General features: G+C 40.4%; 58 protein-coding genes, 3 pseudogenes and 1 riboswitch. Of the genes and pseudogenes, 23 read left to right on the forward strand and 38 right to left on the reverse strand.

Going from position 1 to position 55,850, the window contains the following annotated elements; all coding sequences use genetic code 11:
* Window positions 1–213: 213 nt before the first annotated feature.
* The 5 genes from ACE1AT_RS10710 to ACE1AT_RS10730 all read left to right on the forward strand — a co-directional run bounded on the left by ACE1AT_RS10710 (window position 214) and on the right by ACE1AT_RS10730 (window position 7,121).
* Entirely contained in the window at window positions 214–1,062 is an 849-nt protein-coding gene (locus ACE1AT_RS10710) for a glycosyltransferase family 2 protein (protein WP_374868052.1), read from the forward strand.
* 474 nt (window positions 1,063–1,536) lie between these two features.
* Complete coding sequence (locus tag ACE1AT_RS10715; protein ID WP_374868054.1) at window positions 1,537–2,310, forward strand: DUF502 domain-containing protein; 774 nt, start codon at window positions 1,537–1,539, stop codon at window positions 2,308–2,310.
* A gap of 102 nt (window positions 2,311–2,412) precedes the next feature.
* Window positions 2,413–3,045: a transcription antitermination factor NusB gene (gene nusB, locus ACE1AT_RS10720; protein WP_374868056.1), complete on the forward strand. Its 633-nt coding sequence runs from the start codon at window positions 2,413–2,415 to the stop codon at window positions 3,043–3,045.
* A gap of 214 nt (window positions 3,046–3,259) precedes the next feature.
* Window positions 3,260–4,909 carry a signal recognition particle-docking protein FtsY gene (gene ftsY / locus ACE1AT_RS10725; RefSeq protein ID WP_374868058.1) on the forward strand — a complete coding sequence of 550 codons (1,650 nt, stop codon included), beginning with the start codon at window positions 3,260–3,262 and terminating at the stop codon, window positions 4,907–4,909.
* 814 nt (window positions 4,910–5,723) lie between these two features.
* On the forward strand, window positions 5,724–7,121 hold the full coding sequence (locus tag ACE1AT_RS10730; RefSeq protein ID WP_374868060.1) for a GAF domain-containing SpoIIE family protein phosphatase: 1,398 nt from the start codon (window positions 5,724–5,726) through the stop codon (window positions 7,119–7,121).
* A 25-nt stretch (window positions 7,122–7,146) separates the two neighbouring features.
* Here ACE1AT_RS10730 and ACE1AT_RS10735 read toward each other — a convergent pair whose 3' ends face one another.
* The 10 genes and pseudogenes from ACE1AT_RS10735 to ACE1AT_RS10780 form a co-directional block, all read right to left on the reverse strand.
* Window positions 7,147–8,181 carry a DUF2278 family protein gene (locus ACE1AT_RS10735; RefSeq protein ID WP_374868062.1) on the reverse strand — a complete coding sequence of 345 codons (1,035 nt, stop codon included), beginning with the start codon at window positions 8,179–8,181 and terminating at the stop codon, window positions 7,147–7,149.
* A gap of 298 nt (window positions 8,182–8,479) precedes the next feature.
* Window positions 8,480–9,610, reverse strand: coding sequence for a hypothetical protein (locus ACE1AT_RS10740; protein WP_374868064.1), 1,131 nt, complete (start codon window positions 9,608–9,610; stop codon window positions 8,480–8,482).
* 65 nt (window positions 9,611–9,675) lie between these two features.
* On the reverse strand, window positions 9,676–9,936 hold the full coding sequence (locus ACE1AT_RS10745; RefSeq protein ID WP_374868066.1) for a hypothetical protein: 261 nt from the start codon (window positions 9,934–9,936) through the stop codon (window positions 9,676–9,678).
* On the reverse strand, window positions 9,936–10,136 hold the full coding sequence (locus tag ACE1AT_RS10750) for a hypothetical protein (protein WP_374868068.1): 201 nt from the start codon (window positions 10,134–10,136) through the stop codon (window positions 9,936–9,938). Before ACE1AT_RS10750 ends, ACE1AT_RS10745 begins: the two co-directional genes overlap by 1 nt.
* A gap of 81 nt (window positions 10,137–10,217) precedes the next feature.
* On the reverse strand, window positions 10,218–10,436 hold the full coding sequence (locus tag ACE1AT_RS10755; RefSeq protein WP_374868070.1) for a type II toxin-antitoxin system HicB family antitoxin: 219 nt from the start codon (window positions 10,434–10,436) through the stop codon (window positions 10,218–10,220).
* Window positions 10,433–10,579 (reverse strand): annotated as a pseudogene (locus tag ACE1AT_RS10760) (type II toxin-antitoxin system HicA family toxin); the annotation flags it as partial. The pseudogene ACE1AT_RS10760 and the gene ACE1AT_RS10755, both read right to left, overlap by 4 nt.
* 122 nt (window positions 10,580–10,701) lie before the next feature.
* Window positions 10,702–11,097 carry a nuclear transport factor 2 family protein gene (locus ACE1AT_RS10765; protein ID WP_374868071.1) on the reverse strand — a complete coding sequence of 132 codons (396 nt, stop codon included), beginning with the start codon at window positions 11,095–11,097 and terminating at the stop codon, window positions 10,702–10,704.
* 396 nt (window positions 11,098–11,493) lie between these two features.
* Window positions 11,494–11,706: a hypothetical protein gene (locus ACE1AT_RS10770; protein WP_374868073.1), complete on the reverse strand. Its 213-nt coding sequence runs from the start codon at window positions 11,704–11,706 to the stop codon at window positions 11,494–11,496.
* Window positions 11,703–11,894: a hypothetical protein gene (locus tag ACE1AT_RS10775; RefSeq protein ID WP_374868075.1), complete on the reverse strand. Its 192-nt coding sequence runs from the start codon at window positions 11,892–11,894 to the stop codon at window positions 11,703–11,705. Before ACE1AT_RS10775 ends, ACE1AT_RS10770 begins: the two co-directional genes overlap by 4 nt.
* 168 nt (window positions 11,895–12,062) lie before the next feature.
* The gene (locus ACE1AT_RS10780; protein WP_374868077.1) at window positions 12,063–14,222 is read right to left on the reverse strand and encodes a Tex family protein; all 2,160 of its coding nucleotides are present in this window, start codon (window positions 14,220–14,222) and stop codon (window positions 12,063–12,065) included.
* Between the two features lie 251 nt (window positions 14,223–14,473).
* On the opposite strand from ACE1AT_RS10780, the gene ACE1AT_RS10785 reads away from it, so the two are divergent.
* The 3 genes and pseudogenes from ACE1AT_RS10785 (at window position 14,474) to ACE1AT_RS10795 (ending at window position 15,849) form a co-directional block, all read left to right on the forward strand.
* Window positions 14,474–14,917 carry a DUF4278 domain-containing protein gene (locus tag ACE1AT_RS10785; protein ID WP_374868079.1) on the forward strand — a complete coding sequence of 148 codons (444 nt, stop codon included), beginning with the start codon at window positions 14,474–14,476 and terminating at the stop codon, window positions 14,915–14,917.
* Window positions 14,918–15,093: 176 nt separating this feature from the next.
* A pseudogene (locus ACE1AT_RS10790) lies at window positions 15,094–15,393 on the forward strand (VOC family protein); the annotation flags it as partial.
* Between the two features lie 177 nt (window positions 15,394–15,570).
* On the forward strand, window positions 15,571–15,849 hold the full coding sequence (locus ACE1AT_RS10795; RefSeq protein ID WP_374868157.1) for a hypothetical protein: 279 nt from the start codon (window positions 15,571–15,573) through the stop codon (window positions 15,847–15,849).
* A 158-nt stretch (window positions 15,850–16,007) separates the two neighbouring features.
* Here ACE1AT_RS10795 and ACE1AT_RS10800 read toward each other — a convergent pair whose 3' ends face one another.
* Together ACE1AT_RS10800 and cutA are read right to left on the reverse strand one after the other, a co-directional pair.
* On the reverse strand, window positions 16,008–16,403 hold the full coding sequence (locus ACE1AT_RS10800; RefSeq protein WP_374868081.1) for a cupin domain-containing protein: 396 nt from the start codon (window positions 16,401–16,403) through the stop codon (window positions 16,008–16,010).
* A 79-nt stretch (window positions 16,404–16,482) separates the two neighbouring features.
* Window positions 16,483–16,806, reverse strand: coding sequence for a divalent-cation tolerance protein CutA (gene cutA, locus ACE1AT_RS10805; protein WP_374868083.1), 324 nt, complete (start codon window positions 16,804–16,806; stop codon window positions 16,483–16,485).
* A gap of 473 nt (window positions 16,807–17,279) precedes the next feature.
* Here cutA and ACE1AT_RS10810 point away from each other — a divergent pair, with 473 nt between their 5' ends.
* Complete coding sequence (locus ACE1AT_RS10810; RefSeq protein WP_374868085.1) at window positions 17,280–17,669, forward strand: hypothetical protein; 390 nt, start codon at window positions 17,280–17,282, stop codon at window positions 17,667–17,669.
* Window positions 17,670–17,851: 182 nt separating this feature from the next.
* On the opposite strand, the gene ACE1AT_RS10815 is transcribed toward ACE1AT_RS10810, so the two are convergent.
* Window positions 17,852–18,040, reverse strand: a complete 189-nt coding sequence (locus ACE1AT_RS10815) for a hypothetical protein (RefSeq protein WP_374868087.1) — start codon at window positions 18,038–18,040, stop codon at window positions 17,852–17,854.
* A gap of 362 nt (window positions 18,041–18,402) precedes the next feature.
* Between ACE1AT_RS10815 and ACE1AT_RS10820 the strand changes: the two genes are divergently transcribed.
* Together ACE1AT_RS10820 and dapF are read left to right on the forward strand one after the other, a co-directional pair.
* On the forward strand, window positions 18,403–19,170 hold the full coding sequence (locus ACE1AT_RS10820) for a methyltransferase domain-containing protein (protein ID WP_374868089.1): 768 nt from the start codon (window positions 18,403–18,405) through the stop codon (window positions 19,168–19,170).
* A gap of 5 nt (window positions 19,171–19,175) precedes the next feature.
* On the forward strand, window positions 19,176–20,030 hold the full coding sequence (dapF, locus tag ACE1AT_RS10825; RefSeq protein ID WP_374868091.1) for a diaminopimelate epimerase: 855 nt from the start codon (window positions 19,176–19,178) through the stop codon (window positions 20,028–20,030).
* Here the strand turns inward: dapF and ACE1AT_RS10830 are convergent.
* The 8 genes from ACE1AT_RS10830 to ACE1AT_RS10865 form a co-directional block, all read right to left on the reverse strand.
* Window positions 20,012–20,671 carry a Na(+)/H(+) antiporter subunit B gene (locus tag ACE1AT_RS10830; RefSeq protein WP_374868093.1) on the reverse strand — a complete coding sequence of 220 codons (660 nt, stop codon included), beginning with the start codon at window positions 20,669–20,671 and terminating at the stop codon, window positions 20,012–20,014. The genes dapF and ACE1AT_RS10830 overlap by 19 nt on opposite strands.
* The gene (locus ACE1AT_RS10835; RefSeq protein WP_374868095.1) at window positions 20,668–21,285 is read right to left on the reverse strand and encodes a DUF4040 domain-containing protein; all 618 of its coding nucleotides are present in this window, start codon (window positions 21,283–21,285) and stop codon (window positions 20,668–20,670) included. The genes ACE1AT_RS10830 and ACE1AT_RS10835 overlap by 4 nt, the downstream gene beginning before the upstream one ends.
* Window positions 21,278–21,556, reverse strand: a complete 279-nt coding sequence (locus ACE1AT_RS10840; protein ID WP_374868097.1) for a monovalent cation/H(+) antiporter subunit G — start codon at window positions 21,554–21,556, stop codon at window positions 21,278–21,280. Before ACE1AT_RS10840 ends, ACE1AT_RS10835 begins: the two co-directional genes overlap by 8 nt.
* Window positions 21,553–21,819, reverse strand: a complete 267-nt coding sequence (locus ACE1AT_RS10845) for a hypothetical protein (RefSeq protein ID WP_016858899.1) — start codon at window positions 21,817–21,819, stop codon at window positions 21,553–21,555. Before ACE1AT_RS10845 ends, ACE1AT_RS10840 begins: the two co-directional genes overlap by 4 nt.
* Window positions 21,816–22,205 (reverse strand): Na+/H+ antiporter subunit E, encoded by a 390-nt coding sequence (locus ACE1AT_RS10850; RefSeq protein WP_374868099.1) that lies wholly within the window; start codon window positions 22,203–22,205, stop codon window positions 21,816–21,818. Before ACE1AT_RS10850 ends, ACE1AT_RS10845 begins: the two co-directional genes overlap by 4 nt.
* Window positions 22,202–23,638, reverse strand: a complete 1,437-nt coding sequence (locus tag ACE1AT_RS10855) for a cation:proton antiporter (protein ID WP_374868101.1) — start codon at window positions 23,636–23,638, stop codon at window positions 22,202–22,204. Before ACE1AT_RS10855 ends, ACE1AT_RS10850 begins: the two co-directional genes overlap by 4 nt.
* On the reverse strand, window positions 23,635–23,970 hold the full coding sequence (locus ACE1AT_RS10860) for a cation:proton antiporter subunit C (RefSeq protein ID WP_374868103.1): 336 nt from the start codon (window positions 23,968–23,970) through the stop codon (window positions 23,635–23,637). The genes ACE1AT_RS10855 and ACE1AT_RS10860 overlap by 4 nt, the downstream gene beginning before the upstream one ends.
* Window positions 23,971–24,039: 69 nt before the next feature.
* Complete coding sequence (locus tag ACE1AT_RS10865) at window positions 24,040–24,168, reverse strand: hypothetical protein (RefSeq protein ID WP_374868105.1); 129 nt, start codon at window positions 24,166–24,168, stop codon at window positions 24,040–24,042.
* Window positions 24,169–24,299: 131 nt separating this feature from the next.
* On the opposite strand from ACE1AT_RS10865, the gene ACE1AT_RS10870 reads away from it, so the two are divergent.
* Both ACE1AT_RS10870 and ACE1AT_RS10875 read left to right on the forward strand, forming a co-directional pair.
* Complete coding sequence (locus tag ACE1AT_RS10870; RefSeq protein WP_374868107.1) at window positions 24,300–25,427, forward strand: ATP-binding protein; 1,128 nt, start codon at window positions 24,300–24,302, stop codon at window positions 25,425–25,427.
* 337 nt (window positions 25,428–25,764) lie between these two features.
* Complete coding sequence (locus ACE1AT_RS10875; RefSeq protein WP_374868109.1) at window positions 25,765–27,054, forward strand: S41 family peptidase; 1,290 nt, start codon at window positions 25,765–25,767, stop codon at window positions 27,052–27,054.
* Between the two features lie 38 nt (window positions 27,055–27,092).
* On the opposite strand, the gene ACE1AT_RS10880 is transcribed toward ACE1AT_RS10875, so the two are convergent.
* The gene (locus ACE1AT_RS10880) at window positions 27,093–28,259 is read right to left on the reverse strand and encodes a cysteine desulfurase family protein (protein ID WP_374868111.1); all 1,167 of its coding nucleotides are present in this window, start codon (window positions 28,257–28,259) and stop codon (window positions 27,093–27,095) included.
* A 143-nt stretch (window positions 28,260–28,402) separates the two neighbouring features.
* The gene (locus ACE1AT_RS10885; protein WP_374868113.1) at window positions 28,403–28,582 is read right to left on the reverse strand and encodes a hypothetical protein; all 180 of its coding nucleotides are present in this window, start codon (window positions 28,580–28,582) and stop codon (window positions 28,403–28,405) included.
* 335 nt (window positions 28,583–28,917) lie between these two features.
* Between ACE1AT_RS10885 and ACE1AT_RS10890 the strand changes: the two genes are divergently transcribed.
* Complete coding sequence (locus ACE1AT_RS10890; RefSeq protein ID WP_374868115.1) at window positions 28,918–29,472, forward strand: Uma2 family endonuclease; 555 nt, start codon at window positions 28,918–28,920, stop codon at window positions 29,470–29,472.
* Window positions 29,473–29,548: 76 nt separating this feature from the next.
* On the opposite strand, the gene ACE1AT_RS10895 is transcribed toward ACE1AT_RS10890, so the two are convergent.
* Window positions 29,549–31,333, reverse strand: a complete 1,785-nt coding sequence (locus ACE1AT_RS10895) for an alpha/beta hydrolase (RefSeq protein ID WP_374868117.1) — start codon at window positions 31,331–31,333, stop codon at window positions 29,549–29,551.
* 159 nt (window positions 31,334–31,492) lie between these two features.
* The gene (locus ACE1AT_RS10900) at window positions 31,493–32,887 is read right to left on the reverse strand and encodes a TldD/PmbA family protein (protein ID WP_374868119.1); all 1,395 of its coding nucleotides are present in this window, start codon (window positions 32,885–32,887) and stop codon (window positions 31,493–31,495) included.
* Window positions 32,888–33,147: 260 nt separating this feature from the next.
* Between ACE1AT_RS10900 and ACE1AT_RS10905 the strand changes: the two genes are divergently transcribed.
* From ACE1AT_RS10905 to ACE1AT_RS10920, 4 genes are all read left to right on the forward strand, one after another.
* The gene (locus ACE1AT_RS10905; RefSeq protein ID WP_374868159.1) at window positions 33,148–34,839 is read left to right on the forward strand and encodes a DUF2079 domain-containing protein; all 1,692 of its coding nucleotides are present in this window, start codon (window positions 33,148–33,150) and stop codon (window positions 34,837–34,839) included.
* Window positions 34,840–34,993: 154 nt separating this feature from the next.
* Window positions 34,994–36,181, forward strand: a complete 1,188-nt coding sequence (locus ACE1AT_RS10910; RefSeq protein ID WP_374868121.1) for a glycosyltransferase family 4 protein — start codon at window positions 34,994–34,996, stop codon at window positions 36,179–36,181.
* Between the two features lie 213 nt (window positions 36,182–36,394).
* Window positions 36,395–36,745: a type II toxin-antitoxin system RelE/ParE family toxin gene (locus ACE1AT_RS10915; RefSeq protein ID WP_374868161.1), complete on the forward strand. Its 351-nt coding sequence runs from the start codon at window positions 36,395–36,397 to the stop codon at window positions 36,743–36,745.
* Window positions 36,742–37,071 (forward strand): helix-turn-helix domain-containing protein, encoded by a 330-nt coding sequence (locus ACE1AT_RS10920; protein WP_374868123.1) that lies wholly within the window; start codon window positions 36,742–36,744, stop codon window positions 37,069–37,071. Before ACE1AT_RS10915 ends, ACE1AT_RS10920 begins: the two co-directional genes overlap by 4 nt.
* A gap of 61 nt (window positions 37,072–37,132) precedes the next feature.
* On the opposite strand, the gene ACE1AT_RS10925 is transcribed toward ACE1AT_RS10920, so the two are convergent.
* The 7 genes and pseudogenes from ACE1AT_RS10925 to ACE1AT_RS10955 all read right to left on the reverse strand — a co-directional run bounded on the left by ACE1AT_RS10925 (window position 37,133) and on the right by ACE1AT_RS10955 (window position 44,825).
* Window positions 37,133–38,026, reverse strand: coding sequence for a LysR family transcriptional regulator (locus ACE1AT_RS10925; RefSeq protein ID WP_374868125.1), 894 nt, complete (start codon window positions 38,024–38,026; stop codon window positions 37,133–37,135).
* Window positions 38,027–38,608, reverse strand: a complete 582-nt coding sequence (coaE, locus tag ACE1AT_RS10930; RefSeq protein WP_374868127.1) for a dephospho-CoA kinase — start codon at window positions 38,606–38,608, stop codon at window positions 38,027–38,029.
* A gap of 87 nt (window positions 38,609–38,695) precedes the next feature.
* Window positions 38,696–40,362: pseudogene (gene cobA / locus ACE1AT_RS10935) on the reverse strand (uroporphyrinogen-III C-methyltransferase).
* 266 nt (window positions 40,363–40,628) lie between these two features.
* Complete coding sequence (locus ACE1AT_RS10940) at window positions 40,629–41,099, reverse strand: tetratricopeptide repeat protein (protein ID WP_374868129.1); 471 nt, start codon at window positions 41,097–41,099, stop codon at window positions 40,629–40,631.
* Between the two features lie 45 nt (window positions 41,100–41,144).
* Window positions 41,145–42,428: a sensor histidine kinase gene (locus ACE1AT_RS10945; RefSeq protein WP_374868131.1), complete on the reverse strand. Its 1,284-nt coding sequence runs from the start codon at window positions 42,426–42,428 to the stop codon at window positions 41,145–41,147.
* A gap of 430 nt (window positions 42,429–42,858) precedes the next feature.
* A complete protein-coding gene (locus tag ACE1AT_RS10950) occupies window positions 42,859–43,800 on the reverse strand; it encodes a homogentisate phytyltransferase (RefSeq protein ID WP_374868133.1) in 942 nt (313 codons plus the stop codon).
* A gap of 149 nt (window positions 43,801–43,949) precedes the next feature.
* The gene (locus tag ACE1AT_RS10955) at window positions 43,950–44,825 is read right to left on the reverse strand and encodes a methyltransferase domain-containing protein (protein ID WP_374868135.1); all 876 of its coding nucleotides are present in this window, start codon (window positions 44,823–44,825) and stop codon (window positions 43,950–43,952) included.
* A 130-nt stretch (window positions 44,826–44,955) separates the two neighbouring features.
* Between ACE1AT_RS10955 and ACE1AT_RS10960 the strand changes: the two genes are divergently transcribed.
* A complete protein-coding gene (locus ACE1AT_RS10960; protein ID WP_374868137.1) occupies window positions 44,956–46,290 on the forward strand; it encodes a TrkH family potassium uptake protein in 1,335 nt (444 codons plus the stop codon).
* Window positions 46,291–46,418: 128 nt separating this feature from the next.
* On the forward strand, window positions 46,419–47,114 hold the full coding sequence (locus tag ACE1AT_RS10965) for a potassium channel family protein (protein ID WP_374868139.1): 696 nt from the start codon (window positions 46,419–46,421) through the stop codon (window positions 47,112–47,114).
* A 55-nt stretch (window positions 47,115–47,169) separates the two neighbouring features.
* Here ACE1AT_RS10965 and ACE1AT_RS10970 read toward each other — a convergent pair whose 3' ends face one another.
* Complete coding sequence (locus ACE1AT_RS10970) at window positions 47,170–48,288, reverse strand: tetratricopeptide repeat protein (RefSeq protein ID WP_374868141.1); 1,119 nt, start codon at window positions 48,286–48,288, stop codon at window positions 47,170–47,172.
* A 574-nt stretch (window positions 48,289–48,862) separates the two neighbouring features.
* On the opposite strand from ACE1AT_RS10970, the gene ACE1AT_RS10975 reads away from it, so the two are divergent.
* Both ACE1AT_RS10975 and ACE1AT_RS10980 read left to right on the forward strand, forming a co-directional pair.
* Window positions 48,863–49,111 (forward strand): helix-turn-helix domain-containing protein, encoded by a 249-nt coding sequence (locus ACE1AT_RS10975; protein ID WP_374868143.1) that lies wholly within the window; start codon window positions 48,863–48,865, stop codon window positions 49,109–49,111.
* Window positions 49,112–50,428 carry a site-specific DNA-methyltransferase gene (locus ACE1AT_RS10980; protein WP_374868145.1) on the forward strand — a complete coding sequence of 439 codons (1,317 nt, stop codon included), beginning with the start codon at window positions 49,112–49,114 and terminating at the stop codon, window positions 50,426–50,428.
* On the opposite strand, the gene ACE1AT_RS10985 is transcribed toward ACE1AT_RS10980, so the two are convergent.
* Window positions 50,403–51,263: a hypothetical protein gene (locus ACE1AT_RS10985; protein ID WP_374868147.1), complete on the reverse strand. Its 861-nt coding sequence runs from the start codon at window positions 51,261–51,263 to the stop codon at window positions 50,403–50,405. The two genes, ACE1AT_RS10980 and ACE1AT_RS10985, sit on opposite strands and share 26 nt — an antisense overlap.
* Window positions 51,264–51,550: 287 nt before the next feature.
* Window positions 51,551–51,788: riboswitch (Glutamine riboswitch) on the forward strand.
* A 47-nt stretch (window positions 51,789–51,835) separates the two neighbouring features.
* Between ACE1AT_RS10985 and ACE1AT_RS10990 the strand changes: the two genes are divergently transcribed.
* Window positions 51,836–52,234 carry a DUF4278 domain-containing protein gene (locus ACE1AT_RS10990; protein WP_374868148.1) on the forward strand — a complete coding sequence of 133 codons (399 nt, stop codon included), beginning with the start codon at window positions 51,836–51,838 and terminating at the stop codon, window positions 52,232–52,234.
* A gap of 64 nt (window positions 52,235–52,298) precedes the next feature.
* On the opposite strand, the gene ACE1AT_RS10995 is transcribed toward ACE1AT_RS10990, so the two are convergent.
* The 4 genes from ACE1AT_RS10995 to ACE1AT_RS11010 form a co-directional block, all read right to left on the reverse strand.
* Window positions 52,299–52,946 (reverse strand): HAD-IA family hydrolase, encoded by a 648-nt coding sequence (locus ACE1AT_RS10995; RefSeq protein WP_374868150.1) that lies wholly within the window; start codon window positions 52,944–52,946, stop codon window positions 52,299–52,301.
* A 299-nt stretch (window positions 52,947–53,245) separates the two neighbouring features.
* Window positions 53,246–54,442 carry an NAD(P)/FAD-dependent oxidoreductase gene (locus ACE1AT_RS11000; protein ID WP_374868152.1) on the reverse strand — a complete coding sequence of 399 codons (1,197 nt, stop codon included), beginning with the start codon at window positions 54,440–54,442 and terminating at the stop codon, window positions 53,246–53,248.
* 149 nt (window positions 54,443–54,591) lie between these two features.
* Window positions 54,592–54,903 carry a ChaB family protein gene (locus ACE1AT_RS11005; RefSeq protein WP_374868153.1) on the reverse strand — a complete coding sequence of 104 codons (312 nt, stop codon included), beginning with the start codon at window positions 54,901–54,903 and terminating at the stop codon, window positions 54,592–54,594.
* A 177-nt stretch (window positions 54,904–55,080) separates the two neighbouring features.
* Complete coding sequence (locus tag ACE1AT_RS11010) at window positions 55,081–55,599, reverse strand: universal stress protein (RefSeq protein ID WP_374868155.1); 519 nt, start codon at window positions 55,597–55,599, stop codon at window positions 55,081–55,083.
* Between the last annotated feature and the right edge of the window lie 251 nt (window positions 55,600–55,850).

Genomic DNA, 55,850 nt, shown 5'->3' on the forward strand with positions numbered 1-55,850 from the left:
AGAGCGTTCTCTTAATGATTTGGTTCGAGAAGCGGTAAGACAATACATTGAAAGAGAAACTGCGGGTTAAAATCCGATGATTCGCGTTTCATCCCCTCGATAAATCGTAGGGGTTCTCACGCTCCCGCATTGCTTCGATAGTAACAAATGACCAATGATTAATGACCAATGACCAATGACAATTGACAAGTGACAATTGACCAAAAGTTTCAAATGTTCTCAATCTATATATTGACTCATAACGAAGAACTAGATATTGCGGCTTGTATTGAGTCAGCAATGCTATCAGATGACATTATTGTTGTGGACTCATGCAGTAGCGATCGCACTGTGGAAATTGCCAGCCGCTATCCTGTTAGTGTTGTGCAACATGCTTTTGAAAGCCACGGTTGTCAACGTACTTGGATGCTAGAAAATATACCTCCAAAACATGAATGGGTGTATATTTTAGAGGCTGACGAGCGCATGACACCAGAACTATTTGCTGAATGCAATCAAGCACTTCACAATCCAAGTTACATTGGCTACTATGTTGCCGAACGCGTCATGTTCATGAATACTTGGATTCGTCGCAGTACCCAGTATCCTCGTTACCAAATGCGGCTTTTCCGTCACGGTAAAGTTTGGTTTACAGATTATGGACATACAGAAAGAGAAGTTTGTGACGGAGCCACAAGCTTTTTAAAGGAAACCTATCCCCACTATACTTGCAGCAAAGGCTTAAGCCGTTGGATTGAAAAGCACAACCGTTATTCTACTGATGAAGCCAAAGAAACGCTGCATCAACTAGAAAATGGAAAAATTCGCTGGTGGGATTTATTTTTTGGTCAGTCAGAAGTTGAACGCCGTCGCGCCCTCAAAGATTTATCTTTGCGTTTACCCGCAAGACCCTTGCTACGTTTTATATATATGTATTTTCTCTTAGGTGGTTGCTTGGATGGGCGCGCTGGGTTGGCATGGTGTTCTTTACAAACTTTTTACGAGTATCTAATTTTACTCAAAATCTGGGAAATAAAGCATATGTCTAAACCGAGTCCAGACACTCAATCTCCTGTCATTTAATTAGTTGTTGGTTGTTAACCATGCCCAATGCCCAATGCCCACACTTCCCTCAATAATTGTGTTAAGTTAAGATAAGTTATAATAATTAATATTTTATAAATAAATTTTTGAGAACAATTAGCAGTGCGACTATGAGATTAATTTGCTAAAAAAGTTAATTATTAAAACTCTCTATAAAATACTTTATAGACTACTTTATAGAATAATGAGCAGCTTGGGATTGCGCGCGGTAGTATTAGAGATAACCTTAAAACTTGCAACAATCATTTACAAGTTTTAAAAAGTAAAGTAATGCTCTGTTGAGAGTATCCAACTGACATCACGGTTGGTAGAGGTCTACATACTCTGTGTGGCTATGAGGAACTGCAAACCAATCAACTCGGTAAGTTAATCTAACGAGCATCTACATACACTCTATTATCCTTCATCCTTTTTGGCTGAGGTCTATCTTAGCTATTTGATCAAACTGCTGTTATGAATATTGATAACAGAAATTCCACAAGCTTAAAAAAGGAGAATCACGCTTTGGTAATTGATCGCTGGAAGCAGGACTTAAAAAATGACCTGATTGCTGGTTTGTTGGTAGTGATTCCTCTAGCAACTACCATTTGGCTGACGATTACCATTGCTAGTTGGGTAATTAACTTTCTTACCCGTATTCCCAACCAATTAAATCCCTTTGATGGAATGCACCCCATCTTAGTGAATGTACTAAATTTATTAGTGGGACTAATGGTGCCACTACTAAGTATTCTCCTGATTGGCTTGATGGCTAGGAATATTGTGGGGCGCTGGTTACTAGATTTTGGTGAGCGAGTTTTACAAGCGATCCCCTTAGCCGGACAAGTATATAAAACCCTCAAGCAACTTTTGGAGACAATACTCAAAGATACAAATGGCAAATTTCGCCGTGTAATATTGGTAGAGTATCCGCGTCAGGGAATTTGGGCGATCGCTTTCGTTACTGGCATCGTCAGCAGCGATATCCAAGCTAACATGTCTCGTCCTATGCTGAGTATTTTTATTCCTACAACACCTAATCCTACAACTGGATGGTATGCTGTAATTCCTGAAGATGAGGTAGTCAACCTGTCGATGTCGATAGAAGACGCCTTTAAAATAATTGTGTCTGGCGGTATTGTTGCTCCCAACACTACCATACCTCCTGTAATTATTACCAAAGACCGCAAATTAGAAGCATCACCTCTAGAAGCAAAACGGCAGGTTTTTCCTCTCGAAGACACTTAAAGTTGTGAATGTAAATTAACGAGTAACTGCTACTGATATACTGTTAACTCCGTTGATATTGATCTGACAGGATACTCCTCATACATTTTTATTTAACTTAATATGCAAACCAGAAAACCCCGTCAAATTGCGCGCGAATTGGCACTTCTGAGCCTTTCTCAGCTTCCAGCCAATCCCAAAAAACTAACTGAAGACCAATTACCTAAATTGGTGTTAGCAGCAGTACGTACCTTGCGATCAGAAGTGCAAGATACTCTGGATAATGCTGTTGGCGAACTCCAACGCAGTAACGATCGCATCCTCAGTAGCGAAACTCGCACCAGTGACCTCAATGTTGCTAGAACAATGCTAAAAGAGGCGATAACCTCTACTCAAACAGCTATTAATCAGTTGAGTGCAGCTGTTGAGTTTCCAGAATTAATTCAGTTAGCAAATCAAGACAAAGAAGTTGCTAGATACGCGATTGAAATAGTAAGGACAATCGATGAAGAACGCAAAAATATAGACCAACAAATCAGCCTAGCCTTAGTCGATTGGCAAGTAACTCGTCTAGCCCAAATTGATCGTGATATTTTGCGAATTGCTGTAGCAGAAATCATGTATCTGGGAGTTCCCAATAGTGTCGCGATCGATGAAGCTGTGGAACTAGCGAAACGCTACAGTGGAGATGAAGGTCATCGGTTTATCAACGGAGTTCTCCGTCGAGTCACACAACAGCAAAAACAGCCTGTCTAGAAATAGTGAGGATCGGGAGGTGGGAAGATGGAGAGATGGAAAGTGTGAAGAGTATAAGGGGACAAGGGGAGCCACTGCGCCCTTGTGGGTCCCCCGCGTTGTAGCACGTGGCGTGGACAAGGAAGACAAGGCAGAAAACTAACCAATAAATACTAACCACTAACAACCACCAATCACCAACCACCAACCACCAACCACTAACGACTAAAGAAACATGGCTTTTAACTGGTTCCGTCGTCAACATAGCGATTCTTCTGAGACTTCATCCCCAGAAAAAGAGGCAGAAACTTCTGCTGTCTCAACACCATCTCCTACAGAATCAGCCACAGCACCTACAACAGAAGCAGAACAACCTGTGGCGACAGATTTACTTGCGTTTGCAAAAGCTGCTTATAAAAATATTCAGCAAAAGCAACAATCTCAGACAATAGAAACTCCGTCTACTGAGGAAACAACTGAGACTACACCAGAAACACCAACATCAGAAACCCCAGCACCAGAAGAAAGTGTTGAAACTGTAGCTGAAGTTAGCGAAGCAACAACCCCAGCGCCAGAAGAAAGTGTTGAAACTGTAGCCGCAGCCACTGAAGTTACAACAGAAGTATCAAAAGAAGTTACTCCCCCAACGTCAGTTACCACCTTAGAAGAAAACTCAGAAAATACATCAACTGAAGCAGTAATACCAAAACAAGAACCTGCTAGTCTATCCTTACTAGCAAAGGCAGCAGCAGAACGACAAGCGAAGCAGGAACGTTTAATCGCAACTGCGATAGAAGTCATAGAACCGGAAGAAGTACAACCAGTGCCATCTGCTGCTACTACGACTCCAGAAACAGCCGAGCCTATACCCGAATTAGACTTTGATGAAGGATTTTTATGGTCAACAGAAGTACTAGCAGCACAGGGGAGACGAGCCGAAGACGTTTCGATTGAAGAAATTACCTGGCTCAAAAGGCTAAGGCAGGGTTTAGATAAAACCCGTCGTAATATTGTTAACCAACTCAAAGCCATTGTTGGTCAAGGGCCCCTTAACCAAGCTGGGGTTGCAGAAATTGAGGCATTATTATTGCAGGCGGATGTGGGTGTAGAAGCCACAGATTATATCATCACGGCCTTGCAGGGCAAACTGCGCGAAGAAGCTTTACCACCAGAAGAGGCGATCGCCTACCTCAAACAAATCCTCCGGGATATGCTGGATCGACCAATTCAAAAATCTCACAAGCCGTTTTTCGCACCCGAAAAAGATTCTTTTAATATTTGGTTGATTACAGGGGTGAATGGAGCTGGTAAAACTACCACTATCGGTAAAATTGCCCACTTGGCTCAAAAATCTGGCTATCAATGCTTGATTGGGGCTGCTGATACTTTTCGTGCTGCTGCTGTGCAACAGGTGAAAGTTTGGGGCGATCGCAGTGGTGTAGAAGTAATTGCCAATCCCGGTAAGAATACTGATCCGGCTGCTGTTGTGTTTGATGCGATCAATGCAGCAACAGCACGACAAACCGAATTACTTTTGGTAGATACCGCAGGTAGACTGCAAAATAAAAAGAACTTAATGGAGGAACTCAGCAAAATCCGTCGGATTATCAATAAAAAAGCACCCAACGCCAAAATAGAATCTTTACTAGTATTAGATGCAACTTTAGGTCAAAATGGATTGCGTCAAGCTGAAGTGTTCTCGGAAGCAGCAGAACTCACTGGTGTAGTTTTGACAAAACTGGATAGCACCGCTAAGGGGGGTGTGGCTTTGGCTGTAGTGCAGCAGTTGGGTTTACCAATTCGCTTTATCGGTGCTGGTGAAGGTATTGAAGATTTACGTCCTTTTTCTAGCTATGAGTTTGTAGAAGCACTTTTGAGTGGCTAGTAGCCAGGTTAAAGGTGAAGAGTTAAGGGATAAATTATCCGTCCCCTTGACTCAATACAGTTCAGTTAATCGATATAAATCTGAAATTTAACTCAAACCAGCAAGTTTTTGATAACGGGTGGAAAACCTCTGCTAGAATTGCAACTTAATACTTGAGTTTTAACAACCGTTTGTATGGTTGTTAAATTTTATTGCATAATAGTTAGCTGATTTAAGTTAATATCAAAAGCTGTTTCCCTGCTTTCCTAAGACTGCTCTTTGATTTCTCACACAATATTGTCTGGAGGTAATTTAAAAGACATCAATTTAATAGCTACATGTTAACATCATTTTTAATGTAATGGAGAAAAATAGTGAGTTATGATTTTTTGTGAGTCTTTCTTATAACTTCTACTCGTATGTGGAAAAACTTGGAGAACATATTAAGCTACATAAGTTCAACATGGTTAAGACCTTACATGAATTTCATAACTCAGTGCTAAGATTAACAGCTAAAAGTTTGCGTATATCCCAATGAATTTATCTATCTTAAGGTATATGAATTATCCATAAAGTTATGAAATAATTCATTATTTTCTAATACTTAGTAAAAATGGCTGCTAATAAAGGATCGGTTTTAAACTAAAAAATATCCCTTGAAACACTTACTATTGATGAAAAAATCAAATAAAAAATGAAATACTTATAAAACTTACACTTACGTCTTTCTACTCTTGCTAAACTGACGAATCTTATCTAAATATGGTTTAGCGATTCTGAGGCTAGCTCATTTATTTAGTAATCTCAAATTGCTTACTGAAGTTAAATAATACCTGTGCCTGTGCCTAAACTGCCCTCTGAACCTACCGACAGTAATACTAGTGCCGCAACAGATGTTACTCCAGTTGTGGCGCTCAAAGAACTCGTGGCAAGGCTGCACCGAGAGCAGAACAAAATCCAAGATTTACTCAGTTCTCTGGGATTTGCTCTGAGAAGCTTCAACAACTTAAACCAGTTTTTGGAGTTAATACCGCTCATGGCCACAAGAGTAACAGACGCAGACGGTAGCGCCCTGTTTCTCTACAAACCAAATGGCCAAATTAGGCTAGAACAGCTACACTGGCAGGACAGTCACCAAAGAAAAAATATTCGTAAGGCATTAGAGACGGTAAGTAGTCAAATTACGCATCAACAACATGCATCTGGGCTAGCAACTACCACCAGTATTTTAGATGCCCAGATGCATTATCATCTGGGGCCGGATGTACAAATCTTTGGTACGGCAATTCTAGTCAAGCATGTAGAAAGGGGATGGCTGTATGTTTTGAGCCGCGATCCTGAGTACGGATGGACAGAAACCAGACAAAAATTAGTTAGGCTAGTGGCAGATCAAACCGCAGTCGCCATTGAAAACGATGAACTGGCTGTAGAACTAAGGAAAAAAGAACGCCTAGATCAAGAATTAGAAATTGGTGCTGAAATTCAACGGCGACTTTTACCACGTCAATGTCCCAGTATTCCAGGAGTAACTCTAGCTGCGCGTTGTAAACCAGCGAATCGTGTAGGTGGGGATTACTACGACTTTGTTCCTACAAATCACAACTTAATTTTACCGCCTAATGTCAAAGAAACTGTGGAATCTGTTCGTTGGGCTTTAGTGATCGGTGATGTGATGGGAAAAGGAGTCCCCGCAGGTCTGATTATGACTATGATGCGAGGAATGCTACGGGGTGAGGTGCTGCACAGTAACACCCCAGCACAAATCTTGCAAAACTTAAATCGAGTCATGTATGCGGATTTAGAAAATTCTAACCGCTTCGTCACCTTGTTTTATTCAGAATATGACCCGAAAAGCCAGATGTTATCCTACAGCAACGCTGCACATAATCCTCCGATGTGGTGGCACGCTAGTACGAAAACAGTGACACGTTTAGACACTCTGGGAATGTTAATTGGTTTAGATGCTAACAGCCAATACGAAGATGGTCAAGCACGCTTAGAGCCAGGAGATACTATTATTTACTATACAGATGGACTGACTGATGCGGCAGCCGCCAGTGGCGATCGCTTTGATGAAGAAAATCTCGTCAATGAATTCAGCCTTGCTTGTAGGTATTGCAATGGCCCAGAGGAAATACTAGATTACTTATTTGAGCGAGTACAACAATTCATCGGTGCTGAAAAACAGAACACCGATGATATGACGTTGGTGGTTTTGCAAGTTAGTAATTAGGAACTACCAACAGACCCCACATCAGTTAAAATAACGTCGTCCACCCTTCTTCTTGAGTATCTTTTTGAGTGTAGGAAACACCGTCAACTTTGATACCTTCTTGATTGAGGAGAGATAGAGTTCCACCTTTGTTGGACAACTGCACATCTTTTCCACTCAAAGGTACTCTGACAGCTGCACCAGGTTCAATGTTGAATCCGTCTAAACTGGCTTTTTGCTTGAGTTGGTTGACGATCGCCCAGCCTGTTAAATCTACTTTGTTTGGTGAAGAATTAATTAAAGTGATTGACTCTTTGCCGACATCTTCTCCACTCGGATTAAGTAGGGCAGCAATAATTCTTACCTGTGGCTTCACTGATGGGGTATCTGGTATTTTTGGTTCAGATCCCACATTCTTATCGATGGGATTACCAGTGTTGTCATCTGTGTGGAAGGACTGAGACTGAAATGCAAAAAAGGCAGCAACCCAATAATCTTGAGGTGCAGATTTATAGTGAATTAATAACCCTCCATCCTGATAAATTCCATTATCTTTTTGAAACTTACCACTGCTGCCTTGATTCATGTGTATGTCATGAATGCCTCTACCTGGTTTAAAGTCGAATATTTTATCAGCTTTTTCTTCTGGTCCCCAAGGTTCCCCAAAGGCGTAGATTTCAGCTTTAGTTGCAATTGCCCTTTGAATGTATAAGTCAATAAACTCATTGAGGTCGTTGTTTTCTCCAGGAAGGCTATAGGGCAAAGCTTTCATCTGATTGACTTTAAACAAATTGCCTCGAATGTAATCTAGGGCAATTCCTCCAGCTTGTCTTTGAGAAACTTCAATTTTGTTAAATCCAAAATCTAATGTTTTCAGCTTTTGCGTAATGTAGTGTTCAAAATTACTATCAATCAAGTACAACAAATCATAGGGTTGCTGGACTGACCTAACATTAATTGCTATACGATAATCAAAATTACCGTCGTTGACATGTACTTGATAGTGTGGAGAATCGTTATCTAGTTCCATTATGCCAGCGATCGCATGACACTTTAATACACCGTAATCTTTCAAACCCATAAATAAAGTCCTTGTGATGAAAGTGACAATGTTTTTTTGAGTTACTTAAGTCTAATGCTCGTCAATAAACGTAAAAATTAGGTTAAGAATAGCAATCGCCATTCAAATAACAGTTTTATATATTACTTTCTTTTTTTTGAGATAACCTGAGTTTTAATTATTTATTCAGTATATTTATTTACTTAACAGAATATTAATATTTGACTGAAGGTTCTGCACAAACTTGAAGACAAGCTGCGATCGCGTGATCTAATGCGAGCGATTTGTTGCGACGTGCTACAGCAGCAAATGATGACAACTATCCGCCTTGGGAGTCAGCAGCAAGAAACCCCGTTTCTTTGAGCAGTAGTTGTAGTTTCACATGAGGAAGTTTCGTGTCTTTTTTGTTATTTCCCCATATATCAAAATAGAAGTTTCGCATCAGTGTAATGATGCTGCGGTACTTCACGATACTGGCAACATAGAATTCATCTAGCTTCATGATCCCGTCAGCATGTATCTGCTCGATGTTGTCGAGTAATAGAGACACCAGTTGATAATGTTGTAAGCCTTCTTTTATGCCATATTTTTCCATGATTCTGCGTTTATCGTTTTCCGAACATGAATCATACGATGGTCGAATCAGGTGGCTAAGATTTCGCAGGATCTCTCCGTAGTCGTAAAATGTGTTTTCATTAAAGAAAGATTCTTCTTCTTTCGTCAACGTAAAACTTTTGTCAAGTGCCAAACCAAAATCAGTTAAATAGATTTGCTCGCCATCGGTGAGGACGTTGCGAAAATGTGCGTCGAAGTGAATGATTTCCTTCGTCCTCAAAAAGGCAATTGTCGTACGTAAGTAATCCAAAGGTTTCTGGAGTTTGTTGGGGTTTTTCCGTAGCCATGTTTCCAGAACATGTGGTATGTACTCCAGAAACAGAACTAACTCATGGTTGGCGTTCGCTCTATCTAACATATAATTGCCGACGTTAGCATTATTGCCCCAGTACTCCACAAAGCCTTTGAGACGCTCCCTATCGACATCCAGACGCTGCCCGGAAAACGGAATAATCCGATAATGATACATCAGTGGGAAGGTGGCGATCGCTCCGTCTAATACCCAGTTGGTGGTCTTGATATGTGTCACGAGTTCACGGAAGACCCCTAAACCAGCGACTCCTAAACCAACGGAACCGAGTCCATAATTAAAGTAAGTCGGCAAATCATAGAGATTTTTGGTAGAGAACAAGTTGTCATATTCGATGTTTGTGACTGGAATGCGTTTCACAAAGACTTGGGATTTTCCAAGAACTATAGTCTGAGTCAGTCCCCAACCCAAACTTGAATGATTATCATCAAATAGAGAACGTAGTTGTGCATTATCCAACTGAGCAATTTGTGAACTGAGCTTGAAGTATCTTTTCCTTCTAAGTTCTATATGGTTCTTATCCATTTTCCCCTGTCCAGCCACATCATGAGAAACGACGTGAATATAACGCACCGGGTTCTTATACCGCACTATAACTTGCCGATTAGCTTGTCGTACTCTGCATGAGTTCCAATCCAAAACCAAGAAATGCCATCTTCAACTTCAACACCTAAAGCCCGATAATCTAGCCCTGCGCGAACTGACCAATACTTGTTACCAATCTTTTTGAAGTGCAACGATGGATGAGATGGATCGGCTTTAAGCAACTCATAGCATTGGTCAGCAGTTTGCTGTACGTTTTCGGGTAAAGTGTTGTAGCATTTCCAAAATCGTTGTGTCGTGTAGTGCATTAAATTTCTCGACACTGCCCTGACTCAAATTCAGCGATCGCCTCTTGAGCTAAGGCTTCTAACTTGCCATCTGCAATGTCTTGCTCTAGCTGTTCATCCCAACGTTGATAATCCAAGTCAAAAAACCACTGCCTTAGACGCTCGAAGTCCTGTGACGCAAGTGTTAGAATTGCCGCTTCAATTTGTTCTAGGGTTGACATATCAATGTTTATCTCTCTGCTCTTGAGCAAATTATAGCTTTGCTTGATAAGGTCAACTTGGGGATGAAGAAATCACAATGTTCAGGCAATTTGAAGCGTACTTGGGTTAGGAATAGATTCACCTTCTGTTTGCCAAGCTTCTAAGTACATTTCAATTACTTCCTCGCCGTTACGTATTGCTTCCTCACGGGTTTTGCCATGAGTGCAAGGCATAACAACGCGATCAGTAAACTCTGGAATCGTAACCAGGAAAAGCTGATCTTCGTCAGACCATTGAATAATCATGCTATATCGACTCATGAATCTTCGTTCTCCCTTAGCTCTTCGAGTGCAGTAAGTAATTTTGCTACCTGTTTTTCCAGATAGATTGGTACATCATCTCCATCCTTACCTGGAATTGTTAGTGTTTTTCTGAGCAGAGGATGTCGCCAACGCTCATGGCTACCTTTGGGCTGCGATTATGCAAATAGCGGTGAAGTTTCTATATAGAATCTGACCGAAGTTACTAACCCCTCTTCATTATGATCGGTAAAAGCAACGGCTCGAATTGTAACTGCCTTCCCAATTACTCATTGGGAGTTCTCGTCTTTTGAATCATCTCTTGGATTGTTTCGGTTTCGCCAATTTCATAAAGACTAATCAAACTATTCTCAATGGTAAAGATTTGCTGAATTGTTGCATCCGCGAGCAAATTGCCTTGCAAATCTCTGACGATTTGATGAACGGTAACGACATTTCGATTGTTTTCATCCGTCTCGAATTTTAAGGTTTCAAGCTGCACTTGAATAACCTTATATTGATTAGTCCAGTATTCGCGCACCGCGTCGCGTCCATAAACGAAACCGCCTTCCACCCCGTTCGCCCATTTCACGTCCGGGCGCATCACCGAGATGATTGTTTCAATCTCGCCTTTGTTGAAGGCTTCGTATAAATTTTGCAGAAACTGCTGATTTGAACTCACAATTGTTCACCATCCAATACGAATGTCATTCAAACAAGAAAGCAGCCCAACTATTTATTACACGGAAAATTACCGTATAATCTTTTTCTAAATCCTAATATATCAAGCATTACAGCTACCTTCTTTCTGAATATACGGAAAATTTCTTTTTTACATCCCTGATCGGATATTATACATATATTTACCGTATAAATACCCTTCACGGGTGAATTATATGGAATTTTTCCGTATATCCCTTGGTGTTATAAAGAATTTTTCTGTATAACATCTCTATTTAGAGTATTAAACAGAATTTTTCTGTATAACACCCGATGGAAAAACGCCCAAAAAAACTGCTTGAACAAGTACAAGCCAGATTTTGTGTAATTAATTGTGTCCGACTACTTAATATAAAGGCTACTCTAATTGATCCTCAACTGATCTACTTTGCCGAATTTGATCGGTGAGTGTCTCTTCCCAATTATTGTCATTTAAATCTATGCTGATCATCCGCCCAACAGCTTTTGAACGGTCAACATAAGCCTGAAAAGCAACGATATCTTCTCGATGACTCAAGACATATCGCCTTAACTCATCAAGGCTCATGGCGTCGTAATTAGCGGTTGTCATGGCTCATATCCTCCTGTAGGCTTGATCTCAAAGTCTAAATTTTCTCCAGCTAGTATGTATAACTTTCCAGTTCTCTCGTCTATGCGAACAAGCTCAATACTTTTATATTGCCATCCAGGATATATGACATTAGTGAGTCGGTAACACAATCGATAAAGTCCTTGAGCTTGTTCATTTGTGGGATTCATGTTATGTGTAAAGTCTAACTTGCCAACTGATCATAATAGCTTTAGTACAATAAATAATACACAAACTAGTTAGAAGCTCGTAGTAACGACTTTAGTCGTTGCTTTCAAGGAAGAGGACTAAAGTCCTTACTACGAACAAGTTTTATACATGATGTGAAAACTGAGGTTCTACTGCTTCACACCCTTCATCGACAAACCAATCCGCTTTAATTTCTCATTCACTTCCATCACTCTGACTTTCACAACTTGTCCCACCTTCACTACTTTCTTGGGATCATCGACAAACCTATCAGCAAGTTGGGAAATATGCACCAACCCATCCTGGTGGACACCAATATCCACAAACGCACCAAAATTGGCAACATTCGTAACTATACCTTCTAATTCCATCCCTTCTTTCAAATCAGAAATTTCTTTAATTCCCTCTTGGAAAGTGGCATACTTAAACTCGGCGCGGGGATCTCTGCCTGGTTTTTCTAGTTCTTTGAGGATGTCGCGTAGGGTGGGTTCACCAACGGTTGCGGTGACGTATTTTTTCAGGTTGGCTTTGTTGAGTTTTTCGGCAATTTCGGTAACTTTTTGTAAGTTTACACCTAAATCATGCGCGATCGCTTCCACTACAGCATAACTTTCTGGATGCACGGCGGTATTATCTAGGGGGTTTTTACCATTGCGAATCCGTAGAAATCCTGCTGCTTGTTCAAACGCCTTTGGCCCTAACTTGGGAACTTTCAGCAGTTCCCGACGATTTTTAAAGGCTCCGTTTTGGTTGCGATAGGTGACAATATTATTAGCAACAGTGGGTGTAATCCCGGAGACGAAAGTTAAAAGTTCCTTGGAAGCAGTATTCAAATCTACGCCGACGTAGTTAACGCAGCTTTCGACTGTTTCGTCTAGTTTCTTTTTCAGCAGTTTCTGGTCTACGTCGTGTTGATATTGTCCCACGCCAATAGATTTGGGGTCTATCTTTACCAGTTCCGCTAGTGGATCTTGCAAGCGACGACCAATACTAATTGCCCCACGTACGGTAACATCTAAATCGGGGAATTCTTGTCCTGCAACTTTGCTAGCACTATATATAGATGCACCAGACTCGTTAACTATAACTTTGATTGGTTTGCGTTCCAAACTTTGCAATACTTGGGCGACAAACTCATCTGTCTCGCGGGAAGCTGTACCATTACCAATAGCGATTAACTCTATCTTGTATTTTTCAATCAGATTTTTGAGTGTTTGTGCAGCTTTGAGGCGCTGTTCGGCTGCTTGGTGGGGAAATACTGCTTGATATTCCAAGAATTTCCCAGTTTCATCCATTATAGCAACTTTACACCCAGTTCTAAAACCTGGATCGATCGCCATTGTTGGTTTCATCCCCGCAGGTGCAGATAGCAGCAACTCTCGCAAGTTTGTTTCAAATGTTTTGATCGATTCAACATCGGCGTATAATTTCTTCTCTGAGATTACCTCACTGATCAAAGAAGTTTTCATCAGACGATTGAATGCATCTTTGAGCATTTCTTGATAAAAATTGCGGATAGGACGATGTTTGGAGCGAATTTCGTGCGATTCTAAATAGGAAAGTACCACATCCTCATCAAAGCTAATCCCAAAACTCAATATCTCCTCATTTTCACCGCGACACAGTGCGAGCAGATTATGGGGTGCAATATTCTTAACTTTGATCTGATAGTTGCGGTACATTTCAAACTTAGTTGTACCTTCAGGATGTTCATCTTTGATCCGCGAGGCAAATATTCCCTCTTCTAGGAGATATTCACGCAGATATGCTCGCAATTCTGCTTTTTCTGCTACTTCTTCGGCTAGGATATCAGAAGCACCTCTTAGGGCTTCTTCTGGTGTTTTCACTCCCTTTTCTTCAGAAACATACTTCGCTGCTGCTTCTTCCAAAGATGTGGGTGCAGCATTTTTGGTATTCAGCGATTTGATCAATTCAGCTAGCGGTTCTAGTCCTTTTTCTCTGGCGACAGTGGCGCGGGTGCGACGTTTGGGACGGAAGGGTAAATATAAATCCTCCAGTTCCGTTTTTTGTAAACAAGCTTCGATTTTCGCTTTGAGTTCGTCACTCAGTTTACCTTGTTCGGCGATCGCATTCAAAATTGCCGATTTTCGTTCTTCTAGTTCGCTTAAGTAGGTATGTCTATCTGCTAAATCGCGCAGCTGGACTTCATTCATTTCCCCAGTGCGTTCTTTACGGTAACGTGCGATGAAGGGAATTGTTGCACCCTCCGCCAGTAGTTCCAGCGCATTTTGCACCTGATAGGCTTTGAGGTTGAGTTCAGTTGCCAGTAGTTGAGGAATGTTCAGCATTGGGTGTCAGTCAGAAAAGCTACTCAATCAAGGTAATACCTTAGATAGCTTTGATGATGCAAGCGTATGATGGTAATATCATATATTAGACTTTTTTGTAATTACTATTGATGGTGTTGTTGTTTATTAGTAGCACATTGTGGCTCAAAAAAAAGCGTGAATGTATAATTACTACACGTCTTTAAACGATAGCCCCAATTTCAAATACCGAAAATTTAGCGCTTCTGGTTTAGTTCAGAGGTGAAAGAAAGATGACTTTGTTGTTTGTAATACCACTTTTTACTGGTCTAGTAGCTGGCTATGTCTTCAAGAAAAGTACTGATGAAATTGGCCAGATTATAGGTGTAGTTGCAGCTATTAGTCTAGCTTTAGGTTTGATTTTAGCGCCTTGGCAAGTACAACTTTTGTTGCTCATCGTCGTTTTTGTGAGTACAAAAAAACTCCTACAACCAAACGAGTACAAACTTAAGCCGCAGGAAAAAGATCAAGAACAACTAAATAATCATCAGAATCAGGAATTAATTAGTTCTCAAGCTCCAGAAATGGAGAAGGAAACAATACGTAAGTATCGCGGTAGTAACTATCAAGCACCAGATGTGAGTGTTGAAATTCAAGAAGGAGAAGTTGTTGGCAGGTATCGTGGTATTCCTTGGAGAATGCATCAAGTAGTTAATACATCCAGAAGTATGGAATGACTTAAAAAAGGGGTGTAAGGAAGTAAGGGTGTAGGGGTGTAGGGGTTGCAGTTCGTATTCATCTTTTTATTTATCCTTGTGTACGCGATCGCAATTGTTTTTGTTCGTACATTTGTTGATGTTTTGCTAAAAGCTGGAGATATTTCTCGTTAGTTTTAGCTTGTATCCACTTTTGTTTAAAGGATTTAGTCGCACAGGGAAAAGTCGCTAACTTTGTTACTCCTGATGGAACTATCTTAGATTTATTCTGGGAACCAGAATTATTACCGCCAGATCCTAATCCAGAACGCACTTTTACCAGAGCTTATCATCTAGCTTTCGACATAGATCCTCTGAGTTTTGATCGCGCTGTCGAAGTACTCAAACACAACCAAATTGCGATCGCACACGGACCAGTCACTCGTCCCACCGGACGAGGCGTTTATTTTTATGACCCCGATGGCTTTATGATCGAAATTCGGTGCGATCCCAGTTGAGGAAGACAAAACAAGTCAAAAGTCAAAAGTCAAAAGTCAAAATTAAGAACTTTTAACAAGTCTCTTCCCAATGACCAATGACCAATGACCAATGACCAATGACTAATGACTAATGACCAATGACCAATGACCAATGACCGATGACTAATGACTAATGACCAATGACCAATGACAAAAATGCAAATTTTCCAAGTTATTGAACAAGCAATCACAAAACCTCCTATTCCACACGAACCAGCAAGACAGTCATTAAAAGCTTGGGCGATGTATTGCTTGCGAGACAGAGGTTTTAAGGTGGTATATGCTCAAAATGCTGATTTTGCTATTGAAATGAAGGGTGGCGAAAAAATTTATTTTAAAGTAGCAAATACTGACGAGAATTTAGATCATCAATTTGGTTGGATAGTTTGGAATAGTGCGACGAAAACTGCTAGCCTTGTTCCTCCGCAATCATAACTTTTATTGTGCCTCTAAATCCTCTGTTCCCTGTTCGCTGTTCCCTTTTTTTGTAAAAAATTAAAGGGTAAGGGGTGTTCGTTTCATCCCTTTCCCTCTTCCCTTTAACCAAAAAGTAGTGCCTACCCTAATAAAGTTTGATTAAAATTCAATTTATGCTACAGGGTAGCTAAATTGCAATCTAGTGGGCGTTCTATGTCATCTTCACCCAGGTATTCGCCATTTTGAATTTCCAGAATAATTAGTGGGATAAATCCTGGATTTTCTACTTTGTGAAGTGTGGCTGGAGGAACAAAAGTTGATTGATTTTTATTAAGCAATTTTTCCTCTTGGCCACAAGTCACCTTTGCTGTGCCGGAAACTATAACCCAGTGTTCACTGCGGTGATAATGGATTTGTGGTTTAATGCCTTGCTTTGGCTTAATTTCAATACGATTAATACTGTAGTTTTTCCCTTTTTCTATAACTTCTACTTTACCCCAATATCGGGTATCACTATATGAAGAAGATTGATAGACTGGCGACTGAGGATTACTGTTTTCATTCTGGATCATAACTAGTTTCTCAACTAGACAGCTATTACCATTCTTCTCTACTGTTAGGAAAAAATGTTGAATGCTATAGAATTTGTAACTACATTTTTTGTAATGAATTGAAGGGAACTTCAGCATTTAACCATTCAAGAAAATTTTGGTTGATTTCTGTGGGGGAAATTTCGGCAATAAAGTTAGTGTAATTAATATGTTGACGAATCACTCCTTCAATTTGTTCCCGATAACCTGCTTGAGTTTTCACAATTAGCACCATTTCTGGCTCTTCTGTAATTTCTCCTTTCCATATGTAAGCGCAAGTAATAGGAAACCAATTGACGCAAACAGCTAATTTTTGTTCCAATAAAGCACGACCGATTTGACGTGCTTCATCTGCATTATTTAGGGTCATGTAGTAAAGTTTCATTTTCAAAAAATTTACTTATTGTGATCTAGGTACTTGACTTTTACAAATAAATGCGTTTATTCAGCGTAATTAAGTTTTTCCACAATATATTACTAGTCACTGTAATCTTAATAAAGTTTGCGATCGCTATTTTTGTCGAGTATTAAATCTCCTTATCATATTGATTTATTTGACGAGAGGTAGAGTCAGAAGAACTGTGATTAATTGCAAAAGTGTCACATCGTCTCTAGTTTGTCACACTCTGCTGCATCTTAATTTATTTTTAAATATAAATAATCATAGACCATTGCTGTTGCTTACAGCACAGGCTATACAGCTAGTTATGGGTTTGAGGACAAGGTGAATCTATCTCGTCAAAATCTTTAATCTATCTTTAATCTAAATGTTACAGAATCAAAAAGTGTCTAAAGATAGTGCAGTTAAAGGTAAAAATAGCCAAAATTAATTGTAGGTATTTATGAGAGATTTGATTTATGAAACGCTTACTTCTTAATTTGGTAGTTTTAGTTAGTACATTCAGCATTATTCCTAGTGCTTATGCTAACCCAGTGAATAGTCAAATCACCAATCGTAGTAATCGGGCTGGTTTTTTAGTTACCAAACCAGTGACGATTAAGAATAACTGGGGTAATGTCAGCAACCGAAATAATAGGCTAAGACAAACTGCGGGTTCAATTTCAGTCGTCAGACAGCAGGGATGCACAAAAATTGATCCACTTGAGATTATTCATAATCCTGGTTTGATTATCAAGGAATGCGAAGAACGCAAAAACCAAACTCCTGAGTATCTCCAGCCAATAGAGTATTTCAAGACTCCCAAACAAATCAATTCTGGTATTAACGTTACAGTTACTAAATTTTAATTTTACCAAATTAGTTAAAATAACTAGAATCCTGATAGATATTGATATTATATTTATTTTATGGGCGTACATCTGTACGCCCATACCAATGCCTGTGTATGATAAAAAAGTGAAATGATGTGACTAATTTTGCTGTTTGAGTAAAAAAATCAAAGTCACATCACAAAATTTTCAACATAGTTTTATGATTTTTTCTGCTCAACTTTGGCAACTAAATATTCTGCCATTTCAATAGCAACCATCATTAATTCTTGCTCTTGCTGACCTTTAGCTCCTTCATCACTGACGGTTGCATAAATATGAGGATTAGAAAGCATACTAGCTAACAACTGTGTAGCAATTTGTTTGACTTCATTAGTATTGGATTGCATCTTTGTTTATCCTCCCAGATTAGTAACGCAAATTTCCAGAAATTACACTACACTTTGAAATACATTTTTCATACCCAAAAAATTGTTTGACTATTAAGCAAAAGCCTACTACTTTAGTTTTACTTTTAAAATAAAACAACAATGTGAGAAAGTTGTGAGGTGACACCTATAATTATCTTTAACTGAAGCATATTGAGATATGGCAATCCGATTTGATTAATGAATTTACTCGTGGAGGCAGGCAATAGGCAATAGGCAATAGGCAATAGGGAAAGAAAGAAAAAAAAGGAAGCTAGATGTGTACTGAGTTTTGTTCAAAAATCAAATAGGAATCCTATATAAGATTCCTAATTGAATTTTTCATGTTACATAATCATTGGAATACAACTCTCTACGAAGGTCAACACGGATTTGTTTGGCAGTATGGCGAAGAATTGCTCAACTTACTTTCTCCCCAAGTAGGCGATCGCATTCTGGATCTGGGCTGCGGTACAGGACAGTTGACTGATAAAATAGCTACTCATGGCGCTGATGTCTTGGGAATTGATCATTCTCCCGCCATGATTGAGAAAGCTAGACAAAACTATCCGCATTTGCGATTTGATATTGCTGATGCTAGGAACTTCCAAGTTGAACAGCCACTAGACGCTATTTTTTCTAATGCTGCACTACACTGGGTCAAAGAAGCAGATGCAGTAGTGAGTTGTATTTACAAAGCCTTAAAATCAGGTGGAAAGTTCGTAGCTGAATTTGGTGGGAAAGGAAATATCAAAGCCATTGTTCAGGCGTTGCAAGATGCTTTGATGGAACTGGGTTACAATTCTCCAAGTACAATCAATCTTTGGTATTTTCCGAGTATTAGTGAGTATGCAAAGTTACTAGAAAAACAAGGTTTAGAAGTAACCTATGCGACCTTATTTGATAGACCAACTCCTTTAGAAGGAGGTAATATGGGTATGGCGAACTGGCTACAAATGTTCTTTACCAGTCAATTTTTAACAGGACTTTCTCCTACACAACAAACAAAAGTCATCCAAGCTGTCGAGGAACGTTTGCAGCCTATATTGTATCAAGATGGTAAGTGGTGGGCAGACTATCGTAGAATTCGCGTAGTTGCTATTAAAGAATAGATTAAATGAAGTTTTATAAATATCATGCTCTCGGTAACGATTATTTGGTAATTAATCCCCAAGATTTACCGTTTGCGCTCACACCTGAGAAAATTAAAGCAATTTGCGATCGCCACTTCGGAATTGGTTCCGACGGTATTTTATTCGGGCCATTACCTTCAGAAATTGCAGAGTTTGCACTTCGTATTTTCAATCCTGACGGTAGTGAAGCAGAAAAAAGTGGTAATGGCTTGCGTATTTTTTCCCGCTACCTCTGGGATCTAGGATTAGTGAGCGAAAAATCTTTTACAATTCAAACCGTTGGTGGAATTGTACGTTCTCTAGTCAAGGATGCAGAGAAAAGCATTCAGGTGGAAATGGGGAAAGTTAGCTTTTGGAGTGATGAGATACCAGTTGTTGGCGATCGCAGAGAAGTTATCAGAGAATCAATCTGTGTTGATGACCAAACTTTTTCTTTCTGTGCGGCGACGATTGGAAATCCACACTGTGTAATTCCTTTACCAGAAGTCACACCTATTCTTGCTAAACAATACGGGCCGAAGCTAGAAATCCATCCATTGTTTCCCAAACGAATTAATGTTCAGTTCATGAAAGTCCTGAATAGAAATCAAATACAAATCGAAATTTGGGAACGTGGTGCAGGTTACACTCTAGCTTCTGGTAGTAGCAGCAGCGCCGCCGCCGCAGTTGCCCATAAACTGGGTTTGTGTGATGCTGATATTACAGTACAAATGCCTGGTGGTTTGATTGATATTCAAATCAAAAACGACTTCACAGTTATCATGACAGGCTCCGTCACTAAAATATCTGAAGGAAATCTATCCGAGGAATTGTTTACGTACTACAACAACCCCCGATAACGAATAAAAACCAAAATCACCGCCCACGATCCCAACGCGACTTTGACTGCAACCAGAATGTTGAGCAGAGGGATAACTCCTCCACTGACAAGTGCGCCTAACTCTCCGTGCGGTAGTTCTACTCCGGCTAGAGTTACAACCGCCAGTACAATGAAAACAAGAACCGAAACCTTCTCCCATGTAGCCGCGTGCCAGCGCTTGTAAATCGCCTGCATCCACTCCGGTGATGAGGTAATCGCAACAAGACCAATCGCCGTTCCACCCGCCACCCCGGCCGCAAAACCACCGCCCGGACTCAGATGTCCTCGAATCGCTAGTTCGATACCCACCAACGCGGAAATTGTCGCTCCCAGACGCGCTAAAACAATAGATGGTTGATCTGTGAATTGATAGATTGTGCAGGACGGTCTTTCATTCGCCAGCAGAAAATTAGCACCCAAAATCGCAATTGTAAATACCACTACTTCAAAGATAGTGTCGTACAGACGATTCATAAAGATGATACCCGAAACCGCATTCGGCACTCCAGTATCTTGTACAATCGCCTCGACGATAGGGATAGACGAGTCCGGTGCCGGGTTAGGGATGACGAGCATTTTGACAAATAGCGCTATCCCTGCTATAATATAAAGCCATTTCATGAATGCTTCTCCTCTAAGTCTGGTATATTTACATAGGTTAGGGTTGTCCCTGGTAATAAAAGTTCGTTTTTTATGATGTCATAGATGCGTTGAACCCTGGTCGTGGTGTGATAGGGTTGCTTTTCGTCCCCAGATACTGTACCGTCTGGTTCACTGTCTTGAGATCGGGTACAGATGGCATGGACTTCTTTTTCCATCAGCGCCCGCTGCAAAGCCTGTGTATTTGTGTAGGTCAGTAACTCAAGACGCATATGGCGTTTGCCAAAAATGGTTCGTAAGTTATCCATCAGTTGCCCAAAAAGGCGATCGCCTTTCTCGTCTGGTTGAGAATCCTCATCTGTCTCGCTCGCCGAGTCTTGGATCACACCAAGACGCATGACCAGCGATGAACGCACCGCAACCGCATAGAGAGTAATCGCAAGCATGGTACCCACCAATGCTTCGGTCAAAGCAACATCCGCCGCCCCTAAAAGCGTATATATCAATGCCGCCACAGCTCCCAAGATGCCGCGAATGACCAGGGCATGGTATGGATTGACCTGAAGTACCACCATAGAGGCTGCCAAGGGCAGCAAGGCGATAATCGCATATACATAGATATCGATATCATTCATACTTTCCCCCGCTACTGGAACAGTATGCCAACACATACCCCAGTACTGTATTCCAAATCGCTAACGAGATGATGGCAAGGATGAGCAGCGGCCATTCACTGGGTCTTTTTAGGAGTAGCCCAATCACGATACTCATCGAACCGAGGGTATCGGCAACCGAAAGACTATGCAATTTGAACAAGAGCGATCGCTTGCCAAGCAGGGGTAAAGTACCCCAAAACCAAAAGACGATTCCTATACCTATGCAGGTATAACTAAAGACATCTATCATAGATCACTCTTCAATCCATCATTCATTCGTTTGATCACATGGGCCAGCAGCATTAATGCGGCATTTCCCACACTCAGGATGATGACCCCGACAACACCGATCATCCAATCATCCCGTAAAACGGATACGACCAGGATCATGACTGATGTCTTGGTGGCGATACTGGCAAAGGCCAACATTGTCTGCCAGATATCATCATCCTGCCATGCCTCGTACATGGGGATGAGCAGCGCCAGAATCATTGCTATCAGTACCAGATTCACTTCTTTTTCCTCCGTCGGACTCGATGCACTTCGTACCAGCCTTCTTCGTGGTATTTCAAAACAATGGTCTTGGGGGTAAAGGTGATTAAAAATACATCCAAGAATATAAGACCGGGTGTCCGTCGTGGTGGGACTCGTTCCAGGGTTACATGTTCTTCGTTATGCGGACGGAGGATAATTTCAAATGCTTCAATATATGCCTGTGGAATTGCCACGATGACCTCACCCAGCGCCCGCAGCCAATCCTTTAATCTTCCTACAGATTTGGGACCTCCCGGCAATAGGAGTGCGATGCTAACGCCGATAATGATGTTTGCCACACTCAGGTTAGCGGTGAGCAGAAACCAGATGACTAGTCGCAATATCAGATTCAGATACCCAATCATGCCAATACCATCCAGAACAGCAGGATCAACATCAGACTCATCACACCAACCAGATGCTCAAATTGCTCCAGCAAACGCGGTAGCTTGAGTTCTGAGCGTCGAAAAATTACAAAATATGCCAGCCAGCCAACGCCAATGATTGCAAGTGGTTTCGTGATATTAGCGATGGTATAAGCCTCGAAATACACAACATTTGCTGCAATCAGGCCACCGATCAACAGGATCACCGCTGTCCAGAAACCGGGTTGTACATCCCCTTTTCCCTCTTGTCTCTCATGGGGCAGAAAGATGAATTTGGCAAACGATATTGCCGTTCCCAGAGCTGCAAAGTTCATGGCAATAGTTTGCCAGGGCATCAAATTCTTGGTCGTCAGCACTTTCGCCCCGAAACCGGACAACATGGGAAAGCCTGAAATCGAAAAGCTGGCCATAACCAGAGCAACCCAAACTCCGGTATTGATCGGCTTTTGTTGCAGTTCCTTGAAGTTTCGGCTTGGTAAAGCACCTGCAATCAGAAAGAGCGCCGATTTGACCAGTCCATGTGTTAACGCATAAAAGCCACCCACATTAGGTGCAGCAAGGATAAAGCCTAACTGCGAAACTGTGTGGAACGCTAGCATCCGCTTGGTATCCTTTTCAAAGACGGCATAGAAAACTCCCAAAAGCGCTGTCCCAACTCCGAAGAGCCTGACTATCGGATCAACCTCATCCAAAACCAAAGCACAACGCACCAACGGATAGACGCCAGCTTTAACTACAATTCCCGACAGCATCGCCGACACCGGGGTTTCTGATTCGGAGTGAGTCAACGGTAGCCACAATCCCGATACAAAGATCCCTCCCTTGACCAAGAGTCCCAGAAAAATCAGAGCAAGCGCCTCCGGAGGTGCGCCCCGCAAACCTGCAAAAGCAAACGAATGATGGGTCTGATAGACCAGTACCGCGCCAACTAGGTAAAACAGCATTGCCACGTTGCTGACAAACAGATAACGCAAGGCAACCCAAATTGACCGATTAGACCGGGAATAGGCAATCAAGAGAAACGCGGCAATCCCACTTACCTCTAACGCCACGTATAAGCTAATAAAATCCGAACAGACAAATGCGGCATTCAGACTGCCATGCAAAATGATCGTCTGTGCATAAAAAAAAGCCGTCTTATCGCTGTGCCAACAGTAGAGGATGACCGCTGCTGTTACCAGCGCATTGGTTAATATAAAGTAGCCGCTCAATTGATCGACCACTAATGTAACGCCGAAATTATCCAGTAATTGCAGTGTCAGGGGCGCTTGTTCGGCAAATAGCTGCAACGCATATGCGCCTGAAACAAGGGCCATGCCCAGTGCGAGATACCGATCAAGTTTGGGGAGCAGATAAATTGTGAACCCGACAAAAAACGGTAGTCCGATCCATGCAATTGTAAGGGTATTCATGGCGTATTGCTCTTTTCGATCTCTTTGCTTTCCAATGTCGGATTATCCCGTGCCAACTTCATGACACCAACTAGCATTAGGGCTTGAATTGACAAGCCGATCACAATTGCCGTCAATATGACCGCCTGGGGAACCGGATCGGAGTAAGCCCCATTTTTGACGTCTGAAACAATAGGTGTGAACAAGCCATTTCGCGATGCAATCAGTACGTAGTAGGCGATCACCCCCGTGTTCATGACATCCATAGAGACGATCTTCATCACAAGGTTTTTTTTAAGGATAATGCCGAAAAATCCGCAAAATATTGTTGCGAAGATGCACGCTTCTAACACGGGAATTGCCTGTTGGGTAGGGGTTTGAAAAAGGGTGTAAGGGTGTGGGGTGTAGGAGGAGTAATATTTTCATCCTTGGTTGTGTGCGATCGCGTAGCGTCTCCCCTTTGGGAGAATCGCCTCTCCAATTTCCAAAGAATGCCAAATGTCCTGCTGTCTATCTCCTGGTGTAGTAACGCTAGATGCAGCTTGAACCATAATTATTTAGTTTCGATTAATAAGTGTTATGTTAACAATAACACTATTAATTAGTGTTTTAGAATATTAAGCACTAATTAAAAATTAAATAATTACTATAATTCCTATCAATGGTTGTCCAAAAATCGAGTATGCTTGCCATTACAGTGAGGATTAAACCCGAAGGCGAAAAAGTTGTGAGTCTGGATTTGTCTACTCCGTTGCAATTGATTGGGCGATCAGCAGAGTATCAGCGTATTGTCGAAGTGTTGTCAGAAGATGGTGATTTATTAATTACCGGTGTACCTGGTAGTGGCAGGCGTACCTTAGTCAAGGGAGGAGCGCAAGAAGTTGGAGCAGTTGTACTGGAGATAGATTGTATTCGCGCCACAGATGGCGAAAGATTTTTACAACTGCTAGCAGAAGCTATTAGCCAAAACTGGGAAATAGCCAAAATTGAAAATTGGGTAAATCACTGTGCTAGTGAGTTTTTTATCTTCGATGTAGAAAAAAAACTCAAGCTGTCGCGTTCTCTTAACCAAAAGCAGCTATGGCAGGCATTTGAGCTGTTGTTAGAGTTGCCCCAAATCATGGCTATAGATTTACAAAAGCGGTTAGTGCTGATTTTGCATAGTTTCCCTCATATTCGTTCTTGGGATCGCAATAGTTTATGGGAAGCGACATTCCGGCGCAAAATCAATCATGACACTGATGTTAACTATGTTTTAATAGCAACTATCGCTGAAACAAGTCACCACTCAGATGAACATGATTATCCTTTAGAAATTTTGCAATTGCCCCCCTTAGCCAGAGACATCTTAGCCGTGTGGGCTAGGGAAATGCTACACGTACGGAGACTAACATTTGATCCTCGTTCCAAAGCACTACCACTATTTTTAGATGCTGTACAAGGACACATTGGTGATGCAATGGCACTGATTCGTCGTCTGCAAACTTCATGTCTGCCTGATAGTTTCATTACTGAACAAGATGTAACAGAGGCAATTGAAGGATTGCTCAAAGACTTGTCGATGACTTACGAATCCTTACTGATGATTCTACCAGCCAATCAAGTGCATCTTTTGGAATGTTTAGCCTTAGACCCCACAGAAAAACCACAAAGTAAAGATTATATTCAAAAACATGGTCTTTCTAGAGGTGGTAGCTTACAAGGTGCGCTGACTGGTTTACAGCACAAAGGTTTGATTTACGGTGCAGAGCAAGCTTATAAGTTGGCGATGCCGTTACTAGCTTTATGGTTGCGGCACAGATTGAGTTAATTCTCACGGGTTATGCGTTTGTAGTGAGGACTACCCTGCGGGAACGCTGCCCGTACAGTCCTCAATCAGTCCTTAAATATTTAAACACGCTTGGTGCTTATACCAATTCTATATGAAGACGCATACAAAGACCCCACCCCGGCTTCGCCACCCCTCCCCGCAAGCGGGGAGGGGTTGGGGGAGGGGTAAAATTCTATGCAGCTTCACGAAGAATTGGTATTACTTACGAAGCTATCAGAACTTAATGCGATGAAACACTAATTTGATCACAAGCCTAATTTGAGGCAGTTTAATTATTAATTTAATATAAAAGTAACTAATAAATATAAATATTTTTATGAAAAGATATAAACTATCTAGTTTACTTAAATTGACTACAGTAACGCTGATCAGTTTTTCTGTATTGCTCCTGTTTTGGCTCGTCTCCCCATTACCAAAGACACTTGCTAAACCTGAAACTAAAATTTTTGAACAAGTTTGGCAAAGCGTCAATGATAACTTTTACGATCCAAAATTTAATGGTGTGAACTGGAAAGCAATGCGGGAAAAGTACAAATCTCAAGCCATGCAAACCAAATCTAACCAAGAATTTGCAGCGATTATCAATCAGATGCTTGGCGAATTGCAAACTTCTCACACCCGCTACTACACCCAAGATGAGCCTGCTTACTATCAGATTTTAGGTATTTTTGTACCTAGAAGTGGTGAATTACAAAAACAGCTAGCAAAATTCTTGCCTAAAGGCAAAATAGAATACACTCACATTGGTGTATTTACGAAAAACATCAACGGCAAAACATATGTTAGTAGCATTCTTGAGAAAAGTCCCGCCGCCGCCGCAGGGTTAAAAATTGGCGATCAAATTCTCAATGTCGATGGTCATCCTTATCAACCCATACAATCTTTTAAAGGAAAAGCAGGAGAAGAAGTCAAATTATTAATTCAACGTTCAGCCAAAACAAATAGTCAAACAGAGATTGCGATCGCACCCAAAATTTATGATGCTAAAACCATGTTTATCGATGCTCAACAAGCCAGCATCCAAAACATACAACGGGAAGGTAAGAAAATTGGCTATATTCATATTTGGTCACACGCAGCCAACGAAGACCAACAGCAGCTGCAATCAGAAATGATTTATGGTCGTCTCAAAGATGCAGATGGGTTAGTTTTAGACTTTAGAGACGGTTGGGGTGGAGGAGATGTCAATTCTCTTAACCTTTTCACTGCTGAAACAGGACCAAGTGTCACTAGTGTTTCTCGTGATGGTAAAAAGTATACTTATATATCTCAGTGGAAAAAACCAGTAGCGATGGTGATCAACGAGGGAAGCAGAAGTAGCAAAGAAATTTATGCTTATGGCTTTCAGCAACATAAAATTGGGCCTGTAATTGGTACCAAAACAGCCGGAGCAGTGGTTGCTGGTCGTCCTTTTTTTATGCAGGATGGTAGCTTACTTTATGTAGCAGTTGCGGATGTATTTGTAAACGGAAATCAAAGATTAGAAGGTAAAGGCGTGACACCAGATATCAACGTTCCCTTGCCATTAGAATATGCTCAAGGTGCAGACCCACAAAAAGAACGAGCCATAGAAGCTGTACTAGGGGCTATTAAGCAAAGAGACTGAATACAAAATGACTCTGCGTTTCAAAACTCCACAACTTTTCACACTAATGTTTTCTGCTTCCTTAAACTTTGAATCGTAGAAATAGTGTGTTGTGCTACTTGCTCTATCTCCTCTGCTGTATTAAACCTACCAATACCGAATCTTAGTGACGCATAAGCTAATTGTTCTGTATGTCCCAAGGCTATGAGAACATGAGAAGGTGCAGTGGTTGCTGAAGAGCAAGCCGAACCCGAAGATACTGCCATAACTGGTTGCAATCCTAACAGCAATGCCGCTCCATCTACCCCCTCAATACTAATATTCAAATTTCCTGCTAATCGCTGAGTATGATGACCATTGAGACAAATTCCCTCTAACTGAGAAAGTTGCTCCCATAATCTTTGTCGGAGTTGGGTGAGGTATTGATTTTCTGTAGCCTGTACTTGCAAAGCTATTTCTACCGCCTTACCAAATCCGACGATTTGCGGTGTATACAAAGTACCAGAACGCATTCCCCGTTCATGTCCACCGCCGTGTTGCTGGGGAGCTAGTTGTACTCTGGGGTTGCGGCGTCGGACGTACAATGCACCGATCCCCTTGGGCCCGTAGAGTTTATGTGCTGTGAATGACATCAGGTCAATTTGCATTGCCTGTACATCTAGAGGAATTTTACCAATAGCTTGAGCAGCATCACTATGAAAAATTACACCACGTTCCCGACACATTTCACCAATTTCCGCCAATGGTTGTAATACTCCAATTTCGTTATTTGCAGCCATCACCGAAACTAAAATTGTGTCAGGACGAAAGGCTTTTTCTAATTGAGTTAAATCTATGAGTCCGTTTTTTTGAACAGGGAGAATTGTAATTTCAAAACCGAGAGTTTGCAGATATTTACAAGGATCAAGCACAGCATTATGTTCAGTAGCAACAGTAATAATATGCTGACCTTTTTGAAAATAAGCTTCTGCAACTCCTTTGATAGCTAAATTATTGGCTTCTGTTGCACCACTAGTAAAAACAATTTCTTCTGGCGTAGCGTTGATGGCTGCTGCTAATATTTCTCGTGATTTTTTGACAGCTGCTTCGGTTTCCCAACCGTAAACATGATTGATGCTAGAAGGGTTGCCAAAATGATCGGTGAAATAGGGTAGCATTGCTGCTAGTACTCCTTCATCAACAGGCGTGGTGGCGTGGTTATCGAGATAAATAGGACGATGAGACATAATTATTCAATTAAAATTTGACTGATATTTTTTAATATACTAAGAAATTTGTATATAGCGTTTCCTAAGCAACTGAGGTATACCCCAATCCTTCTTAATAAAGTTAATAGCTTTGAAAACGTACCTCACTAGGTCGAGAACCGCTATAATTCGTTTTCCCGCTTTAAAAGTGCAAATTCATCAGACAAAGCATATATAGGTGAATCTTGTTTAGTCAATTTCAAGAAAATAAAATCACTGCCATTCAATACTAATCCAAAAGCTGGTCGCTTAGGATTAGGATTACTCAGCATATAAGCCAAAGCTTGTGGTATGGCTGTCAAAAGATAAAATCCTGCACTTTTAGACTCAATTACAAGTAAGCAAAACTGTTGTTTGATAACTAAGACATCAATGCGTCCCCGTACAATTTATCCTGCATATTCTAATGACTTGAACTATAAGTTATGAAATTAAAAAAGTACTATTAAACCACGTCTACTTTGAGAACTGTAGTTTTGTAGGTTGGGTTTCGCTGTCGCTACACCCAACCTACATAATGTGCTTTTTGAAAAACTCCTCTTTTCAAGATGGACGAGGTTTAATTATTGTAGAATTATAACTTTACGGCAATGAGTAAATAAAGATAAAATGGCAATGAGACACTGTGGAGGTTACTATGACTCTCACCATTCAGGATTTAGAAAAACTGCAAGAAAACCTGCAAGAAGAACAACGTGACTACCAACTAGAATTACAGCAAGGAAACATCGTTGTAATGGGACCGTCAGATATTGAATCAAGTGAAATAGGTGCTGAATTTATCAGACTGCTGGGTAACTGGGTTAAGCCCCGACGACTTGGAAGGATTTTTGATTCTAGTGGTGGATTTATTATGCCCAACACAGATTTAAGAGCGCCAGATGTTTCTTTTGTATCAGCAGCAAGATTAAAACGTACTGTGCGTGATTTTGCTAATTTGGTTCCAGATTTGGTAGTAGAAATTAAATCGAAAACAGACCGTATTCGTCCGATTGAAGAAAAAATTAAGCTATTTTTGGAATTAGGAGCGCAGGTTGGGATATTGATCAATCCAGATGAATTAACTGTGAGTGTGTATCGTCCAAATGGTGAAATGGAATTTTTAGCAGGTGAGGGTAAGTTAGCTATTCCTGAGTTATTTCCTGGTTGGGAAATTGTAATTTCTGAGTTATGGCCGCCTGTGTTTGAATAGTGTCTGTTGGTTTACGTTAGTGGTGTGGTTATGAGTGCTGAAGCACTCACTACAAGCTTATATTTTAGGATTGGTGCTATTTATTACTACTGAGTTGGACTTGGGAAGTATTAGTGGTATTTAAATCGAGCGATCGCACTAATGACAGTGGTAATGGTTGCTGACTAATTCTGTTAATATAATTTCCACTCAGATAAGGCAAGTAATTTGGCTGATTAGCAACATAGGTTTGGAAAAAAGATAGACCTAAAAATTTAACATAGCGTTGTGCTAAAGCTGGATTTGGGCCGATCACTTGTTCTGGAAACGCAATAGCATCGTTTGGTGATTCTCCAATTGTCGAAAAGTGTGTACCATTAATAATTAATGCTAAATATTTGTTGGCAGTTGTTAACCAAGTAAAAGGTTGAATTTGTTCTGGTAAAGCTGGAGCTGCTGTATCTTTACTACTGCTGACAATCATCACTGGTATTTTAATTTGACTGAGACTGTCTTTGCCAAGAACAATACTATCAATTGGGTTAATAGCGATCGCTGCTTTAATCCGTGAATCAGACAGATCATACTGATTAGTTAAGGGTAATTCCGCAGTCAAGCACTGAAGCAAAAGTGAGACATTGAGGGTATCTTTTGAAGGTGGACAACTTTTTTGGATTTGGGGAAAGTTAATCGGCGCGCCTGCTAATGCTAAAGCTGTGTAACCTCCAAAAGATTGACCAATCACGCCTACTTCTTCCAAATTCAAGCGTCCTTGAAAAATTGGATTGGACTGAGAAAGTTTACTGAGTTGATCCAAAAGAAACTTCACATCTAAAGGTCGATCAATAAATTCTCTGGGACTAGTAATTTCTGCTGATCTACCTGATAATAGGGCTTGTAACTGCGCCGCGTTGCTACCAGGATGTTCTGGGACTGCAACCACAAATCCATAGGAAACTAGATGTTCAGCTAAGTAAACAAAGCTGGTTCGATCAGAACCAAGTCCGTGGGAGATGACAATCACTGGTCTAGGGCTAGAAATTTGTGGTAAGTAAATGTCAGCCGGGTATGTACGATTCCGAGAGGTGTCATTGAGGTCAATTGTTTGCTTTTGCCATTTATAAGGCCCTGGTTGCAGTAAGTTTATGGTGGTATTGGTATTCTCGGCGGAATTAGTCGTTACTTCTTGGCTAGCTTCTTTTTCAATCAGTGCGATCGCTTTTTGAGTCTGATTTAAAAAATTCTGGGCTAGGTTGGCTAACTCTAGAGCGCGGGCTAAATTAATCGCAATCTGACTTGAGGGAAATTTCCGTAGTACATTCAATAAAGTTAAACCTTCCGGTTCAGCCGCAGCTAAAATTAAGGCTGCACGAATTCCGTATAAACCAGTAGCCCGACTATCACCCTCAATCAGTGTTGCTAAATCTTTCAGCAATCTCTCGCCAATTGGTGTGTAGAGAAACTGCGAAACTTGTACCGCATTCAAGGGAATAGGAGTCAACAATACTTCTTTAATCTGCTGTAGTTGTTCTTTAGGTGCATACTGAAAATACGCAGCTAAATCGTCATCTATTTTACCTGTTCTGGCATACTCTTCTAAAGATTTAACTCGTATTGAACGCTCCAACAGACCGTAGGATAAGGTTAAGCGTTCTGCACTCCACACAGGACAGGGAATGAGAGTAGGTATCAAACAAGTGGCGATCGCAAAAGCACTACAGAACCGCCCGATTCGATTTTGGATTTTGGATTTTGGAGTTTGGATTAGGAATACTTTTCGACATCTGGGTTGCGGAAATCCACTCTTTGGATTATTTTTGATAATTAATCTAAATTTATCTACGCTTTTGGATATTTTTTGAGCAAATTCTAAATTTGACATTAAAACACCCTCACCTATTTTTTACTAGGAATACGCGAATTTAGCTAAATTGGGCATAAATCAGTTAACAGTTAACAGTTACCAGTTTAATTTGATAACTGATAACTGATAAGTTGTCTCCCTTGTCCCCGATTACCAATCCCCAATCCCCGATCCCTATTACGCTTCTCCCCCAACAACCACATCGCGTATTCGCAGACTTGGCCCGCCACAACCTACAGATAAACCATTTTGTCCACCTTTACCACAACCACCGGATTCGTCCCAGTAAAAGTCGTCACCAATTGCTTCTATATCTGTCAAAGTTTGAAATACGTTTCCTGAAAGAGTTACATCTTTGACTGGTTCAGCTATTTTTCCATTTCTAATCATCCAAGCTTCCCCAGCGCTAAAGGTGAACATTTCGCCGTTAGTCATTCCACCCAGCCAGTTACGGGCGTAAACTCCTTCTTTGATACCACTAAATAAATCAGCTACAGGTGTTTTACCTTTTTCGATCCATGTGTTGGTCATGCGAACAATGGGTGCATAGTGATAATTAAGACATCTAGCGTTACCTGTTGCTGCTTCTCCTAATTTACCTGCGGTTTCGCGAGAATGTAATCTTCCGACTAATATTCCATCTTGAATTAACTGCGTAGTTGTCGCAGGTGTCCCTTCATCATCATATAAATAACTACCTCTATGTCCATTTGGGGCTGCACCATCAAAAATTTGCAATTCTTTTGGGCCAAACCTGCGTCCAATCGTCATCACTTCCAGCAAATCTGGGTTTTCGTAAGCCATGTCTGCTTCTGAAAGATGTCCAAAGGCTTCGTGAACAAATAAACCTGTGAGAATGGGATCAATAACTACAGTGTAGGTATTACCTTTGACTGATGGCAGTGTTAAGGCTGCTACTGCTCTTTGGGCGGCACTTTTGACTTGGGTGTCTAGATTAATTAAATCTTCAAAACCTTGGCGAGAACCGATGGTTTCTCTACCAGTTTGGACAGTATTATCATCTCTGGCTGTGGCAGCAAAACGCATTTCCATATCTACCCAAGATTGTTCAATGAAAGCACCTTCACTAGTAGCGATGATCACCCGTTGGCTGGTATCACTGTAGCGTACAGATGTGGTGGTGATGCAATGATCTACACTTTTAAGGAGATCACAATAGCGATCGCACAATTCTTTTTTGCGAGTCAAGGAAATATAGCGGGGATTAGTACCTGTTAAAGGTAATTGACAGACTGCTTGCACTGCTTCAATAGGGGCAAGTACAGTTTCTTCATCACCAACCATGCGAGCCGCAGCAATTGCTTCTTCGATGCGTTCAGCAATTGTTGTCAAGTGGTTGAAACTGCTGAATCCCCATCCACCTTTATAAGCAGCACGAATATGTCCACCAATGGAGATAGCTTCGCTGAGGGTTTCGACTTTTTCGCCACGCAAAAAGATATCTGTACCTTCAGCTTCTTCTAGGCGAATCATTAAATAATCTACCCGCGATGAATAGCGCTGAAGTAAGTCAGAAAGCAAATTCTGCACATCTACAAGTAAGCTAGGCATTTGACAGCTAGGAACAACGACGACTTGAATTTATTCTCCAATAAAGTGTGAACGGGAAAGGAAAAGGCAGATCGAATAAAAACATTTCATTGCCAAGCATGAAAATAGGATTCTTCCTACACCCCCATACCCTTACACCCCTAGACCCACTTTCAAGTCAGAAGTAGATTTTTTTGCTCGTTTATCCTGTATTCTTTTTTAATGCGATCGCCATAGGGCGTACAGAAAGCCTTGATTATTTATCCTTGATGTGGTTAAAAATGCAAGAAAAGCTGCCAAAAATCTTTAAATTAGAGGCAGGTAATGCCAGTAAAAATGTTTTGCTGTTGGCAGGAATATTTTTCTTCCTGTGTCTGTTATTTACTCTGCACCGCTACTATAGTTTTTACGCTTCCTTCGACCAAGGCATTTTTAACCAAGTTTTTTGGAATAATCTGCATGGTCGCTTTTTTCAAAGTTCTCTTTCTTCGAGTCTTTCTACAAATGTAGTTCATGCTGGGGAAATTGCCACAGTATATTACCATCGCCTTGGTCAACACTTCACACCAGCGTTGTTGCTATGGCTACCAATTTACGCTTTATTTCCCTCTCCCGCCACTTTGACTGTTTTGCAAGTCACATTGATCACGGTGGCGGGTTTAGTGCTATATGTACTCGCTAGGCAATATCTCCAACCACCATTAGCAATCATGATTACCGCCAGCTTTTACGGTGCTAATGCGGTGATCGGTCCGACTCTAAGTAACTTTCACGACATTTGCCAGATTCCTCTGTTTGTATTTACCCTGCTGCTAGCAATGGAAAAACGCTGGTGGTGGTTATTTTGGTTGATGGCAGTTTTGATTGTAGCTGTACGGGAAGATGCAGGTATAGGATTATTTGGGGTGGGAGTTTACATGATTTTGAGTCAACGCTTTCCTCGTGCTGGCGTTGCTGTGTGTATTCTCAGTTTTGGTTACATATTGGTGCTGACTAATAAAATCATGCCTCTGTTTTCTGAAGATGCTTCACGTCGATTTGCGATCGAACGATTTGGACAATATATTGATGGAGATGAAGGTTCGACTTTAGATATTATTCGGGGCATGATTAGTAACCCTGTGCAATTATTGGTTGAATTAATCACACCTGTAAATGGGACAATTAAGTATTTACTCGGTCAGTGGTTGCCCTTAGCATTTGTACCTGCTGTTGCACCTGGTTCTTGGATGATAGCTGGCTTTCCATTATTGCAATTATTCATTAGCCGGGGTGAATCTGTTCTTTCGATTACGATTCGTTATGCCTTAAGTGTAGTCCCAGGATTATTTTACGGCTCTATTCTCTGGTGGTCACAGCGTCAGCAAAAATTTAAACCTTCATTTCGCCGCTTGTGGATAGGTTGTATTTGTCTATCTTTGGTTTTTAGCTTCACATCTAATCCAAATCGCACTTTTTACTTTGTGATTCCTGATTCCGTAAAACCACTAGTATATGTGTCATTGCCAGAACAATGGCAGCATGTAAATCAAATGCGTCCCTTGCTGGCACAAATTCCCTCTGATGCTAGTGTATCTGCAACAACTTATTTGGTTCCCCATCTTTCTAGTCGGCGAGAAATCGTACGTTTACCTGCTTTAGAACTACGTAATGATGCTCAAGAAGTGATCAAAGTAGATTATGCGATCGCTGATCTTTGGCAATTACAAAAATATCAAGCTGCATTTAAGAGCGATCGCCGTTTATTAAAAGATTTAGTACCACTGATTGACCAGCTTACCAATAATCGCGAATATGGAATCATTAGCTTTCAAGATGGCGTCATTCTCTTAAAAAAAGCTGCCAGTTCGGACACACAAGCAACAGCAGCTTGGTTACAATTCCGGCAAGAGTTGGCTAAAGGGGATCGGGGACAAGGAGGACACGGGAGACTTGTCAGTTATCAGTTATCAGTTATCAAATTAAACTGTTAACTGATTCATGCCCAATGACTAATGACTAATGACTAATGACAAATGACTAATGACAAATGACTAATGACTAATGACTAATGACTAATGACTAATGACTAATGACCAATGACAGACAAATTTTAGAGAAATGTAAAGGCTTGGGGGATTGCATCCAATGAAAATACTAGTACTGAGTTGGGAATTTCCGCCCCGTATTGTTGGAGGAATTGCGCGTCATGTCTCAGAGTTGTATCCTGAACTCGTCAAGTTAGGACATGAAGTTCATCTGATCACACCTGAATTTGGTCATGCACCCATGTATGAATTAGTGGAAGGGGTGTGTGTGCATCGGATTCCTGTAGCTGGTGGGAACGACTTTTTCCACTGGGTAGTAAACATGAACCAAAGTATGGGTAGTCATGGTGGAAAGTTAATTGCGGAGGAAGGCCCTTTTGATATCATCCATGCTCATGATTGGTTAGTCGCAGATGCAGCGATCGCTCTCAAGCATACCTTTAAAGTTCCTTTGATTGCTACAATCCACGCTACTGAACACGGGCGCTACAACGGTATTTATACTGGTACACAACGTTATATAAGTGGTAAAGAAGAATTATTAGCCTACAACGCTTGGCGGGTTATCGTTTGCACCGACTACATGCGCCGGGAAGTAGAACGAGCCTTACACAGTCCTTGGGATAAAATTGACGTTATTTATAACGGTATTCGTCCAGAAAAGAAACGTCACCACGAAGATTTTCATGCTTTAGATTTTCGTCGTCAATTTGCTAAAGATGGCGAAAAAATAGTTTACTATGTTGGTCGCATGACCTACGAAAAAGGTGTATCTTCGCTGCTTGCTGCGGCTCCTAAAGTTTTGTGGGAAATGGGTGGTTATGTTAAGTTTGTAATTATCGGTGGTGGCAATACTGATCATCTCAAAAAACAAGCTTGGGATACAGGCATTTGGGATAAATGTTATTTCACAGGCTTTATGTCTGATGAATACTTAGATAAATTTCAAACCATCGCTGATTGTGCTGTTTTCCCCAGCCTTTACGAACCCTTTGGAATTGTAGCTTTAGAAAGTTTTGCTTCTCGTGTACCCGTAGTTGTATCTGATACTGGTGGTTTTCCTGAAGTAGTACAACATACAAAAACAGGTATTATCACGTATACTAATAATCCTGATTCTCTAGCGTGGGGAATTTTAGAAGTGCTAAAAAACCCCGGATATCGGCAATGGTTGACTGATAATGCTTACGAAGATTTGGAACAGCGCTTTAGCTGGCCGAAATTAGGTAAGCAAACAGAACAGGTGTATGAGCGAGTGGTACATGAGCGATCGCTCGTAGTTTGGTAGGAGTTTGAATACAGATGAGACGCACAGAGATATACTTCTTTGCGTCTTTAATATATGCAAGTTGAAGTAAGTCGGTACAAGTTCAAGATGACTGGCGAGGGTCAATTATTTTACTATCTTCATTTGTGGCTCTATAAATTTGATATTGACGTAGTATGCCAAATTTGGCATACTGAACATATGACCCAAAAGCCAGAAAAACCTCTTAGATGAATTGGAAGCGCTTTAGATGACCTAAAGCAATTTCCTGATGATGTACAAGATGTAATGGGTTATGCTCTTGACTTAGCTCAACATGGTGAAAAACATCCTGATGCAAAACCTTTAAAAGGATTCAAAGGAAGTGGGGTTTTAGAAGTTGTAGATAATTTTGATGGAGACACATATCGAGCTATCTACACTGTAAAGTTTGCTGGTTTTGTATACCTTTTACATGCTTTTCAAAAAAAATCTAAACATGGTATAGCAACATCACAACAAGATGTTGAACTTATAAAAAAGAGACTTAAAAAGGCACAAGAAGATTATTTAGAGCAAACTAAAATCGAAGGAGAAATGACATGACTGAAGATAATAGAGTACATGTCGGTAGTGGTAATGTATTTGCAGATTTAGGGCTATCTAATCCTGAAGAAAGATTAATAAAAGCTGATCTAGCACGTAAAATCAGCGAAACTATTAATTCCAGGAAATTAACTCAAACTGAAGCAGCCGAAATTTTAGGTATTGATCAACCAAAAATATCAGCATTAAGTAGGGGTAGATTAGCAGGTTTCTCAACAGAGAGATTAATCTATTTTTTAAATGCATTAGGTAACGATGTAGAAATCGTAGTAAAACCAAAACCTGAAAGTCGTAATTATGCTAAAACCAGTGTCATCTGCTACTAATTGACACTTTATATAGTAAGCTGCTACGCAGTTTATAGTTAAGTCGATAAGAGCGATCGCCTTATTCTTTCCAAGCAACAGCAACTTGTCTGACTACTTCCAAAAACCTCTGCACTGTTGCAGATGTATTGTTGCGTCGCCAAATCATCGCCAGCGCTACCTTGGGTGTAGGTTCTTGCATTGGTTTATAAACTACCCCAGTTCTTTGCAAATGTTGCAGCGACTCCGGTACAATCGCCACACCCATGTCTGCTGCAACTAAACTCACAATTGTTTGCATCTGAATTGCTTCTTGAGCAACCATAGGACTAAAATTGGCTTGCTGGCAAAAACTAATTATTGAGTCATACACTCCAGGAGCTAAAGGACGAGGAAATAAAATGAAGGGTTCACCTTGGAGTGAAAACAGTGATACACTGGATTGATTAGCTAGCGCATGGGTTTCTGGTAACGCCACGACTAAGGATTCGTAAAAAATAACTTCCCAGCAAAAAGTATCTTCTTCTACCGGTGGACGCAGAAATCCAACATCAATTCGGTTATCTCGCAACCATTGTAATTGTTGATCTGTAGTTAATTCATGCAATTCGAGATTGACATCTGGAATGTAACTACGAAATGTCCGCAGGATGGTTGGCAATATATTATACGCCGCAGAACTGACAAAGCCAATTACAACCTGTCCCCCTAAACCACGACTGGTTTGTCTTCCCAATTGCACCGCTTGTTCTAACTGCTTGAGAATTTGTTGAACTTCACCTAAAAACACCTGTCCAGCTGCGGTTAACTGCACAGTTCTTTTGGTGCGGTGAAACAATTGAAAACCCAACTCTATCTCTAACTGACGAATTTGTTGACTGAGAGGAGGTTGAGCGATGTGTAAGCGTTCCGCCGCCCGTCCAAAATGCAATTCCTCAGCTAATGTCACAAAGTATCGTAGGTGTCGCAGTTCCATTCATGAAAGGGCTTGGTCAACTTGTTTCAACAATGCTTCTAAAGTGGAGGAATTATCTAAGACGACATCAGCACGCGCGGCTTTTTCTGCGATTGGCATTTGGCTGTGAATTCTCGCTTGTGCTTGCTCGAATGTGAGATTGTTTCTCTGCATTAATCTTGCTAATTGCTGCTGCTGGGAACAACACACCACCCAAATTTCTGTGACTAAATCGGTCATTCCGGCTTCAAATAATAAAGGCACAACTAATACTAGTATTTTTGCGGTAGATGCTTGAATTTCGGCTAAAAAGCGATCGCGGACGTAAGGATGAATCAAATTCTCTACCCAAGCGCGTTCATCAGGATGATGAAAGATGATTTCACCTAATTTTTGACGATTGAGATCACCATTTGGCAGTAAAATTTGATTACCGTAATGAATGGCGATCGCATCGAGAATAGGTGAACCAACACAGACAGCTTGTCGGGCATAAATATCCGCATCCAAAACTGGCAAATCATAAGCATCTGCTAAGTAATTGGCAACTGTTGTTTTGCCTGTAGCAATACCACCTGTTAAGCCGATGATTTTTTTGGTCATTAGTCATTAGAGACGCGATTCATCGCGTCTTTACAATGGTCATTGGTCATTAGTCATTGGTTAATTTTAAATTCTCTGGACAATTGACTATTGACTATTGTACAGACGCGATTCATCGCGTCTACTATTGACTATTGCCCATTGAATTAGTGCTTGTGTTAAACCTTCTAGTGTATATTCTTGGGCTTCGACATCTACGCGTCCAAACAGAGAACGACAAGTGTTTGAAGTCTGGGGACCAATAGAAGCAATACAAACTCCTTCTAAAGAATCTGCTACTACAGATAATTGGCTTTGTGATGAGTGACCAGAGAAGATTTTTTCTGCCAGTTGATAGAAAAATTGCACTGTTTTGGAACTGGCAAAAGTGATCACATCAACATTACCACTTTGTAAAGCTAGTTCTGCTGACGGAGGAACATTATTCGGACAGCAAGATTGATAAGCTGGAACTTCGATCACTTCTGCACCTTTGGCGCTAAGTTCTCGAATCAAAATTTCTCGTCCGCCGCTTTCGACTCTGGGAAATAAAATTTTCTTACCTGTAAGTTCTTCGGGGAAGTGTTCGACTAAGGAGTCAGCAACAAAGTCTGGTGGGATGAAATCAGGTTGTAAACAATGGTGTCTAAGAGTTTGAGCAGTTTTTTCACCGACTGCGGCTATTTTAACTTCTGCCAAGGCGCGAATGTCTTTACCCTGAGCCAGCAGTCGTTCGCAGAAGTAGCCGACACCGTTGCTAGAAGTCAGAATTAACCAGTCAAACTCAGATAACCGAGCGATCGCCTGATCTAAAGCTTCCCAACTAGAAGGGGGGCCAATTTCTAAGGCAGGCATTTCCACAACATAAGCGCCTGCTGCTGTTAAGAGTTCTGCAAATTGACTCGACTGTCCAACTGAACGTGTTACTAAAATCGTTTTACCGTTGAGAGGTAAGTGGGAAGTTGTGGGAACAGCAATAGAGCCAGAGGAGGAGTTACTTGCCATAGTGTTTGGGAGTAGTGCATTCTGGGAATGTCTAAGTCTATATTCTCAGGTTGTTAGTTTCTGCGTAACCCCACTACTTCCCCAATTACAATTACTGCTGGTGAGAGGAAAATTTCTGAGGTTTGCTCCACAATGGTTTCGAGTGTTCCTGTCCAAATTTGTTGTTTTTTAGTTCCTGCCCAGAGAATAATTGCAATTGGTGTAGATGGCGATCGCCCTTGTTGTTGTAACCGTGTAATAACTTGATTTAGGTTCTGTCCGCCCATCAAAATCACTAATGTTTCCAGTCGTGATAGCGCCTCCCAATCTAAAGCATCGGGATCATGAGCAGTAAACACAGCAAAGCAGCGACTCACAAGTGGATCGGTCAGGGGAATTCCTGCTAATAGAGGTGCTGCTAAAGCCGAAGAGATTCCTGGTACAACTTCAAATTCACAACCTGCGGCTGTCAAAGCAGCCATTTCCGAATTACACCGACCAAAAATAAACGGATCGCCACTTTTAAGGCGGACGACTTGTTTACCCTGCTGACAGTATTTGATTAGTAAATTATTAATTTCTGCTTGGGGTGTACTGGGTTTACCACCACGCTTGCCTACATCTAGCTTCAGGCAATCGGCTGGTACTAACTGCAATAATTCTCCATCGACAAGGGCATCGTAAACCAAAACTTGAGCGATCGCTAAAAGCTTATAAGCTTTTAGCGTTAGATATGCCACATCTGGTAGTCCCGCACCGACGAGATAGACTTTACCCTGTTGATTTGTCATGTTTATATGGCATTTCCAACTTGCTTTGTTACGATATATCAATCTTTTTTATAGTCAATAGAAAAATTTTCAACTTTATAAAAATTATTAAATCTGTTAAGTAATGTTACCTTAGCGCTAGTATTTCTCAATTATTTAACGATTTTATTTCGTTTCAGGATTTGGTTAAAATTAGTCATTTTCGATATGCTAAAATTTTTGCATAGGCTGGCTATTTATGTGAATATTTGAATTTTGTAATTCCAGCTAGTTTCCACTGTGGAAAGTTAAGCATTATTTTCTGCTGAAGAAATTTTCTGTAGTAACTGTTGAATTTTTTCAGCCTTATCAACCTGGCGCTGCTTTTGAAATAAAGCTTCGGCTTGTTGCAAGACTGTAACTGCTTGCTGTGGTTTTTGTTGTTGCATCAAAGCTTGAGCTAGGCGTAAATAAGCATCGACTTTTTTGGGAGCGCGCTCAATCACATCTTGAAATTCAGTAATTGCGGCTTCGATTTTGCCTTGCTGCATCAGTGCATCACCTAACAATAAATGCACAACATCGTTAGTAGAGTTAATCGCGATTACCTGACGAAAGGCTGCTTCTGCACCTGGAAAATCTTTTTGCTGGTAAAGTGTGATTCCTGTTTGGAAATGTTTATCGGTAATGATAGTTCTGATAGCCAAATAAATGAGAGTAGACAGACTGACTAAAACTATAAGTACAGCTATGAAGTTAGTAGTTTGAAATAATTCCATCTTTTTTAATCTACCTATCCTAATTTGGGATATAGTCCTCGCAAACTAGTTTATACTGTCGTACTGAATGATTGGAATTTTGATGATAAACTCAGTTCCTTTACCTGGTTGAGAATTAACTGCTAATTCACCATTGTGTTTGTCTACAACTATTTGATGAGCGATAGATAAGCCAAGTCCCGTTCCTTTGCCAACAGGTTTTGTAGTAAATAAAGGTTCAAATAGCCGTTGCTGGACAGATTCTGGAATACCCATTCCATTGTCAGCAATCCTAATCACAACCCATTGCTCAGAATCTACCTCTGTGAGAATTTGAATTTGAGGAATAGGATCGTTAATTTTGTCTTGCGCGATCGCTTCATCAAGGGCGTCAATTGCGTTTGCCAGAATGTTCATAAATACTTGATTAATCTGCCCGACATAGCAGTCTACCTCTGGCAATGCACCATAAGTTTTGCTGACTTCGATCTGGGGGCGATCGCCATTACCCTTGAGGCGATGTTGCAAAATCATCAACGTACTATCAAGCTCTTCGTGTAAATCCGCAGGGATTTTGACATCACTATCCGAACGACAGAAACTACGGAGTGATGTAGAAATTTTCTCAATGCGTTCAGATCCTACCTTGAGTGATTCTAAGATTTTGACCATATCTTCGAGAACGAATTCCAAATCCAATCTTTCAATAGCAGTGGTGATTTTGCTTGTCGGGTTGGGATATTCTTGTTGATACAGTTGGATAATTTCACTCACCCCGGCGATGTATTCTTCTAAAGGTGGGATATTGTTAGCAATAAAACTAATGGGATTATTCATTTCGTGGGCAACACCAGCAATTAATTCTCCCAAAGTTGATAGTTTTTCTTGTTGCACCAATTGCACTTGAACTGTTTGCAAAGCAGCAGTGCGATCGCTGACTTGTTGTTCTAAATATTCGGTTAGTCGTTTGAGTTGCAAATGCACACGCACCCTTGCAATTACTTCCTCTTGGTCAAAAGGTTTGGAAATATAGTCTACAGCACCCAAAGCAAAACCCTTTGTTTTGCTTTCGACATCACTTAAAGCAGCAGTGAAAATAATCGGAATGTTTTGAGTCACAGGATTGGCTTTGAGGCGACGACAGGTTTCAAATCCGTCGATCCCAGGCATTTGTACATCTAGTAAAATTAACTCTGGTTGATGACGTTCGACTTGGGCGATCGCACTTTCTCCATCGACTGCAACACGGAAACGAAACCCCTCACTATTGAGTGCTTCACACAGGACAGACAAATTTGTGGGATTATCATCGACAATCAAAATAAATCCATTATTTAAAGTATTTATCATGTGCATTTAATAATAAAATTTACTTCTAATCTGCCTTGAAAATGGGTATGGGGGTGTCAGGGGAGTCATATTTTCATCCCCTGGTTGTGTGAGTTATCAATCGCATGAGTGTCTGACTTGAAAATAGGGAACTCTTAACTTGTTAAGAGGCTTTTTCATCCGTTGTTGGTGTACGTACTTGAGTCAGAGCTACTTAATTAATGTATTTTTGAATAAAATTTTCTAAACGTTTGATTTGAAAATTGCTAGCAAGCTGGATGATTTGCCCAGTAAAAGCCTTGATGAGTAAATTTAATCGCATCTAAATATTCCCATAACTTTAAACAAGGAGGCGCGATCGCATGATTTTGATATTTGGATGAATTTTTCCGCAAGTTATGAATGTACTAGAAAAGATAGTGTCATCCTGGCGATCGCATCCAAAACTAAACTAAGCTAAAAGACAAGCCATCGGGAAAATTAGATACTCAATAAAAAACAGTTTCCAAATAAATTGATAGAAACTAGCAATAGCGCTTTTATCTTCTAAATCTACACTCCGACTCCGCCACCACATCATACCCAGCGCTACTAAATGAGTAATCACTAAAAACACAGAATTAACTTCTGCTAGATGCAGTAACCCAATTAAAATCATCATTCCATAACATACAGTCAATACCCAAAGAGCAAGATTAAATACTGCTTGCTTACCAAGTTTAATTGTAAAAGTAGTGATATTGTATTGCAAGTCGCCTTCCAGATCAGGAATGTCTTTAAAGATAGCGATCGCAAACGTAAATACCAACACAAATATAGTTAATACCCATACTGCGGCAGGAATTACTGTCATCAATGTCATCAAACTATTTTGTTTAAACACCCAATTAAAATGTAAAAACAATCCTAAATTAACAATTGCTCCCCGCACAGAAAAAATACATAAAGCTGCCCAAAAAGGAAATCTTTTCAAACGGATTGGAGGCAATGAATAAGCTGTACCAATAGCTAAACTTATTGTCACCATCCCAAATAAAAAATGCCCTCCTAACCAAGCAACTACCAACGCCAAAACGCCAGTAATTCCCACAATTAATTTACCTGTTTGTTGAGAAAACTCTCCGGCAGCAATCGGCAAATGTGGTTTATTAATCTGATCAATCGCCACATCTTCTAGTTGATTCAAGCCCACAATATAAACATTGCCGCACAGACAAGCAAACCATGCTAACAAAATAGGTGATAGAGAAAAACTGCTATTTACTAAAGCAAAGGCAATGAGATATAACCCTAATACACTTAAACTTGTACCAATAATTGTATGTGGGCGAGAAAATTTCCAAAAAGCATACAGCCAATTGCTTTGAGAAGCTGATTGTGAAATTTGATTCATAATATTTGTTGGTGGTCAATAGTCATTTGTCATTTGTCATTTGTTATTGGGCATGAATCAGTTAACAGTTTAATTTGATAACTGATAACTGATAACTGACAAGTCTCCCTTGTCCAGAATGTCTTCCACACTCCCCAATCCCCAATCCCTTATCCCCTATCCCCGTTACCCCTTATCCCCAATCCCTTCTCCCCACACAACAATCCAAATCTAATTAACCCCCGCTCGTAACCGTGACGCATCAATCCCAACGACAACGCGCCAACAATCGTACTCCAACCCGAACGCACTAACCCAAATATTGCTTTCGGAGTGAAGGCCGAATCAATCACCACATTCCAAAAAGGTTCTACTGCTTGTGACCAATCAGCAGTGCGGATATTTTGTAAGCCTAATTGCAGAGCGATCGCTTCATACTCCGGCAAAGAAATCACATAGGGTAAACAATATACCTGATAAATTTTTGCTAAATGCTGTTGCTCATCATTAGTTAGTGGTGAATTATCCGTAGGGCGATGACACCAAGTCACCATGATTAACTTTCCACCAGGTTTCAATACCCGATAACACTCTTGCATAAACTTGGTTTTATCGGGCATGTGTTCACCACTTTCTAGCGACCATACCAAGTCAAAAGAATTGTCAGCAAAGGGCATTTCTAGAGCATTTGCCACTTGAAAATGAGTCCGGCTACTTAAATTCACCTCATCCGCTCTTTCCTTGGCTCTAGCAGCTTGCACAGGACTCAAAGTAATCCCAGTTGCCTGAGCATGAAACTTGGTTGCTAAGTATAAGGAACTACCACCAATTCCACAACCCACATCTAAGATGTTTTCTGCTTGCTGCACATCTGCCCAATTGAGGATCTCTTCAATTAAATCAATTTGTGCCTGACGACGGTTTTTTTTCTCTCTACCATCTGCACCATAGTAACCATGGTGCATATGTTCGCCCCATATTTCTTCCCATAAACCAGAAGATGCATCGTAAAATTGCTGGATTTGTTTGTAAAGAGTTGCGCTCATGGAAAAGCAGGATCAAAAAACACATAATGGTAGGCTACCATGTGTGTTTTTATTTAAAGTAGGGATTTTTTTTGTAAGGCAGTTACAACACTGTACACAATTCCTTAATTTGTTTGGTTTTTAGCTAAATATGACTGTTTCTCGGACAATTTGTTTGGGATTTTTGGCAGTCATCGCAGTCGGAACTATCCTGCTGATGATGCCTTTTTCTACCAGTAGCGGTACATGGAATGACCCCATTGTCGCCCTGTTTACTTCAACTTCCGCAGTCTGTGTCACAGGTTTATCCGTTGTTGATCCTGGTACTTATTTTTCCTTTTGGGGCGAGTTGTGGATTGTGCTATTAGCACAAATTGGTGGGTTGGGTTACATGACGACTACGACTTTTTTGATTCTGTTGATTGGACGTAGATTTGACCTGCGCCAAAAAATTGCCATTCAACAAGCTTTAGATCGTCCGGGAATGAGCGGTAGTACGCAAATTATTCGCTCAATTATTGCTACAACATTAATCTTTGAAATCACAGGTATATTTTTACTATTGCCAGCTTTTGTCCCCGATCATGGATGGCAAAAAGGACTGTGGCTAGCAATTTTTCATAGTGTGAATGCTTGGAATAATGCAGGGTTTAGTCTGTTTAAAGATAACCTCATCGGTTATCAATCTTCGGCTTTAGTTGTTTTGACAATTACAGGGTTAATTATTTTTGGTGGAATTGGCTATCAAGTAATTTTAGAGACTTACTTTTGGATACGCGATCGCATCCGCAATAGACAAGAAAAACTCTTGTTTTCCCTCGATTTTAAAGTTGCATTGAGTACGACAGTTGTGCTTTTAATTCTGGGAACAATTGCTTTTTTCTTTGTAGAGTTACGAAACCCAGAAACATTTGCCAGTCTCAGTTTTATCGATAAAATTTTAGTTGCTTGGTTTCAATCTGTGACTCCCAGAACAGCTGGTTTTAACACTATAGATATTGGTAAAATGACAACAGCTGGTTTGTTTATTACCATTGCATTTATGTTTATTGGTGCGAGTCCAGGTGGTACAGGAGGCGGAATTAAAACTACAACTTTGAGAGTACTTACAAGTTGCACAAAATCAATTCTACAAGGCAAAGAAGAAGTTTTATTGTACGAAAGAAAAATCGCAGTATCTTTAGTTTTAAAAGCTGTTGGCGTATTAATTGGTTCTGTTGGTACAGTTATTATCTCAACAATCTTAATAGCTCTGACAGACCCAAAACTTGAGTTTATTCAAATCTTATTTGAAGTGGTGTCTGCTTTCGCTACAGTAGGACTTTCAACTGGGATTACAGGCACTGTTTCTACAGCAGCTAAACTGATATTAATTGCCACAATGTATGTAGGTAGGGTAGGTATTTTACTACTAATGTCAGCAATGTTAGGAGATCCTCGCCCAAGCAGAGTTCATTATCCAGAAGAAAATTTGCTGGTTGGTTAATAATTGCTAGATATTTGTTGATATTTATGATAAAAATCAACAAATATCTATTGACTGTTGACTCTTGATTATTGACTCTTGAAAACTTAATTCCCTCACCATAGGGAACTTTAACAAAGGAAACAATAGTGAATCTGTCATCATTAGGTTTTTTTCGTAGTCTGCGTAAAGATAATCATCAATTTGCTGTGGTTGGCTTAGGTAGATTTGGGCGTGCTGTCTGTGCAACACTTCATAAATTGGGATATGAAGTGTTAGGAACAGATGTTGATGAAAAACGAGTATCTGATGCTTTAACTGACCAAATAGTTGGTCATGCTTTACAACTAGATTCAACAGAACCAGCTGCGCTAAAAGAAGCAGGAATTTTTGAGTTTGATACGGTGATCGTCGCCATCGGAAATTACATTCAAGAAAGTATCATCACCACTCTTAATATGAAAGAAGGAGGTGTACCTCATGTAGTAGCAAAAGCTTCTAGTGAAGTTCACCAAAAACTACTGTTACGAGTGGGAGCAGATCATGTTGTATTTCCTGAATATGAAGCAGGATGTGCGCTGGCGCGATCGCTCACTAAACCATCAATCTTAGAACGATTTGACCTCGACCCAGATCACAGTATTGTAGAGTTAATTGTCCCTGATGAATTTCATGGTAAAACTATCTCTGAATTGCAGCTGCGTAATCGCTATGGCTTAAATTTGTTAGCGGTAAGTCATGATGGCAAATTTCAAATAAATCCTTATCCAACCCAACGTCTGGAACGTGGTTCAGCAATTGTAGTCATTGGTTGCAACAAAGATATTAATCGTTTACCAATCTAAAAGTGCATAGTAGATAGTGGTTAAAAAGCAACAACTAACCACTAACTACTAACTATTACTGCTTCAACCCAGGTGATGGTTCTAGGGAAAAAGGTACTTCTTCGGGATTGATTTCCTCTGGAGTCGGTATTTCCTCTTCAACTGAAGTCGGAGTGTCACTTGGGTTCGCTTCTGTATCTATGGAATTGTCTAGATTTGACAAGTTCTCTTGCGAAGCTTGGCTAACTTGCGGTTGCTTGGGTTCTTGCATCTGTGCAACTTGCTGCATTAACTGCTCAATCTTGGAAGCTCGTTCTGTGTTACCCTGTTGACGATATTGTTTATGCGCCCGCTTAAAAGCACTCCTGGCTTTTTTGAACTCGCCTTGATTATATAAAGCTACTCCCAAGTTGTAGTAAGCCTCAGCATTATTAGGTAGGCGTTTAATAGCTGTTTGATAAGTAGCGATCGCTTCAGATGTTTGACCTTGAATGGTCAACAGGCTGCCCATGTTATTGTAAGCTACAGCGTTGTCAGGATTGATCTGGAGATTTTGGCGGTAAGCTGCGATCGCTTCTTCTAATTTTCCTTGCTCTTGGAGAGCGATCGCTAAGTTAAAGTAAGCATTAGCATGATTGCCATCTAAATTAACTGCTTGCTTATAGGCTGCGATCGCTGCTTCTGGTTGTCCTTTTTCATATAATGCTAAACCCAAGTTATACTGAGCATTTGCCATCGTCGGATTGATAATCAAAGCTTGACGATAAGCAGTAATCGCGGCTTGGGCTTGTCCTTGTTTATGCAATGCCAAACCCAAGTTATAATAAGCTTCGCCCAAGTTGGGATTGAGTTTGATCGTCTCTGCGTATTCTTGTGTTGCGGCATCAAAACGATTTTGCTGCAATAAAATGTTACCTAAATAATTATGTGCAGAAGCAATATTGGAGTCTAGCTGCAAGGCTTGACGAAATGCATATTCTGCGCCTGCTAAGTCTTTGTGGTGATAGCGCATCACTCCCTGTTGAAAATAACTCGCTGCTTCCAAATTCTGAGAAACAACATTCTGCGCCAGCAGCTTACTTCCTGGTAACTCAGTCATCGTTGGTGCTACCAACACCAAAAAAGCGGAAGAACAGAATAAAACTACCTTGCGTAGACCGGAAAACCACAGGCGATATTGATATATTTGAGACATGTTCGGCAGACCTGTACTGATTACTAAATGCTCATAAAGTCAGAATACCCAGTACATAGCTCAAAATTAAGTTGTTACAAATTTCATTTTATTCAACATCATTGTCAGGAAATAGAGTCCAGCATTTGTTTCCTCATCTCTAGTTCATTTCTTGTGATTAGGACTTACGCAACTGTCGCACTCAACCTATCTTTTAGGGTGCGTCAGATGTCAAAAATCTGTTGCTCATCAGCAATTTATCAGTTCTGACGTACCCTACTAATATGCTCTCAAAGTTTATACCAATTTGAAAAAAGAATGGGACAGATGAATTTTGTAGAGCGGTTAATGGGCGGCGATCGCAACCCAACATAGATGGAAGAAACTTGCGCTGTGAGGAAATCAAAAAGTACGATTTTATAAGCCTTTCAGCGCAAGTTTCTTAGAAGACGTGAGATACGCGTCTCATATCCTGAATGTGTTGCAAACGTTTTTTGAATCGGTATTATTTAATGTTTAACCTGCATTCCAGCACAATATAAGCAACAATTGCCATAATTCTCAATTATATGTATACTAACAAATTAAACGAATTATGCGACATAAGCGACAAAATCAACCAATTGAAGACAAGCAAGAAGACTATCAGTTCTTGACTACTCGCGAAGTTGCAGAACATCTTCGTGTTCACCAGAGAACAGTACAGAGGTGGATTTCATTAGGTCATCTTAAAGCCACTAAAGTAGGACCGAGGGTATGGCGAGTTCGTAGAGAAGATTTGGATGCATTTATTAAAACAAATACTTCTGGAAGAGAAGAAGATTTAAGACCTGGAGATAACTAAATGGCGACAGGAATACCAACTAAAAAAAGTAGTAAAAATACCTCAGAAAATAACAGTAAAATCTCATTTAGATTAGAGTATGAAGACAAAGCTACTAGAGACGAAATTCTGGCTATTGCTCCAGCAAAATTAGCCCATGTTTTATCGGTAGAAGGTCTTCATAAAAATAGACTTTTTTATGGAGAAAATTTACGAGTACTTCGCACATTATTAGATGATGATAATGTTGCTGGCAAAGTTAGTTTGGTATATATAGACCCGCCCTATGCAACTGGATCTGGTTTTACTTCTCGCAAGCAAGATCATGCTTATCATGATTTGATAGAAGGAGCAGAATATTTAGAGTTTTTACGTCGTAGATTAATTCTGATTAAAGAACTGTTAGCCGATGATGGTTCCATCTACGTTCATCTAGATGAGAATATGGCGTTTACTGTAAAAATAATAATGGACGAAGTTTTTGGTTGTAAAAATTTTCGTAATTGGATTACTAGAAAAAAGTGCAATCCTAAAAACTATACTCATAAACAATATGGAAATATTGCAGATTATATAATGTTTTATACAAAATCCAATAAATATATATGGAACCAGCCCTTTGAAGCATGGACTGAAGAAACTTCTAAAAAAGAGTATCAGTATGTAGAGGAGGGAACTGGTAGGCTTTATAAAAAAGTTCCTATTCATGCACCGGGAGTCAGAAATGGTGCTACGGGACAACCTTGGAGAGGTATATTGCCACCTCCTGGCAAGCATTGGCAGTATTCTCCTGAAACTTTAGACGAAATGGATGCACGAGGCGAAATATATTGGTCGCCAACAGGTAATCCTAGAAGAAAGGTTTATTTAGATAACAGTAAAGGAATTCCAATACAAGATATTTGGTTAGATTGCAAAGATGCTCACAATCAAAATATAAAAGTAACTGGCTACCCAACTGAGAAAAATTTAGCGATATTAGAACGTATAGTTAAGGCTTCTTCTAATAAAGGAGACTTAGTTTTAGATGCCTTTGCTGGTAGTGGTACTACTGCTGCTGCGGCTGAAAACTTAGGCAGGCAATGGATAGCTATAGATAACTCTTACTTGGCTATAGCTACAATAATTCAACGACTTGCCAGAGGAACTGAAGTTATGGGTGATTTTGTAAACGGTAACGGTTTAAAATTAGAACAGAAGTGCTTAATAGATATTAATAGAGTGTTGCGTAGTGGTCTTGATTTGTATATTGAAATTGCACCTGAATTAGAAGTAATCTCCGAGCAAATTTTAGAAGATTGGCGTAATAAACTTAGTTTTCCAACCAGTCTATACTAAATCTTTCATCCAGCATTTTTAGAGTACACACCATGACACGTCCTTTTCCATATATTTCTAAAGCTGCATAATCGTTCCACATTGAACCAAGAAGTAATCCTGGTCCGTCATTTAAGAAAAACACTTTGAGCGGTACGTTGTAATTGCTCGCATACTGAATAACTTCTGTTACTTTATCTCGATTGCCACCTGTTCGATCATCTTCTTGAGAACCGCCTCGGTCAGAGTCATAACGAGCAAATCCTACTACTAAGGGAGTGCTATTGGAACGTGAGATTAAAAAATCAGCAGGAGTTTTTTGTTCCCAGTTATCCAATACTTCATTTAGCATTACGTCCCTTCCAGCTCTTATTGGACCCTGGATTTTATAATTGTCACCAAATGTTTTGTCAAACCAGAGAAAAAAAGCTTCTGTCAGATCATAACCCTTTTGCCCTCGCTTGCTTTGTTCTAAAAGACTTATCATAAGAGCTTCATCTGGTATGGGTCGGCTTTTGAGATTTCGTCTAACTTCCTCCAGAGGTCGAAAGCGTACTCCAAATTCTGCGATAATTTCGGGTATTTTACTCTTACGTTTTGTCATTTCAACTGATGTATCTGGTGAGACATACCGTCGAAAAACCCGAAGAAGTTGTATGCGTATTGGATCTGGTTCTTGTGTAATTATCTCTAATAAGTTAGTAGAACTTTGAGCTATCTCTACTAATTCTGTAAAGCGCTCTATAACACTACCATAGAGTATTTTAGCTTCATCTAATGAGTCGGGATAAAATGGTGAATCAAATATAGTAATCAATTTAGCCGCGTTTGCCTTATAGCTACTGAACGAACTCAATTACGTTTCTCCTAACCTTATAAATTCAGTTTGACTAGGTTTGAATCAAATAGCTTATAACAAAAAGCTCTTGTGGTGATGGTATATTTAGCTTCTTAATATACCTCTATGAGGGTACATCCGCACTGAACTAAAGCACAAATGGGTATTTACAGATTTTGAAAGATAGCTAGTACTTACGAGTGCATGACTTTGTACTTGAACAACAGGGAAGTATTAGATAATTAATTTTTTATGCGAGTTTCTTGACTTTTTCTTCAAAATGTTACAATAAATACAGAAATAAAATCGTTCATCTCTTTAAGACTGTGACACCACATTGTGTCTTGATCAGGTAACTTATCTGGTTAACAGAAAAAACCAAAATGTTTGTAGTGAGTGCTTCAGCACTCAAGGAAGCACGAAGAGTGCTTACTACGAGCTACTTACAAGCCAATGACCGAAGGACGCTTTTGATTACTTACAACGAAGGGGCAAAATCAGCTGAAGAGACGGAAGTAAGGAGACATCCTGAAGGAACGCGCCTCTATTTAATTCCAACCTGCAAAACAATTAAAACCGAGGCGAAGCAAATGAAACTAACCTATCGCGGCGTAGATTATGAATCTCATCCCCTAGCTGTAGAAATGATTCCAGGGGAAATTAGTGGTAAATATCGTGGTCAGCAATGGAGACGTCATTATCCGAGACACATTAGCCCACCTCAACCAGTAGCAGAGTTGAAGTATCGCGGTGTAGCTTATTGTATTGGTGATCCCCTAGACGTAGAAGCAATGAAACTACGTAGACACCCGCAAGCGATCGCCACTGCAAAAACAAGACAAAAAACAGGGCAAGAATTAGCAAATACTCATCTTGCCCATATCCGGAGTAATTTAGAACATCGCCTGCAAGTAGCCAGACAAAAAGGAGATCCAACTCTGATTCGTCTGTTGGAAGATGAAGCAAGGCAAATAATGGTTGGTAGTTAGTTGATGGTTATTTGTTGTTTGGAATAATTAATGTGCCAGACGTGGTATGGCACGTCTGGTAAAACTACTTTTCACGGTTTATCCAAATACCTCTTAATCCAGCCGCTTTGGCTGCTTGGTAATCTTCTGCAACACTGTCCCCAATGTGCCATGCGGCTGTTGATGGACAGTTATGTTTTTCCAAAGCAATAGTAAAAATTTTGGGATCTGGTTTGGCTGCACCTGCTTGAGTAGAAATGGTAACGGAACTGAAATAGTCTCTGAGTTCCAAAGCCTGTAATACAGAAAAGATACGAGAATCAAAGTTCGATATTATTCCCAGTTCAATACCCATCTTTTGCCAATTTGCCAAAGATGGTAAGACATCAGCATAGACAAACCATGGCTCGCCTGTGCCAAAGTGAATATAAACTTCGCTAAAAAAAGCTGAAAAATCAGAAAATTTCTCTAGAACACCTGCTTTTTCAAAAGTATCAGAAGCAATGCGAAGCCACCACTCAAACTCCCACTGTGGGATATCTTGCGCTTGTGCAGTTGCAAATACAGGTGGTGGTGCAGCTTTAAAGCTTTGGGCAAATGTTTTGTTCAAAGTTTCAGTAGAAACTTCGACACCAAACTCCTGCGCGATTTGACTATAAACTTCGCCCACACTGCCTTTGACGCCGAAGAGAGTGCCAACTGCATCTAAAAAAATAACTTTCGGTCGTTCCATCAACCTATAACTATTTTGGATTTTAGATTTTAGAGAAATAATGTATTCGGTGCGAAACGCAATGTCTTACGACAAAACGATAGGCGTATTTTCAAGCTGATTATCTCACAGATTGCAGCCTGGAGTTACAAATGCAAAGCCCAAATTATAATTTTTAGCCCGCATACACAAACTTAGTTCGTGTAGCTGGGGTAGCGCACTTTCGGGTATTGTACCCGTTGCAGCGACTACCGTTCACCTGGAAAAGGTGTTAGGCAGTTTGAAAACAGAGGCAAGGACATCTACGCTCAATACACCATCTATGATTTTGATAATGTCTCTATAATAGGACGAGCGAGCCAGTTAAAACCAACTTTGAGTTTATGATCTAAAGTTGGCATTCGATATAGATAGGCTAGACGACGGGCTAGATAAGCCAAAGAACCCTCTAATTTGATGCCTAATCCACTCAAAGTCGCGTTGTCTGTCCCCAATGCCATCATTTCACCTAAATATTGGTAGCGGAATGGAATTTGAGGACGATGAGTCAGATTTGCCCAAATATTCCAAGCTGTGTAATCGGCTTGTTGAAAAGCTGCTTGGGCTGTAGCGGGGATTAGTTGTCCTTCCGCATCATGAGATTCTGCTAAATCTCCCAAGGCGAAAATTTCTGGATGATCAGGAACTTGGAGAGTTGGTGTAGTCGTAATTTGCCCACGCTGATTTTGCTTTAAACCAAGATTTCGGACTACAAGCGAGACTCGCGTTCCCACTGTCCAAATTACTAAATCTACAGGTATGGTGTCTATTTGGCCTTTATATTCCAGGGAAATAGTATCTTGAGCGATCGCTTCTACTTTTGTTTCTAAGTCAATAAATATACCCCGTTCGTCTAGGGCTTTTTTAGCTGCTTCTCGGTTAAAATCTGGTGAGGTTCGCAAAATTTGGTCAGTAACTTCTATTAACCGGAAACGCCCTCTTGACCCTAGTCTGTCTGCTAGTTTACACGCTAACTCAACACCACTGTAACCAGCACCAACAATTGCCACCCGAATTTTCTCAGTGTCAGAGTCTTCTAACACTCGCAAGCGTTCTTCTAGACGATAGGCATCAGTAATCGTACGAAAAGGATAGGCATAGGAAATTGCACCTGGTACGATATCCAAAGGCGTTTCGCCACCCAGCGCCAACACCAAGCGATCATAACCAATTTCCGGCCCATTCTGTAAATATACTCGTTGCTGTTCTATGTCAATTGCCGATACAGCAGCTTGATAAAAACGCACACCCGTATCTTTTAATAGCTCTGCAAAGGGAGGTGCAATTTCCCAAGTTTGCAGTTCTCCTGTTAGTAATTCGTAAAGTAGAGGAGAAAAAACAAAGCGATCGCTTTGATCTACTAAAACTATTTCCGGTTTGGGTAACGACTCCCAAGGTAACTGACTCAGCCTTAAAGCTGTGTAGAGACCACCAAAGCCTCCACCCAGTATACAGATTCTTGTTTTATGTTCGCTCATTTTGATAATGGGCAATAAATCCCATTAGGGCAACTTCTATCAGTTTAATAATTAATTCCAGGATTTTTCTTCACAAACACTATGAAATTCAATAGGCGGTTTGCGCCAATCACAAACCGCCTTCGAGCTAATATCTAGTTAGTACAAAATTAATTACCACCAGAAGTGACAGCTTTATGATGCTGGGCAGTAACTTCACCTTTTGAGTGCCATTTGCCGTCCGCGCCTTTTTCATATTGATTTTTCACGCTGTTCCAAGCAACTTGACGAGCGCCCTCTTCACTTATACCATCACTTTGGGCAGCTTTGAAAGCAGCCGCAAAAATTTGTTGAGCTTCTTGAGGTAATTCTGCTTTAATTTCTTCAGTTAAAACCCCAGCATGATTATTTTTGCTTTCTGCTGAAGTTTGCACTTCATTATTATTTTTATTTTCTGATTGTTCGACGTTGATATCAGTCATCAGTCCACTCCGATATTATCTTATCTCAATTTAGTCTTGACTTCATCGTAAAAACTCAAAGACTCATTCTCCTCTTTCTGCAAGCATAGATATGGGTTAACCCCTAGTAGTAATTGCAGAAGTTTAATTTTGTTGTCATTCAGTTTTGGGGATGATTTCAAAGTTCATAACGATTACTTAAGTTTTTGCAGCTAGCTCATTTGGTTCAATTGCATGAATTAATCCTTGTACTGTCAAAACAGAGCAAGGAGCATGATGCAGAACATAATTGCTAACACTACCAAGGAAAAATTCACTGAGACCCCGACGACCTCGACGACCAATTATGATTAAGTCAGCTTCCCAATTTCGGGCTACTTCACAAATAACTCTACCTGGTTCACCAAAATTTTGGGTATATTCAGTTGTTACACCTTTGGCGATCGCCTGATTAGAAAAAATTTTTAAAAATTCTATACCTTCTTGCTTAAGTGTTTCCCACCGACCCATGTAGTAATTTACAGCTTCCGAATGAAAACTTGGATAAAGACTATCTGTTTGTAAAGCTATAGAACTTGGGTAACGTTCATCAAAAGGATCGAGAACATGAAGCAACATCAAATGAGCATTTAGTTTTTGTGCTAAAGCAAGAGCTTCATCAAAAACGGATTGTCCAATTTCAGAATTGTCTATGCCAACCAAAATTTTATCAAACATACTAATTGTTCCTGATTTAAAATTTATCTATTAACTTGATAAGTGACGTTTCTACAAGAGCAAATTCCTATAATTATTGTGAGTTGAACATTTTCCAGACAGAAATTTTCATTAAACCTCGTCCATCTTGAAAAGAGGAGTTTTTCAAAAAGGACATTATGTAGGTTGGGTGGAACGGAGTGTAACCCAACATTAACCAGACTATAATGTTGGGTTTCGCTGTCGCTACACCCAACCTACAAAACTACAGT

The organism is Pelatocladus sp. BLCC-F211, assembly GCF_041928655.1.
GTDB lineage: Bacteria > Cyanobacteriota > Cyanobacteriia > Cyanobacteriales > Nostocaceae > Pelatocladus.

What these genes read in the sequence shown, in the direction of transcription:
- ACE1AT_RS10875 (WP_374868109.1), top strand. Translation starts at nt 25,765, where the DNA reads ATGAAAAGATATAAACTATCTAGTTTACTTAAATTGACTACAGTAACG.
- ACE1AT_RS10990 (WP_374868148.1), top strand. Translation starts at nt 51,836, where the DNA reads ATGAAACTAACCTATCGCGGCGTAGATTATGAATCTCATCCCCTAGCT.
- ACE1AT_RS10710 (WP_374868052.1), top strand. Translation starts at nt 214, where the DNA reads ATGTTCTCAATCTATATATTGACTCATAACGAAGAACTAGATATTGCG.
- ACE1AT_RS10770 (WP_374868073.1), bottom strand. Translation starts at nt 11,706, where the DNA reads ATGACAACCGCTAATTACGACGCCATGAGCCTTGATGAGTTAAGGCGA.
- ACE1AT_RS10850 (WP_374868099.1), bottom strand. Translation starts at nt 22,205, where the DNA reads ATGATTGGGTATCTGAATCTGATATTGCGACTAGTCATCTGGTTTCTG.
- ACE1AT_RS10960 (WP_374868137.1), top strand. Translation starts at nt 44,956, where the DNA reads ATGACTGTTTCTCGGACAATTTGTTTGGGATTTTTGGCAGTCATCGCA.
- ACE1AT_RS10810 (WP_374868085.1), top strand. Translation starts at nt 17,280, where the DNA reads ATGAAACGCTTACTTCTTAATTTGGTAGTTTTAGTTAGTACATTCAGC.
- ftsY (WP_374868058.1), top strand. Translation starts at nt 3,260, where the DNA reads ATGGCTTTTAACTGGTTCCGTCGTCAACATAGCGATTCTTCTGAGACT.
- ACE1AT_RS11005 (WP_374868153.1), bottom strand. Translation starts at nt 54,903, where the DNA reads ATGACTGATATCAACGTCGAACAATCAGAAAATAAAAATAATAATGAA.
- ACE1AT_RS10895 (WP_374868117.1), bottom strand. Translation starts at nt 31,333, where the DNA reads ATGTCAAATTTAGAATTTGCTCAAAAAATATCCAAAAGCGTAGATAAA.
- ACE1AT_RS10830 (WP_374868093.1), bottom strand. Translation starts at nt 20,671, where the DNA reads ATGAAATGGCTTTATATTATAGCAGGGATAGCGCTATTTGTCAAAATG.
- ACE1AT_RS10925 (WP_374868125.1), bottom strand. Translation starts at nt 38,026, where the DNA reads ATGGAACTGCGACACCTACGATACTTTGTGACATTAGCTGAGGAATTG.
- ACE1AT_RS10740 (WP_374868064.1), bottom strand. Translation starts at nt 9,610, where the DNA reads ATGGATAAGAACCATATAGAACTTAGAAGGAAAAGATACTTCAAGCTC.
- ACE1AT_RS10800 (WP_374868081.1), bottom strand. Translation starts at nt 16,403, where the DNA reads ATGATCCAGAATGAAAACAGTAATCCTCAGTCGCCAGTCTATCAATCT.
- ACE1AT_RS10755 (WP_374868070.1), bottom strand. Translation starts at nt 10,436, where the DNA reads ATGAGTCGATATAGCATGATTATTCAATGGTCTGACGAAGATCAGCTT.
- ACE1AT_RS10840 (WP_374868097.1), bottom strand. Translation starts at nt 21,556, where the DNA reads ATGATAGATGTCTTTAGTTATACCTGCATAGGTATAGGAATCGTCTTT.
- ACE1AT_RS10890 (WP_374868115.1), top strand. Translation starts at nt 28,918, where the DNA reads ATGACTCTCACCATTCAGGATTTAGAAAAACTGCAAGAAAACCTGCAA.
- ACE1AT_RS10980 (WP_374868145.1), top strand. Translation starts at nt 49,112, where the DNA reads ATGGCGACAGGAATACCAACTAAAAAAAGTAGTAAAAATACCTCAGAA.
- ACE1AT_RS10735 (WP_374868062.1), bottom strand. Translation starts at nt 8,181, where the DNA reads ATGGGTTTGAAAGATTACGGTGTATTAAAGTGTCATGCGATCGCTGGC.
- ACE1AT_RS10870 (WP_374868107.1), top strand. Translation starts at nt 24,300, where the DNA reads ATGCTTGCCATTACAGTGAGGATTAAACCCGAAGGCGAAAAAGTTGTG.
- ACE1AT_RS10715 (WP_374868054.1), top strand. Translation starts at nt 1,537, where the DNA reads ATGAATATTGATAACAGAAATTCCACAAGCTTAAAAAAGGAGAATCAC.
- ACE1AT_RS10880 (WP_374868111.1), bottom strand. Translation starts at nt 28,259, where the DNA reads ATGTCTCATCGTCCTATTTATCTCGATAACCACGCCACCACGCCTGTT.
- ACE1AT_RS10820 (WP_374868089.1), top strand. Translation starts at nt 18,403, where the DNA reads ATGTTACATAATCATTGGAATACAACTCTCTACGAAGGTCAACACGGA.
- ACE1AT_RS11010 (WP_374868155.1), bottom strand. Translation starts at nt 55,599, where the DNA reads ATGTTTGATAAAATTTTGGTTGGCATAGACAATTCTGAAATTGGACAA.
- ACE1AT_RS10865 (WP_374868105.1), bottom strand. Translation starts at nt 24,168, where the DNA reads ATGGTTCAAGCTGCATCTAGCGTTACTACACCAGGAGATAGACAGCAG.
- ACE1AT_RS10780 (WP_374868077.1), bottom strand. Translation starts at nt 14,222, where the DNA reads ATGCTGAACATTCCTCAACTACTGGCAACTGAACTCAACCTCAAAGCC.
- ACE1AT_RS10775 (WP_374868075.1), bottom strand. Translation starts at nt 11,894, where the DNA reads ATGAATCCCACAAATGAACAAGCTCAAGGACTTTATCGATTGTGTTAC.
- nusB (WP_374868056.1), top strand. Translation starts at nt 2,413, where the DNA reads ATGCAAACCAGAAAACCCCGTCAAATTGCGCGCGAATTGGCACTTCTG.
- ACE1AT_RS11000 (WP_374868152.1), bottom strand. Translation starts at nt 54,442, where the DNA reads ATGAGCGAACATAAAACAAGAATCTGTATACTGGGTGGAGGCTTTGGT.
- ACE1AT_RS10970 (WP_374868141.1), bottom strand. Translation starts at nt 48,288, where the DNA reads ATGTCTCAAATATATCAATATCGCCTGTGGTTTTCCGGTCTACGCAAG.
- ACE1AT_RS10815 (WP_374868087.1), bottom strand. Translation starts at nt 18,040, where the DNA reads ATGCAATCCAATACTAATGAAGTCAAACAAATTGCTACACAGTTGTTA.
- ACE1AT_RS10750 (WP_374868068.1), bottom strand. Translation starts at nt 10,136, where the DNA reads ATGTCAACCCTAGAACAAATTGAAGCGGCAATTCTAACACTTGCGTCA.
- ACE1AT_RS10900 (WP_374868119.1), bottom strand. Translation starts at nt 32,887, where the DNA reads ATGCCTAGCTTACTTGTAGATGTGCAGAATTTGCTTTCTGACTTACTT.
- ACE1AT_RS10995 (WP_374868150.1), bottom strand. Translation starts at nt 52,946, where the DNA reads ATGGAACGACCGAAAGTTATTTTTTTAGATGCAGTTGGCACTCTCTTC.
- dapF (WP_374868091.1), top strand. Translation starts at nt 19,176, where the DNA reads ATGAAGTTTTATAAATATCATGCTCTCGGTAACGATTATTTGGTAATT.
- ACE1AT_RS10920 (WP_374868123.1), top strand. Translation starts at nt 36,742, where the DNA reads ATGACTGAAGATAATAGAGTACATGTCGGTAGTGGTAATGTATTTGCA.
- ACE1AT_RS10795 (WP_374868157.1), top strand. Translation starts at nt 15,571, where the DNA reads ATGCAAATTTTCCAAGTTATTGAACAAGCAATCACAAAACCTCCTATT.
- ACE1AT_RS10785 (WP_374868079.1), top strand. Translation starts at nt 14,474, where the DNA reads ATGACTTTGTTGTTTGTAATACCACTTTTTACTGGTCTAGTAGCTGGC.
- ACE1AT_RS10910 (WP_374868121.1), top strand. Translation starts at nt 34,994, where the DNA reads ATGAAAATACTAGTACTGAGTTGGGAATTTCCGCCCCGTATTGTTGGA.
- ACE1AT_RS10950 (WP_374868133.1), bottom strand. Translation starts at nt 43,800, where the DNA reads ATGAATCAAATTTCACAATCAGCTTCTCAAAGCAATTGGCTGTATGCT.
- ACE1AT_RS10905 (WP_374868159.1), top strand. Translation starts at nt 33,148, where the DNA reads ATGCAAGAAAAGCTGCCAAAAATCTTTAAATTAGAGGCAGGTAATGCC.
- ACE1AT_RS10855 (WP_374868101.1), bottom strand. Translation starts at nt 23,638, where the DNA reads ATGAATACCCTTACAATTGCATGGATCGGACTACCGTTTTTTGTCGGG.
- ACE1AT_RS10945 (WP_374868131.1), bottom strand. Translation starts at nt 42,428, where the DNA reads ATGATAAATACTTTAAATAATGGATTTATTTTGATTGTCGATGATAAT.
- ACE1AT_RS10835 (WP_374868095.1), bottom strand. Translation starts at nt 21,285, where the DNA reads ATGAATGATATCGATATCTATGTATATGCGATTATCGCCTTGCTGCCC.
- ACE1AT_RS10975 (WP_374868143.1), top strand. Translation starts at nt 48,863, where the DNA reads ATGCGACATAAGCGACAAAATCAACCAATTGAAGACAAGCAAGAAGAC.
- coaE (WP_374868127.1), bottom strand. Translation starts at nt 38,608, where the DNA reads ATGACCAAAAAAATCATCGGCTTAACAGGTGGTATTGCTACAGGCAAA.
- ACE1AT_RS10745 (WP_374868066.1), bottom strand. Translation starts at nt 9,936, where the DNA reads ATGCACTACACGACACAACGATTTTGGAAATGCTACAACACTTTACCC.
- ACE1AT_RS10955 (WP_374868135.1), bottom strand. Translation starts at nt 44,825, where the DNA reads ATGAGCGCAACTCTTTACAAACAAATCCAGCAATTTTACGATGCATCT.
- ACE1AT_RS10940 (WP_374868129.1), bottom strand. Translation starts at nt 41,099, where the DNA reads ATGGAATTATTTCAAACTACTAACTTCATAGCTGTACTTATAGTTTTA.
- cutA (WP_374868083.1), bottom strand. Translation starts at nt 16,806, where the DNA reads ATGAAACTTTACTACATGACCCTAAATAATGCAGATGAAGCACGTCAA.